Source organism: Streptomyces sp. BK79 (assembly GCF_044142145.1).
In the GTDB taxonomy this organism is placed as follows: Bacteria; Actinomycetota; Actinomycetes; order Streptomycetales; family Streptomycetaceae; genus Streptomyces.
Window position 1 is genome coordinate 1 of the sequence record NZ_JBHVOC010000033.1, and the last position, 57,671, is coordinate 57,671.

43 protein-coding genes and 5 pseudogenes (1 of these 48 running past the window's edge) are annotated in these 57,671 nt (G+C 68.9%); 25 read left to right on the plus strand and 23 right to left on the minus strand.

All coding sequences use genetic code 11. The annotated features are described in order from the left end of the window. Positions 1 to 460: bacterial transcriptional activator domain-containing protein (locus ACFIF2_RS32310; RefSeq protein ID WP_395576834.1), on the plus strand; the 460-nt coding region annotated here is incomplete at its 5' end. A gap of 258 nt (positions 461 to 718) precedes the next feature. Here ACFIF2_RS32310 and ACFIF2_RS32315 read toward each other — a convergent pair. Next, positions 719 to 1,477 carry an SDR family NAD(P)-dependent oxidoreductase gene (locus ACFIF2_RS32315; protein ID WP_395576835.1) on the minus strand — a complete coding sequence of 253 codons (759 nt, stop codon included), beginning with the start codon at positions 1,475 to 1,477 and terminating at the stop codon, positions 719 to 721. Between the two features lie 150 nt (positions 1,478 to 1,627). Here ACFIF2_RS32315 and ACFIF2_RS32320 point away from each other — a divergent pair, with 150 nt between their 5' ends. Next, positions 1,628 to 2,263, plus strand: a complete 636-nt coding sequence (locus ACFIF2_RS32320) for a TetR/AcrR family transcriptional regulator (protein WP_395576836.1) — start codon at positions 1,628 to 1,630, stop codon at positions 2,261 to 2,263. Positions 2,264 to 3,095: 832 nt separating this feature from the next. Here the strand turns inward: ACFIF2_RS32320 and ACFIF2_RS32325 are convergent. The 3 genes from ACFIF2_RS32325 to ACFIF2_RS32335 all read right to left on the minus strand — a co-directional run bounded on the left by ACFIF2_RS32325 (position 3,096) and on the right by ACFIF2_RS32335 (position 5,732). Beyond that, positions 3,096 to 3,359 (minus strand): hypothetical protein, encoded by a 264-nt coding sequence (locus ACFIF2_RS32325; protein ID WP_395576837.1) that lies wholly within the window; start codon positions 3,357 to 3,359, stop codon positions 3,096 to 3,098. Positions 3,360 to 3,452: 93 nt separating this feature from the next. Further along, a complete protein-coding gene (locus ACFIF2_RS32330; RefSeq protein ID WP_395576838.1) occupies positions 3,453 to 3,863 on the minus strand; it encodes a hypothetical protein in 411 nt (136 codons plus the stop codon). A gap of 636 nt (positions 3,864 to 4,499) precedes the next feature. Further along, positions 4,500 to 5,732, minus strand: a complete 1,233-nt coding sequence (locus tag ACFIF2_RS32335) for a hypothetical protein (protein ID WP_395576882.1) — start codon at positions 5,730 to 5,732, stop codon at positions 4,500 to 4,502. Positions 5,733 to 5,919: 187 nt separating this feature from the next. Between ACFIF2_RS32335 and ACFIF2_RS32340 the strand changes: the two genes are divergently transcribed. Then, on the plus strand, positions 5,920 to 7,233 hold the full coding sequence (locus ACFIF2_RS32340; RefSeq protein WP_395576839.1) for a hypothetical protein: 1,314 nt from the start codon (positions 5,920 to 5,922) through the stop codon (positions 7,231 to 7,233). A gap of 490 nt (positions 7,234 to 7,723) precedes the next feature. Here the strand turns inward: ACFIF2_RS32340 and ACFIF2_RS32345 are convergent, their stop codons facing one another. The 6 genes from ACFIF2_RS32345 to ACFIF2_RS32370 form a co-directional block, all read right to left on the minus strand. Then, positions 7,724 to 8,095 (minus strand): fic family toxin-antitoxin system, toxin component, encoded by a 372-nt coding sequence (locus ACFIF2_RS32345; RefSeq protein WP_395576840.1) that lies wholly within the window; start codon positions 8,093 to 8,095, stop codon positions 7,724 to 7,726. After that, positions 8,092 to 8,349, minus strand: a complete 258-nt coding sequence (locus tag ACFIF2_RS32350) for a hypothetical protein (RefSeq protein ID WP_395576841.1) — start codon at positions 8,347 to 8,349, stop codon at positions 8,092 to 8,094. The genes ACFIF2_RS32345 and ACFIF2_RS32350 overlap by 4 nt, the downstream gene beginning before the upstream one ends. Positions 8,350 to 8,662: 313 nt before the next feature. Then, on the minus strand, positions 8,663 to 9,343 hold the full coding sequence (locus ACFIF2_RS32355; protein ID WP_395576842.1) for a hypothetical protein: 681 nt from the start codon (positions 9,341 to 9,343) through the stop codon (positions 8,663 to 8,665). Between the two features lie 92 nt (positions 9,344 to 9,435). Continuing rightward, entirely contained in the window at positions 9,436 to 9,942 is a 507-nt protein-coding gene (locus tag ACFIF2_RS32360) for a hypothetical protein (protein WP_395576843.1), read from the minus strand. Between the two features lie 988 nt (positions 9,943 to 10,930). Then, on the minus strand, positions 10,931 to 11,170 hold the full coding sequence (locus ACFIF2_RS32365) for a hypothetical protein (RefSeq protein WP_395576844.1): 240 nt from the start codon (positions 11,168 to 11,170) through the stop codon (positions 10,931 to 10,933). Next, a complete protein-coding gene (locus ACFIF2_RS32370) occupies positions 11,158 to 11,310 on the minus strand; it encodes a GntR family transcriptional regulator (RefSeq protein ID WP_395576845.1) in 153 nt (50 codons plus the stop codon). Before ACFIF2_RS32370 ends, ACFIF2_RS32365 begins: the two co-directional genes overlap by 13 nt. Positions 11,311 to 11,661: 351 nt before the next feature. Between ACFIF2_RS32370 and ACFIF2_RS32375 the strand changes: the two genes are divergently transcribed. The 3 genes and pseudogenes from ACFIF2_RS32375 (at position 11,662) to ACFIF2_RS32385 (ending at position 14,847) form a co-directional block, all read left to right on the plus strand. Then, positions 11,662 to 13,353: a replication initiator gene (locus tag ACFIF2_RS32375; protein WP_395576846.1), complete on the plus strand. Its 1,692-nt coding sequence runs from the start codon at positions 11,662 to 11,664 to the stop codon at positions 13,351 to 13,353. A gap of 35 nt (positions 13,354 to 13,388) precedes the next feature. After that, positions 13,389 to 13,537 (plus strand): annotated as a pseudogene (locus tag ACFIF2_RS32380) (DNA-binding protein). Then, positions 13,537 to 14,847 carry a tyrosine-type recombinase/integrase gene (locus ACFIF2_RS32385; protein WP_395576847.1) on the plus strand — a complete coding sequence of 437 codons (1,311 nt, stop codon included), beginning with the start codon at positions 13,537 to 13,539 and terminating at the stop codon, positions 14,845 to 14,847. Before ACFIF2_RS32380 ends, ACFIF2_RS32385 begins: the two are co-directional and overlap by 1 nt. A 96-nt stretch (positions 14,848 to 14,943) precedes the next feature. Here ACFIF2_RS32385 and ACFIF2_RS32390 read toward each other — a convergent pair whose 3' ends face one another. The 4 genes and pseudogenes from ACFIF2_RS32390 to ACFIF2_RS32405 form a co-directional block, all read right to left on the minus strand. Next, positions 14,944 to 15,456, minus strand: coding sequence for a hypothetical protein (locus ACFIF2_RS32390; protein WP_395576848.1), 513 nt, complete (start codon positions 15,454 to 15,456; stop codon positions 14,944 to 14,946). Continuing rightward, positions 15,453 to 22,337: a polymorphic toxin-type HINT domain-containing protein gene (locus ACFIF2_RS32395; RefSeq protein ID WP_395576849.1), complete on the minus strand. Its 6,885-nt coding sequence runs from the start codon at positions 22,335 to 22,337 to the stop codon at positions 15,453 to 15,455. The genes ACFIF2_RS32390 and ACFIF2_RS32395 overlap by 4 nt, the downstream gene beginning before the upstream one ends. Positions 22,338 to 22,485: 148 nt before the next feature. Beyond that, positions 22,486 to 26,787, minus strand: a complete 4,302-nt coding sequence (locus tag ACFIF2_RS32400; protein WP_395576850.1) for a LamG-like jellyroll fold domain-containing protein — start codon at positions 26,785 to 26,787, stop codon at positions 22,486 to 22,488. Positions 26,788 to 28,887: 2,100 nt separating this feature from the next. Then, a pseudogene (locus ACFIF2_RS32405) lies at positions 28,888 to 29,599 on the minus strand (DUF2637 domain-containing protein); the annotation flags it as partial. Positions 29,600 to 29,807: 208 nt separating this feature from the next. Between ACFIF2_RS32405 and ACFIF2_RS32410 the strand changes: the two are divergent. Both ACFIF2_RS32410 and ACFIF2_RS32415 read left to right on the plus strand, forming a co-directional pair. Then, entirely contained in the window at positions 29,808 to 31,850 is a 2,043-nt protein-coding gene (locus tag ACFIF2_RS32410) for a phosphotransferase (RefSeq protein WP_395576851.1), read from the plus strand. 972 nt (positions 31,851 to 32,822) lie between these two features. Beyond that, positions 32,823 to 33,125 (plus strand): annotated as a pseudogene (locus ACFIF2_RS32415) (Ldh family oxidoreductase); the annotation flags it as partial. Between the two features lie 78 nt (positions 33,126 to 33,203). Here the strand turns inward: ACFIF2_RS32415 and ACFIF2_RS32420 are convergent. Further along, positions 33,204 to 33,836: an HAD-IA family hydrolase gene (locus ACFIF2_RS32420; protein ID WP_395576852.1), complete on the minus strand. Its 633-nt coding sequence runs from the start codon at positions 33,834 to 33,836 to the stop codon at positions 33,204 to 33,206. Between the two features lie 189 nt (positions 33,837 to 34,025). Between ACFIF2_RS32420 and ACFIF2_RS32425 the strand changes: the two genes are divergently transcribed. The 16 genes and pseudogenes from ACFIF2_RS32425 to ACFIF2_RS32500 all read left to right on the plus strand — a co-directional run. Then, on the plus strand, positions 34,026 to 35,231 hold the full coding sequence (locus ACFIF2_RS32425; RefSeq protein ID WP_395576853.1) for a helix-turn-helix domain-containing protein: 1,206 nt from the start codon (positions 34,026 to 34,028) through the stop codon (positions 35,229 to 35,231). Between the two features lie 90 nt (positions 35,232 to 35,321). Beyond that, on the plus strand, positions 35,322 to 35,588 hold the full coding sequence (locus tag ACFIF2_RS32430) for a hypothetical protein (protein WP_395576854.1): 267 nt from the start codon (positions 35,322 to 35,324) through the stop codon (positions 35,586 to 35,588). Positions 35,589 to 35,760: 172 nt separating this feature from the next. Further along, on the plus strand, positions 35,761 to 36,303 hold the full coding sequence (locus ACFIF2_RS32435; protein WP_395576855.1) for a hypothetical protein: 543 nt from the start codon (positions 35,761 to 35,763) through the stop codon (positions 36,301 to 36,303). Positions 36,304 to 36,335: 32 nt separating this feature from the next. Continuing rightward, positions 36,336 to 36,806, plus strand: a complete 471-nt coding sequence (locus tag ACFIF2_RS32440; RefSeq protein ID WP_395576856.1) for a DUF6415 family natural product biosynthesis protein — start codon at positions 36,336 to 36,338, stop codon at positions 36,804 to 36,806. Continuing rightward, positions 36,794 to 37,225 (plus strand): DUF6302 family protein, encoded by a 432-nt coding sequence (locus ACFIF2_RS32445; RefSeq protein ID WP_395576857.1) that lies wholly within the window; start codon positions 36,794 to 36,796, stop codon positions 37,223 to 37,225. Before ACFIF2_RS32440 ends, ACFIF2_RS32445 begins: the two co-directional genes overlap by 13 nt. 52 nt (positions 37,226 to 37,277) lie before the next feature. Further along, positions 37,278 to 37,475, plus strand: coding sequence for a DUF5999 family protein (locus ACFIF2_RS32450; RefSeq protein WP_395576858.1), 198 nt, complete (start codon positions 37,278 to 37,280; stop codon positions 37,473 to 37,475). Then, entirely contained in the window at positions 37,472 to 38,134 is a 663-nt protein-coding gene (locus ACFIF2_RS32455) for a hypothetical protein (RefSeq protein ID WP_395576859.1), read from the plus strand. The genes ACFIF2_RS32450 and ACFIF2_RS32455 overlap by 4 nt, the downstream gene beginning before the upstream one ends. Positions 38,135 to 38,222: 88 nt before the next feature. Further along, on the plus strand, positions 38,223 to 38,684 hold the full coding sequence (locus tag ACFIF2_RS32460; RefSeq protein WP_395576860.1) for a DUF6082 family protein: 462 nt from the start codon (positions 38,223 to 38,225) through the stop codon (positions 38,682 to 38,684). Positions 38,685 to 38,773: 89 nt separating this feature from the next. After that, positions 38,774 to 39,796 carry a thymidylate synthase gene (locus ACFIF2_RS32465; protein ID WP_395576861.1) on the plus strand — a complete coding sequence of 341 codons (1,023 nt, stop codon included), beginning with the start codon at positions 38,774 to 38,776 and terminating at the stop codon, positions 39,794 to 39,796. After that, a complete protein-coding gene (locus tag ACFIF2_RS32470) occupies positions 39,793 to 40,845 on the plus strand; it encodes a nucleoside-diphosphate kinase (RefSeq protein ID WP_395576862.1) in 1,053 nt (350 codons plus the stop codon). The genes ACFIF2_RS32465 and ACFIF2_RS32470 overlap by 4 nt, the downstream gene beginning before the upstream one ends. 371 nt (positions 40,846 to 41,216) lie before the next feature. Further along, on the plus strand, positions 41,217 to 42,011 hold the full coding sequence (locus tag ACFIF2_RS32475) for a hypothetical protein (protein ID WP_395576863.1): 795 nt from the start codon (positions 41,217 to 41,219) through the stop codon (positions 42,009 to 42,011). Beyond that, positions 42,008 to 42,610: an exonuclease domain-containing protein gene (locus ACFIF2_RS32480; protein ID WP_395576864.1), complete on the plus strand. Its 603-nt coding sequence runs from the start codon at positions 42,008 to 42,010 to the stop codon at positions 42,608 to 42,610. Before ACFIF2_RS32475 ends, ACFIF2_RS32480 begins: the two co-directional genes overlap by 4 nt. Beyond that, positions 42,607 to 43,203 (plus strand): AAA family ATPase, encoded by a 597-nt coding sequence (locus ACFIF2_RS32485; protein ID WP_395576865.1) that lies wholly within the window; start codon positions 42,607 to 42,609, stop codon positions 43,201 to 43,203. The genes ACFIF2_RS32480 and ACFIF2_RS32485 overlap by 4 nt, the downstream gene beginning before the upstream one ends. Next, positions 43,200 to 43,979: an aldo/keto reductase gene (locus ACFIF2_RS32490; protein ID WP_395576866.1), complete on the plus strand. Its 780-nt coding sequence runs from the start codon at positions 43,200 to 43,202 to the stop codon at positions 43,977 to 43,979. The genes ACFIF2_RS32485 and ACFIF2_RS32490 overlap by 4 nt, the downstream gene beginning before the upstream one ends. Further along, entirely contained in the window at positions 43,979 to 44,494 is a 516-nt protein-coding gene (locus tag ACFIF2_RS32495) for a hypothetical protein (RefSeq protein ID WP_395576867.1), read from the plus strand. The genes ACFIF2_RS32490 and ACFIF2_RS32495 overlap by 1 nt, the downstream gene beginning before the upstream one ends. A gap of 686 nt (positions 44,495 to 45,180) precedes the next feature. Continuing rightward, a pseudogene (locus ACFIF2_RS32500) lies at positions 45,181 to 45,969 on the plus strand (ABC transporter); the annotation flags it as partial. Positions 45,970 to 46,129: 160 nt separating this feature from the next. On the opposite strand, the gene ACFIF2_RS32505 reads toward ACFIF2_RS32500, so the two are convergent. The 8 genes and pseudogenes from ACFIF2_RS32505 to ACFIF2_RS32540 all read right to left on the minus strand — a co-directional run. Continuing rightward, positions 46,130 to 47,314, minus strand: a complete 1,185-nt coding sequence (locus ACFIF2_RS32505; RefSeq protein WP_395576883.1) for an IS701 family transposase — start codon at positions 47,312 to 47,314, stop codon at positions 46,130 to 46,132. Positions 47,315 to 47,478: 164 nt separating this feature from the next. Further along, complete coding sequence (locus ACFIF2_RS32510; RefSeq protein ID WP_395576868.1) at positions 47,479 to 48,318, minus strand: alpha/beta fold hydrolase; 840 nt, start codon at positions 48,316 to 48,318, stop codon at positions 47,479 to 47,481. Between the two features lie 688 nt (positions 48,319 to 49,006). Then, positions 49,007 to 50,152, minus strand: coding sequence for a serine hydrolase domain-containing protein (locus ACFIF2_RS32515; protein WP_395576869.1), 1,146 nt, complete (start codon positions 50,150 to 50,152; stop codon positions 49,007 to 49,009). Positions 50,153 to 50,198: 46 nt separating this feature from the next. Then, the gene (locus ACFIF2_RS32520; protein WP_395576870.1) at positions 50,199 to 50,672 is read right to left on the minus strand and encodes a Dps family protein; all 474 of its coding nucleotides are present in this window, start codon (positions 50,670 to 50,672) and stop codon (positions 50,199 to 50,201) included. A 34-nt stretch (positions 50,673 to 50,706) separates the two neighbouring features. Then, a complete protein-coding gene (locus ACFIF2_RS32525; protein ID WP_395576871.1) occupies positions 50,707 to 51,540 on the minus strand; it encodes an alpha/beta fold hydrolase in 834 nt (277 codons plus the stop codon). Positions 51,541 to 51,669: 129 nt separating this feature from the next. Beyond that, the gene (locus tag ACFIF2_RS32530) at positions 51,670 to 54,495 is read right to left on the minus strand and encodes an AAA family ATPase (RefSeq protein ID WP_395576872.1); all 2,826 of its coding nucleotides are present in this window, start codon (positions 54,493 to 54,495) and stop codon (positions 51,670 to 51,672) included. Positions 54,496 to 54,757: 262 nt separating this feature from the next. Beyond that, a complete protein-coding gene (gene mobF / locus ACFIF2_RS32535; RefSeq protein ID WP_395576873.1) occupies positions 54,758 to 56,260 on the minus strand; it encodes a MobF family relaxase in 1,503 nt (500 codons plus the stop codon). A gap of 7 nt (positions 56,261 to 56,267) precedes the next feature. Then, positions 56,268 to 57,032 (minus strand): annotated as a pseudogene (locus tag ACFIF2_RS32540) (IS481 family transposase); the annotation flags it as partial. Between the two features lie 615 nt (positions 57,033 to 57,647). Here ACFIF2_RS32540 and ACFIF2_RS32545 point away from each other — a divergent pair. Further along, positions 57,648 to 57,671 carry the beginning of a tetratricopeptide repeat protein gene (locus ACFIF2_RS32545; RefSeq protein WP_395576874.1) on the plus strand. 3,048 nt of this gene lie beyond the right edge of the window, so the window shows 24 of its 3,072 coding nt (coding positions 1–24); the start codon lies at positions 57,648 to 57,650; its stop codon lies off the right edge, out of view.

A 57,671-nucleotide genomic window follows, 5' to 3' on the forward strand; every position in this document is an offset into this window, starting at 1 on the left:
CCGCTGCGACTGGACCCACTTCCTCCACCTCGTCGAACACGCCCTGCCCACAGGCCCCGCCGGCCTGCCCGACCTCGAGAAGGCCCTCGGCCTGGTGCGCGGCAGGCCGTTCGGGGGCAATCCCCTGCCCTGGGCCGAGCCGTATCAGCAGGAGATGACGACCCGGATCGTCGACGTGGCGCACACCGTCGCCACCTACCGCACCCAGCCCGGCCCCCATCAGGACCTCAGCGCCGCCCGCCGGGCCCTCACCACCGGCCTCGACGCCGACCACACCGCCGAACTCCTCTACCGCGACTTCTGCCGCCTCGAGCACACGGCCGGGAACCGGCAGGGACTGCACACCGCGATCACCCGCCTCCAGCAGGTCAACCGGGAACTCGACTGCTCCATGGAGACGGAGACCGAACAACTCATCAAGGAGCTGCTCAACGACACCGACGGGAGTGCCCGCATGTAGGTTCCGCGGTTTCGTGAGCACTTCCGCGTGATCATGAGCACCGTTCGAGCATTTCCGCGTGATCATGGGCAACGGTAGCGGTCAGTTGCCAACTGTTAACGATCTTCAGGTTGGGGCGGCGTGCCTGCTGCGCACCGTCCGGCCTGGCCGTAGAGAGTCGATGAGTGCCCGGTCGGGCGGCGCCCCCCGTCCCGGTGTGGCGCGGGCCCTTGTGCTGGGGTGAGAGTGCGGCCGGTCTTGGCATACGACGATGTCCCGCTAGAGCAGGGCGCCGCCGGAAACCTCGATGCGCTGGGCGGTGACCCAGCGCAGTCCGTCGGAGGCGAGCGTGGCGATGGCGTCGCCGATCTCGGCGGGCTCACCGACGCGGCCCAGAGCGGTCTGCGCCGCCAGCCCCGCTCGCAGGTCGCTGTCATCGCGCATGGCACCGCCGTTGAAATCGGTGGCGGTCGGTCCCGGGGCTATGGAGTTGACCCGGATGTTACGCGGGCCCAGTTCCAGGGCCAGGGTGCGACTGAGCACTTCGACGGCGGCCTTGGACGCCGAGTAGACGGCGGTGGCCGGGCTGGTGTGGCGGGTCAGGGAGCTGGAGACGTTGATGACGCTGGCAGGGTCGGCCATCAGCGGCAGCAGTGCCTGGATGAGGAAGAAGGTCCCACGGACGTTGGTGTCCATCATCGCGTCGAAGTCCGCGACACCGACCTGCTCAAGAGGGGTGAAGATCCCCACACCTGCGTTGTTGACCAGGATGTCCAGCTGCGTGGCCTCCCAGGGCTGCAGGTGCTCGCCGAGCTCGGCCGCGAAGGGCGGGAACGAGGCGACATCGGCGATGTCCAGACGCAGCGCGAGGGCATCGGACCCGGCCGCCCGCACCGCCTCGACCGTCTCTTGCGCCCCGACCTCATCACCCCGGTAAGTGACGATGACCTTGATACCCCGCTGTGCCAGGGCCAGCGCAGTGCTGCGGCCCAGCCCACGGTTGGCACCGGTCACCAGCGCGGTCTTCTTGCTGTCCATGGGGCTGCTCCTCGGAAGGGAAAGGGAATTCGCTGCAGGGCTTACTGCCCGACGCGGGAAGGCGAGTCGATCGACTCGCCTCCTTCACCGTAGGTCCGCTCCAGAGGCAAGTCAAGTGACTCGCCTCGCAGTAGCGGGCATACTGGCTCCATGACAGAAGGACTCTCCGACCACCACCGACGGCTGGCGCAGCAGAAGCGGGAGGCAATCACCTCGTCCGCCACCGCCCTGTTCCTCGACCACGGCTACGCAGGGACGTCACTGGCCCGGATCGCCGAGGCGGCCGGGGTGTCGAAGTCCACGCTGTTCAAGCAGTTCCCCACGAAGGCGGCTCTGTTCGAGGCCATCGTGAGCGAATCGTGGAAGCAGGGGTCCGGTCACGCTTCGGCCCCGCCCCCGGCAGGCGACCTGCGCGCGGGCCTGATGGCCATCGGTCACCGATACGCAGAGCTGGTCGGCCAGCCCGGGATGACGGCCCTGTTCAGGATCGTCATCGCCGAACTGCCGCGCCTGCCCGAACTGGGCAGGATGCAGTTCCAGCTGGGCAAACTGCCCTACTTCGACTCCGTACGGCTCTACCTGCAAGCCGAGCACGAGGCCGGCACCGCGCGTGTGCCCGACGCAGAGAGCGCCGCCAACCAGTTCCTCGGCATGATCGCCAACTTCGTCCTGTGGCCCCGGATGCTGCTCACCGACTGGAACCCGGCCGCCGACGAGACCGAACGTGCCGTCGTCGAGGCCGTGGAGACGATGCTCGCCCGGTACGCCGCCGGTCACCAGAAGTAGTCGCCCTCGCTCGCGCCCCCGATGCTTCGCACGGGCGGGAGCGCGAGCCGCAACGTGCGGTCAGTGCCGGCACGTGTCGTTTGACGGACCACGCAGCCAGGAGTGCTCACCGCAGTCAACGCCCCAGGTAGCCGGACCGCTAATGCTCGCGATCTCGCGGAACCTACACAGCTTGTAGGTTCCGCAGTTCCGTGAGCAATTCCGCGTGATCATGAGTACCGATCGAGCAGTTCCGCACAGCCTCGGTGCCCTTCTGCCCGAAGCCCGTAGACATCAGCCGACACGCAGAGCGACCAGCAAGGAGAGCCCGCTGGGAAGTACTGCTCATGATCGGCCGACAGAGGCAGTGCTCATGAAGCCCGGACTCCGGCGTTTCCGCAGGAACCAGTGCTCACCAACTCGCGGAACCTACATGCATGTAGGTTCCACGACTCGATGCGCAATGTCGGCTGGTGATGCGCACTCCATGCGCAAATGCGGGCCTGCGGGCGCAATGGATCACGCGACCTGCGGTGTCTCCGAAGCCCCTCCCGCCGTGAACCACGCTGGTGCGGAGGATGTGCCGTGACCGACCGGGCGAATGCGCATCGAGTCCGGATTCTGGAGTCTCCGCAGCAACCAGTGCGCACGACGTCGCGGATCCTACAATCAATCTAGGATCCGCGTGATCGTCAGCGGTGAAGGCAGTTCGTCAGCAGTGGATTAGCGAATCCGCGATTCAGTTGACACTGGCTACGGTGGTCCCTATCGGGCCGCTTCCGCTACATCGGAGACTTCCTGCAGAGTCACACGAGATGGCCCGTTAGAAGAGGCCGGGACCGGAAAACGTGCGTCAGGATACACGGCGGATGCGCTGCCGATACGCGACCGCTTCGAACGCGAGCCGCAACGCCGCAGTGAGCACGGCAGGAGCGAACGGCGTTGTCTCGTCAAGGTAGACCATGAGGCCGATGCTGGTCGTAAGGTGCAGCACAACAAACACGACCGCCGGGCGGGCATTGCGCGGGAAGACCACCCATGGCAAGGCGGCCCAGACCAGCGTGGCGACGCCAATGCCGAACAGGGCCAGCACCCACGGGCTCAGCAGCGCATCCACCGAACTCAGGCTGCTTCGTATCCGGCGTCAGGTGTGATCATAAACCTGGATGGGCTGGCCGCGATCGCGTTCGTGGTAATTGACTATACCCAATCAACTAGGCCGGCGCTTGATCATTGATGATCGCTCCGGGAATTCAAAGTTCGAGTCAACATACCCTTCAACGTCACAAACGAGCAAAAGCTCATACTTAGTCGTCACGCGAAGCTGACGAAATACGTACCGAGCAAGCCCCTCCGCATCTGACCACTCGACTACCTCCCGCCGGAAGCGCACGTCGACCAGGAGGCTGTGGCTTTCGAATACTGGCCAAACCCATTCTCCGCCAGGCGGCAGCATCATCACTGTCACGATCGCCGAATCTGTTCTTACTTGATAATTATCATCAATTTTCACAGCACCTGACGCTGCAAGCGCTACCGCCACGTCATTGGCTAGCTGCAAATGCCAAACCACGTCCACCACTCCATCAAGCGGCGCGGCGTAGATCTCGAAATCTCCCATACTTTCCCAATCGAATTGAGCACTGCGGGCCGCACGTTTCACATACGGCCCGCAGCTCTATTGCTCGACGTCTTTGCATCTAACGGGCTAGCGCTGAAACCTAGCACTAACGCCGCGGCGGAGAGTTTCTGGGCCCTGCTCAAGGAAGAGATCAAAATCCGGACCTGGCCCGACCGGGCAACCGCCCGTGTCGAGGCCTTCGCCTTCGTCGAGACCTTCTGCAACCGCCGTCTGCGCAAGCACAAGGTCGTCGGCTACCTCACACCGTCCGAGACCAGGCAGCGGCATCAGCACGCCCTCGCAGCATGCCGATCACGTGTCCGAGATAATGGGGAGCTTCAGCTTCAACCCCGTGGGGTCGCCTCGTCGGGGCCCTGCCTGCGGGTTGGGGATGTCTTGGTCGTGGCCCTCGCCTACCGCTGATCCTTGGCGTAGAGCAGGAAGCGGCCGGTGCCGGGGACGGACAACAGGTTCGAAGCCGGGCCACGGGGCCGATCGTCGGCGCGTACGGCACCCGCGACAGCGGGTCGAGCCCGTCCCCATGCCAGCGTATGGCGGCACGCCACCCGCCTGGCACGTCTGCTCGGGCCCTGGCCGGAATCGGCCAGGGCCCGAGCGGTTGTGGCAGGCGGGTGGTCAGACCTTCACCAGGTCGTAGGTGCCGGTGCCGTCTTGCCTGCCGCTGCTGTACTGGCGCAGGAACTCGCCGTCGGCGTAGCGGTCATGGCCGATCATGTAGCCGGTGTGCTTGTTCTGGATGCCGATCTTGTTGGAGCCGGGGACGTCGCGGTAGATGTAGAACCGCTGGAGGTCGTCCTCCGTGCAGGTGGTCGTCTGCAGGGCCGCCCGTTCGTTGGGCGCGTTCTGCGCGGCGATGGTCGCGCAGCCGCCGTTGCCCCAGTTCCACAGGGTCGCCTCGAGGACCCCGTTGTTCTCCGTCACGTTGCACAGGCGCCAGTTGTCCAGGTGGGCGCTGGTGAAGTTTGATTCGCGCAGGCGGATGCCTTCGTTGGCCAGGAGCGGTGCGCTCCAGTTCAGAGGCTTGCCGGGGACGTGGATCCTGTAGGCGTCGGAGCCGCAGTTGAGAGCGGCTCGTGTGGTGGGCGCGGTGGCCGGGGCGCTCTTCGTGCTCCGGGTGGCCTTGGTTTCGCTCTCGGCCGCGTGCCTGGCCGCGGTGGCCTTTGCCGAGGGGACCGGGCCGGCCGCGTGCTTGGCGGTGGCGCTGCCGCAGTCCAGCAGGGTCTGTGCCTTGGCCATGATGCTGTTGGCGGGGACCTTGTCCTCGCAGCGCACCGCGCCTTCCTCGAGCGTGGTGTAGGTGGTGAAGCTGCCGCTGTCAGGGCCCTCGACCCACTTCAACGCGTGGCTGTCGTCGCCTTGTTGGACGCGGTTGCAGTTGAGACTGCCGTAGGTGCCGGTGACCTTCTTCGTGCCCTTGTAGAGCCCGTAGTAGCCGGGCAGGCGGAAGTTCCACGAGATCGACTGGGAGGTGCTGGATGTGGAGGTGTAGTTGACCTGCACGTTCAGGCCCAGACTTGCGCCGACCATGCCGAGGGCTTCGACGGCGAAGCTGCCCTGCACGGTTCCGTTGAGACCGACGGAGACGGAAATGGTCTCCGTGGTGTTCGTGTTGACGGTCTGGTTGCCGGTCGAGCCTTCGGTGACGTACCAGCCCTTGAAGTGGGTGATCGTCGGAGCGACATCCGTGGACTTGATGATCGGGTGGCGCTTGCCGAGGTCGGCTGCGGTACAGCTCTGGCCGGGTTCGGCCGTCTGCTGGGCGGCGGGCGCGGCCGGTGAGGCAGCGGCCGGTGAGGCAGCCAGGCCCATGGCGGTGACCGCGCAGGCGGTCGAGGCGGTGGCGGCCATGAGTGCTCTGCCCATGCGGCCGGCCGGTCTTGTGGAGCGCATCGTTGCCCTTTCCCCCGCTTCCGGCCGGGCGAGCCGGGCCGGTGGTGTGAACAAACGCAGGTGAATGTAGCGACCACGCGGGGATCGGTGTGAGGGGCGAACGGGCCAAAAGGGCGATCACGGAAGGCTGATTACCGGCTGGCCTATGCAGGCATCGCACCGGTTCGATCCCGGGTGGACCTGCATGCCACCGGAAAATGGGGGGACCACCTTGAAACGCGTCAGACGCGGCCTGGCAGCGCTAGCCTCGCTCGCCCTCACCGCAGCCTTGTGCATCCTGGGCGTCTCACCGGCCACCGCCTCCCCCGCGAGCCGGGTGCCCTCCCAGGGCCACTGCACGGCCGCGGCCGAAGGATCCGCCGCGCGCAGCCAAGGCGCGGCGTGGACCTGTGTCGAGGCGGACCCCGTCGCCGATTTCGCCCCCGTCTCCTCCTTCGCCCCCTCCGACCCGGGGGAGGCGCTCAAGCTCTGCCTCGAAGACTCCAGTAAACGTGTCGTCTCCAACCGGCACGCCTACTGCACACGGATGCCCCTCAAATACACTCTCCTCGACGACAAGAACGTGGAGATCGGTGAAGCCCACATCGTGGTCGATGCCGTGGGCACGCTGGACTCCTACTCGGGGCAGTGGACCGAGACCATCCTCGCTGTCCCCGGCGACATGGACGACACGGTGTCCGCCGTGGATGTGGCCGTGAATGCCACGTGCAGCGGCATGTGCAGCACCGCGGGGCCGGCCTGGGGCGGCGCGCACGCCGTCGTGGAAAAGGGGGGTGACATTGTGCAGGGCACCATCACGTACAGGTCCAGTGTCGCCGCCAAGACAGACATCTCCCACATAGATGTCACCTACTTTTTGGACGGCGCAGCCCTCGGCGGCATCGGAGTTCCCGGGTATGACAGCGCGATCTTCGACGGCCCCACCGTGCGCTGTGACGCGACGATCGGCAAGACCAGCCCCATTCCCGGTTGCATCGTCATGGGGCACACGCCCAATGTGACCTTCTCGAGATCTAAATACCGGGGAGCGGCCGTCGCCTACGAGTGGGCGCAGAAGAACCTCACGGGCAGATTCGGCGACGCGGACCACTTGCTGTCGCGGTTCGTCGACCCTCTTGACCCGGACGCCGAAAAGAGGCGTGCTCTCACCTGTGACCGCAGCTTCGTGCGGGGCTCCACCGGTGTCCCCAACGATTCCTGTGACGAGTACCCCTTCGCCAAGTCCTGGCAGGGCGGGAACCCCGGTGCCCAGTGTGTGGACATCACCCCGCGTGAAGTCAACGGCGTATGGGACATCACGGGCGTCACTGTCGACCGGGGCAGCCCGCCCAACGCGCCCTGTATACGGGCTCATGTCGACAACGCGGACAACACGGCAGCGGGGGGTGAGCTGGGGCGGGCGGTGCAGTCCGACCGCATCCTCGACAGCGAGTGGTACCAGGTGATCATCGTTCCGTAACCCCTGCGGCGGGTGTCGCAGGAGACAGCCGAGGCGGGACAAGCATGTCATTATCGCCGTCTCCCACACACCGAAAGCCATCTCCGCCGTGACGCTCTCCGTAAGCGCTACCCGCAGCGTCCCGTGCGTTGCGGGTAGTGCCGTCCTGGGACGGTGGCCGGTGCTGCTGTACGCGGGCCGGGACAGGGACGATGGGTCCCTGCCCCACACGGCGTCTACCAACAGCAGCACCGAAACGAAGGCCGCCAGAGCGTCGGCGTCCGGGAAGGTTCCCTGCTCATCGGCGTAGGCGAGCCAGGCGCTATGGAAGCAGTCGTACCAGTCGATGGATTCGCCGGCCGGCTCCGGTCCGCCGGAGACTGCCGGTTCCCTCTCCGGTGTCGCGTAGCGCTGCTGGAGGGACAGGAGAAGCGGCTGCACCTGGTCTTCGGCGAGGTGGCGGCCGGCCGCCACCAGCGGGCCTGCGCCCGACCGGTTCCGGCGGCGTGGGTCAGGGCTTCCAGGTGCGCAGGAAGGAAGCAATGCGGGAGGCGGTGCAGCGGGGATTGTTCAGTTCGTGGGCGAGCGCAGTGAGCTGCTCGCGGGTGGGGTTCACCGGGATGTTGCTCGCTTCGAGATACATGACGGCGGCGGCGCAGGCGACGGTGAGGTTGGAGCGTTCCAGCCAGCGGCAGCACCCCAGGGTGTGCACCAGGGCGGCGGCGCGGGCGTAGGCGCCGTCGTAGACCGGGGTATCGAGCAGTTCGCCACGGTGGCGGGCGACGGCTGCGATGGGCACGCCGTAGTCGTCGGCGGCCGGATCGCGGTGGCCGGCCCGTTCTGCTACCTCGAGGATCCAGGACTCGTCGACGTGCAGGATCACGCGGCGACACCCGGCTGAGAGGCGGTGTACGGGGCGTCGAGCTGCTGCTCCAGGTCGTCGAGGTACGAGCCGTGCTCGTCGATGAGCCGCTGTGCCGCGGCCATGCCGGCGGCACGGGCGCCGGTGGTGTCCTCGATGATGAGTCGCTCCACGTACCTGTTGAAGTCCAGCCCGCGGGCGCGCGCGGCCGCCTTACCGGCCTCCAGGGTGTCCTCTTCCAACCGGATCTGTGTCTGCTTCTTCGCGGAAGTCACCCACCCATGGTAGCAGGGTGGTAGCAGACGTGGAAGGTGTCGCCGGTCGCGGCAGTCCGCCCGACCCCGGCTGACCAACCCTGGGGAACACCTCATGCCGACGATGCCAGTCGCTTCGGTCCCTTACGTACCGCTCGACGGTGCGCTGGGAGATCCGCAGCATCAGCAGACAGAGCGGCGACGGCGTTGACTGCTTCGCTCGATCGCAGCGTCGGTCGCTGCGGGCGGTGCCGAGTTTCACCGGCTCCCTCAGCATCCGTGTCCGTAGCGTTGGTCCCACCGCTGTCGTAGGTGGCGTGTCGCGTTCGTCGGCTCATTCGGACTGGGCCTGGGCTGCGTTGATGGCGGCTTGAAGCTGAAGCCAGGTTGGATCTGTGGAGCTGGCCGCAGTCGTCGTTGCCAGATCGTCTGCTTCCCATGTGCGGGCTCCGTCGGTCAGGACAAGGTGCGTCTCCAAGTCGTCGCCGTCGTCCGGAACCTCGGCGGTGGTCTCCAGGAACGCCGCGGCCGCAGCCCTGGACGTGTCCCTGTTCGCAGTGCAGTTCTGCGTGGAGCCGGAGAGCACGGACACGAGGACCAGATCTCCACCGCTACCGGCAACCAGGAGCTCGCCGGTGGCTGTGGCAGCCAGCGCGGACAATCGGGATCCGGTCAGCACATCGTGCTCGACCGCTTGCCGAGTTTCGAGGTCCACCTCGACCAGCGTTCCCGCGGGTGTTGCAATCCACAGCACACCCGGTCGCGCCCCGAAGGCAACATTGTGACGCGACCAGGCTTGCATCTGGTCACGCCACTCCTGTGGGTACGGATAGCCAGGGCTGGGGTCGCCGAGGGTTGTGGCCAGAACCCGGCGCAACGAAGGAAACTCGAAAACCTCCACCGAGTTGTCGTACGCGTTGCCACGAACCGCAAGGTGGCGTCCGTCCGCGCTGAAGAGCGGAGTCTCGTAGCCATCACAGTCCAGGATCAGCGCCCGGCGGAGCAGCCGCATCATGGCAGGCGCGGTTCCCTGATCGACTCGCGCGAAAAGACAGTGGGTGGCCCCTTGGTCGCTGCTGAGCGTGGCGACAAGTCCACCGAGCGAGGCTACACCTCACCCTCCAACCAACGCTCGAATGGTGCGACTTCCGACAGTTCGAAATTGAGCGCCTTCAACCCTCTGGCGAAGTCTTCGGCCAATTTCGAGAGCATCGCGACTAGCTCACTCTGTGCAATGCTCTCGCGCTCTGGGTTTGGAACCCAATTGGTCCGCGACTCGCAGTGAATCATCACGAGATCCCCGCTTGGGCGGAAAATCAAAGTCCTCTCGATGCCCTGCGAGTAGAGATCCACCTCGACTTCGCGACGGTCGCGCACACCCGCCAAAAGCGACGGGAGCTGCTCCATGAAGGCAGACAAGTCATAGGCGACATCGAGCGGCCACTCATCACTCCCGAAGCCGCCAATTTGGAAGCTGCTGCCTCCAGCATCAGAGAGGGCGCTACACGCCTCCATGACCAGGGTTTCGTAATCGTCACCCGGCTCCAGACCCGCTGCAGCAGGAGACACAGCACCTGACGGCATGGCCGGATTGAACGACACAGAGAAACTCATCTCTCCAGCCTCCTAGTTCGGACCAATGATCGGGAATCCCGTCTTGTACAGCCCATTTGGACTTGGGATGATGGTAGCTGCCCGCGCTTGGACGATACTCCCATCCGGCATAATCACCTGCCCCAGTCCGTCCGGAATGCGCACCGACCTGGGCCCGGCTCCTTCGGCATGGAGTCCCTTCAAGAACTCTGCCGCGGCATCATTGTCCAGCCACTGACCTTGCTAATTATTGGTGCTACGAGCGCGATCGATCAGAGCCTTCGTGTTTTTCGCTCCGGCGCCATGAGTCTTGAATGTATGACCCCACGTTTTAACGCTGTTGGAGGCCCAGTTCACGCATCCATTGCTGTCGTGAACGAGCACCGGCGTTTCGCCCGCCAGCACATAGTACGTGTGCTAAGCGACCCCTCTCTACCTGCGTTTTCGCAGGTCAAACGATATTCGGCGGTCCGCTGAGGTGCGGGTTCAGCCGGGGTTGTTCATGGTTGTTGCCGTCACTACTGCCGTCAACGGGCTGGATCGTCAGGCAGACCGGGCGCCTTGTGGCGGTTCGACGGTCGGGGCGGCTACCGGTCAGCGTGCGGCGGGGGGGGGCAGGGGCGGCCTACGAAGGGTGGCCGGGAGCTTGGTTCCCCGCAGGAGGCATCGCCGGGCCCACCGCCTTCGGCGAGCCCGGCGACGGGCGTTGCGGGTCGGCCCCCTGGTCGACCCTGTGCCTGCGATCCGGCCGTAGGACGGTCGTAGGCGATAGCTTGCTGCGCAACGTACCCGGACTTCATACCTGCAACTTGTCTCCCGTGGAAGCGGGTTGTTTCAAGCTCGTGCCCGAGACCGGCACCTCGCTGGAACTTGGCGCGGTCGTCAGTGCCTCGCCCTATTGCGGGTCGGTCGGCGACGGCGGCCAGCCTCGGTGGGCGGGGCCCGCCTTGAACCTCGTAGAGAAAATCTGGACGCACCACTCCAGCCCCTGACCATCGCGGCCGAGAGGTCAGCGGTCTCGCTCGGTGCCGCCCGCTTCCAGGGCCTCGACGCGGGCACGCAGGGCGGTGAGCTGATCGCGTGTCTCGGTAAGTGCCAGCTCCAGTGCCTCGACGCGCGCTGCCGTCCCGCCGACGGGTGTGTTCCCCACCTCCCCGTCACCTGAGTCAGTGTCGGCGTCGGGGTGGGCGACGAAGGCTCCCTTGCCGGGGCGGGAGGCCGCGTAGCCGTCCCGCTTCAGCAGGGCCATGCCTTCTGCACGGACAGGCTGGAGGCCCCGAACTCCGCCATCAACACGGCCTGCGTAGGCAGCGCGTCCCCCGGCTTCAGCCCGCCGGAGGAGATCCGCTCCCGCAGGGCCTCGGCGATCACCTCGAACGTCAGCAGCACCGTGCTCCCCGCCGGCCTGCGCCCCCGCCGCCCGACCGTCACCGCAGGTCACCCGCATTCTCTGCGCCACTACCACCGAAATCCGGCCCGTCCAAAACGGAAGACCGGGGCCACAGTACGCGCGTCCCCACCGGCCACCGAAATAGATGAGGAGGGATGCAGTTGAATGCGCCGTTGAAGCGATGCTACTTTCACGCACCGCCGCAGGGCAGCACCGCTGACCAGGGCAGATGCCCCCGGCCCACCGCCCGCGCCCGTCATCGCGCGCCCCGTTCCCTCGCGCACTGACGCCCCCGGGTCGCCCCGAAGGCACCTCTCTCTTCTCCCGACTCCTACCGGAGGCCTGTCGCCATGCCCGCACAGCTCCAACTCCCCTCCCCCACAACCCCGTCCGCGATCTCGAACACGACGTTCGCCGCACCAGTGCACACCCCGAAGGCCAATACGTCCGCGAACGGGGGCTCGGCGCTGGAACGCCGGGCGCGGCTGACCGCCAGGCTGGCCAAGCTCGCCGCCGCCGGACACCTCGCGCCCCTGGCCCGGCAGATCGGCTCACTCGGCGGCTGCGCCGGTCCCATCCGTATGACCGGACACCGCACCCGCCTCGACACCGCTACCGGCCAGATCCTCGACCACTTCGACACCCGCCACCTGCCCGCCGGTGAACTCCTGGTGCGGTGCGGCAATCGCCGCGCCACCCGCTGCCCGGCCTGCTCCACCCGCTACCGCTACGACACCTATCAGCTCATCGCCGCCGGACTGCGCGGCGGGAAGACCGTCCCGGCCAGCGTCGCCACCCATCCGCGCGTCTTCGCGACCCTCACCGCCCCCGGTTTTGGCCCCGTCCACAATCAGCCCGGTGGGGCCTCGTGTGTCTGCGGCACCCGGCATGGCGACGACGATCCGCTGCTCGGCACGCCCCTGAACCCGCAGCGCTACGACTACACCGGCGCGGTGCTGTGGAACGCCCACGCCCCCGCGCTGTGGGCTCGCTTCACCACCCACCTGCGCCGCGAGATCGCCCACGCCGCCGGACTCACCCAGCGCACCCTGCGCCACCACGCGACCCTGTCGTACGCCAAGGTCGCCGAATACCAAAAGCGCGGCCAGATCCACTTCCATACCGTGATCCGCATCGACGGACCCACCGGCCCCATCAGCACCCCACCCACCTGGGCCACCACAGAACTCCTCGACCACGCCGTCCGCGCCGCCGCCCAGCGCACCCGCGTCCAGCACCAACGCCCCTCCGAGGCAGGGACGGCCGACGGGTCACAGCAGCCGGAGCCCACGGTGTTCCGGTTCGGGCAGCAGATCGACGTCCGCGCGATCCGCAGCACCGACTTCACCGGCGACGGCCCCGTCACCGACCGGCACGTCGCCGCCTACATCGCCAAGTACGCCACCAAGGGAGCCGAGACCACCACCGGCACCCTCGACCACCGACTCCGCTTCCTCGCCGAACTAGCCCAGCACGACCTCACCGACCACGCCCGCCGCATGATCCACACCGCCTGGCACCTCGGTGTGCGACCCGAGCACGCCCACCTGCGGCTGCGTCAGTGGGCCCACATGCTCGGCTTCCGAGGCCACTTCTCCACCCGCACCCGCCACTACTCCACCACCCTGGCCCACCTCCGAGCCGAACGCACCGCCTGGCGAACCAACCGAACCGAAACCCAGACCCCCGCCCCCGCCCCGGCGTCGGCGCAGTCCGGCCAGACAAGCGGTAGTCCGATCGGTGACCAGGCCCAGCACTCCGCTGACCCGACCGCCGGTCACCGCAACAGCGGCGGTCAACGCGTGAACTCGGACACCACGCTGGTCATCTCCCACTGGCAGTACGCCGGAACCGGCCTCCTACCCGAACACGAACACCTCGCCGACCTTCTGACCGCAACACGGCAGACCCAACCCGAGCAACCGACCCACACCCAGCGCTCGAAGCGCTCCAGTGACCGCGCTAGCGACCGCGCCGGTCACCCGGTCGGTCACTCCACCAATCGGCTGACCAGTGCCGTCCGGTCAAGGGCCGTCGCGTGACCGCCGGCACGGAACTCCTCACCGTCCCCCAGGTCATGGAACGCCTCCAACTCGGCCGCACCGCCGTCTACGACCTCATCCGCACCCACCAACCCCCTCCCTCACCCTCGGCCGCGCCCGCCGCATCCCCACCCACGCCCTCACCGACTTCATCCACACCCGCCTCGAACAGGAAACCGCCTGATGACCACGCCCCGCCCCGCCTCGTCCCGCCGCTCCCGCACCCGCGCGAACGGCGACGGAACCGTCTACCAACGCAAGGACAGCCGCTGGGAAGCCGCTGGATACGTCCTCGCCCCCGACAACACCCGCAAACGCATCCACGTCTACGGCACCACCCGAAAAGAAGCCCTGGCCAAACTTACCGAGAAGATCGCCAATAGCAACCGCGGCCTCCCCGTACCCTCCGCGCAGGGCAGCCTGGCCGCGTACCTGACGTACTGGCTGGAGAACGTCGCCGTCCACCAACTCCGCGAGAACACCCACACCCGCTACACCGCCGTCGCCCGGCACTACCTCATCCCCGGCCTCGGACGGAAGAAGCTCGCCAAGCTCACCGCCAAGGACGTTCGCACCTGGCTCAACCAGCTCCGCACCACCTGCCAGTGCTGCACGCGCGGCATCGATACGGGCCGTGATGAACCCCGTTGCTGCGCCGTCGGAACGTGCTGCTCCAAGCGGCTCTCCCCACTGACGCTGGCCTACGTCCACTCGGTACTCAAGTCCGCACTCGAACACGCCGTGCGCGAGGAGGAGATCCCTCGCAACGTGGCCCGTAACGTCCGCACCGGCACACCCCGGCCCCGACGCTTCGAACCTCTTACCGCCGACGAAGCCCGCCAGATCCTCACCGCCGCGCGCGGACACCGGCTCCATGCCCTGTTCGAACTCGCCCTCCACACCGGACTCCGAAAGGGCGAACTCCTCGGCCTCCGTTGGGAAGACCTCGACCTCGACCGGGGCACGGCTGCCGTCCGCCGCACCTTGCAGCGCACCAACACGGGCGGACTCACCACGTTGCCCACAAAGACCCGGGCCTCCGAGCGCCGCATCGCCCTCCCCGCCCGCTGCCTCCAGTCGCTGAAGCACCACCGAGAGCAGCAGCAGCGCAAGCGGGAGGCCGCAGGCGCCACGTGGCAGTACAACGGGTACGTGTTCACCACGCCGCAGGGCAGGCCGATCGACCCGACCAACCTCACCCGCACCTTCACCACGCTCCTCCGCAAGGCCGGCCTCCGACGCATCCGATTTCACGACCTCAGGCACTCGACCGCGACGCTGCTCCTGGAGCAGGGAGTCGAACTCGTCGTGATCAAGGAACTCCTCGGCCACGCCCACATCGGCGTCACCGCAACCGTCTACGCCCATGTCCGACTCCGCCTCCAGCGCAACGCCATCGACCTCCTCGGCCACGCCCTCCGTAACCCCGCAGAGACCACCAGCCCGCTCGACGACGGCGGCGGCCCGCCACTGTGTGCGGCCCCTGTCCGTTGACGTTGCCGTCAACTACTGCCGTCAGAGCACGCTGAAGCCCCGCCAGGTGTCACCTGGCGGGGCTTCAGGTTTGCTATTGGGATCTCCTGAGATCCCTCACGAGATCGGAGCTGCTCGCGCGGTGAAATCCCGGGCCAGAGAGACCGACCAAATATCACCCCGCCGCAAGCTGTCTCCAGAGTCAGTCTCCAGGACGTGCACGATCGCCCTCGACTCCATCACCGAAAATCTGGAGTGAAAATGACGACCACGGTCACTGATCTGTGCGACTTGGAGACCTTCGGCAGTAGCGTTCGCCTGGAGGTCGCTGAACCGAACCCTCGACTCCATTTCCCCGTATTCCTCAATTAGGGAACTCGGCACAACGTCGGGAATGTCTTTGGCCAGCCTGTGAACTTGCAAGCTCACCTCGAAGCACTGCCAAATCTCGCCCTTCTTGAAGAACGAGAGCTCCACTAGCCCGTAGTCACGACGCATTCGACCCTTGCGCACGTCGTCTATGTACCCGGAGCCAAGCTTCGCTTCCCAAGCGTCAGGCCGCGCATCCAGCCCGAGCCCTTGGACGGCCCCAGACTTAAGGACCTCGACCAAGAATTGAAAGGCACTCACCCGAGTTTCTCCAAGTTCTTGATAAGGAAATGCATCTCTGCGGCACGATTGGATTGCATCCCGAATTCTCCGGCATTCATACTGGTGCGCGCAGATGTAGCCTTTGCGATGATGTCAGCCCTCAGGGCAGGATTCGAGTGAATCTCGTCCAGAACTTTTTGAACTTCCTTCGGGCTCGCCGTTCCGCTTCTCAGTCTAATTGCTTCGGCCCCAATTCCACCCTTGTCGTTCGGGAAGATTCGAACTTCGCTCTTCCCGATGTGGATGTGGGCACCCTTCGTCGCCCAGTCCTGATAGGCAACTGAAGCGTGGATACAGTTGCTGTTGTGAACGAGGACCGGAGTCTTACCCGCCAGCACATAGTACGTGTGCAGGTGGGCGACGGTGAGGTTGTGGACTGCTGCCGGAACCTGGCTGTGGCGTACAGCCGTGACACGCACGGTGCCACCTGCGTTGGTGCGCAGTTCCTGGCCGGTAGTCAGTTCGCCCGCGTCGAGCCAGCGGTCGAGAGCGGGAATCCAGAACGGGTGGCCGGCAGTCGCGGTGATCTGCACCTTCTCGCCGTCCACGGCGAGGGTCAGGGTGACCAGGTTCTTCAGCCCTTCGCCGGTGATTTCGGCGGTGACCGTCCGGGCCACAGCCTCGCCGGTCGCCGGGTCCGCCGCCATGACCTCGTCCCCGATACGGACGTCCTCGATGGGCTTGGTGCTGCCGTCCGCCATCAGTACTTCGGTTCCGGGAATGAAGCTGTTGCAAGACTTCAGGACCTTGGCACCCTTGAATACCCGGGCCCAGGGCAGGTCGAGCGCCGCTGAGCCGCAGGCCTTGACGCTGTCGCCGCTCAGGCAGCTCTTCCAGGCGTCGATGTCAGGGGTGACGAGTGCCAGGACGATCTTGTCGAACATGGTCACTTCGTGTTCGACAATGCCGAGCGCTTCCGCGGCACCGCAGAACGACTCGGTGTTGGCGTCCAGCGTGAAGCACTTGCGCTCCGCCCACGCCTCGATCCGGTCTCTCTCGTCGTACTGCGGGTACATCGCCTCCAGTTCGCGCGCGGAGGGGACCCGAATTTTTTCGATCCAGATTTCGCCCTTCTTCTCCGTGACGTTGATCGTCTTGCCTGGCGAGGTGGAGGACTTCTTGCCAGTGCCCTGATCGTTGCTCTTGCTGCCGCCGGTGTAGTAGAGGATGTCCTGGCCGTCGTCGCTGTAGCAGGCGTACGTGGTGCAGCCCGGGCCGTGGCCGTTGCCGGGCGCCCAGACGGAATCCGGGTTGTCGACGCTGCACCCGTCGCAGTACAGGCCGGACGGGTCGGAGAAGGTCAGCGGGTTGTTGTTGCTGTACGTGTAACCATTGATCTGCTGCGGGTCGGTCAGGTCCATGATCGGGTCGACCGACAGGAAGCGGCCCGTCGCCGGGTCGTACTCGCGGGCGCCGAGGTGGGTCAGTCCGGTAGCGACGTCTTGCGTGCCGCCGACGAAGCCCTTGGTACCTGGCCAGTCGACTGGTTCCTCTCCGCGGCTGCCGCCGAAGGGGGTGACGCGGCGTTGGGTAAGTTTCTGGGTTGCGGCGTCGATGGCGAGCAGGGCGGTGCCGTGGTGGTCGGCGGTGGTGAAGGTGACCGTGCCGTCGTCCTCCTGGACGGCGAGGTGGCCGCCGCCCAGGTCGAGGTACCGGGTCGCCTTGGGCGTGGTGGTGCCCTTGGCGACGGTGATCTCGGTGGACCCCAGGTAGAGGGTGGTTTCGGTCGGGCTCCGGGCGATCAGCCGGTTGCCGTCGGCGTCGTAGAGGTATGCGGTGACCTTCGGGGAGCCGCCCTCGATGGGTTCGGTGACCTTGGCGAGGCGCCCCTCGGCGTCGTAGTCGAGGTCCTGGGTGGTGCCGTCGCCGAGGGTGCGGGTGTCGGTGTTGCCGGCGGCGTCGTAGGTGTAGGAGTCGCCGGCGGTGACGCCGTTGCCGGAGCGGGTGACGGTCTTCAGTCCGTGCGGGCGGACTGTGGTGGCGCCGGGCGTGGGGTAGCCGTAGGTGCTGGTGACGTCCTTGGTGGTGTTACCGGTGACGTCGTGCTCGACCTCTGTGCTGCGGTTGCCGGTCTTGTCGTAGCCGTACGACGTCCAGTAGGGGGCCGGGCCGCCGAGCACTGGGGCACTGGGCGTGCTCGCGCAGGCAGCGGTGGGCTGGGTCCACGCCTCGGTCAGGCGGCGCAGGTGGTCATAGGTGAAGCATTGGGTGTCGGTGCCGGAGCGGGAGGTGTCGGAGACGGCGAGGACGTTGCCGGCCTCGTCGTAGCGGAAGGTGGAGGCCTGGTCGACGCCTGCCACGTCCTGGCGGTCGACGCGGGTGTAGGCCAGGCGCTGGGTGCCGGGCTCGTACTCGTTGGTGACCCAGGTCTTCTTGCCGCCCGTGTTCGACAGCTCGTACTGCAGGGGCTTGCCGGTCAGGTCGTGGGATGCCGTCGCTTTGATGCCCTCGCGGCCGTTTACGGCGGTGGGCCACAGGGTGTCGTCCTGGTAGGTGTAGGCCATGGTGGAGGCGGCCAGCGCGCCCGCCTTGGGCAGGCCGATGCCGCCGATCAGGCCCGATTCCTTGTAGTCGGCCGTCGACAGGTAGGTTCCGGACAGTCCTTGGTTAGCGGTGGTGGCCGGGATGGTCACCGAGGTCCGCAGTGGCCGGTAGAGCCGGTCGTAGCCGAGCACCTTGGAGGTGTAGGCCTGGCCGTCGGTGTCGTAGCGGGTGGACTCGGCGAGGTGTCCCTTGGCGCCGGTGACCGTGTCGTACGTCCACTTGGCGCGCAGCGGTCCGGTGGCGGAGCCTGTGCGGAGTTCGGTTTTGCGGTCGAGTCCGTCGTAGCCGTAGGCCAGTGAGGTGCCTCGGGCGTCCAGGGTGGAGGTCATCCTGCCGCGGTCGTCGTAGAAGTACTTCAGTGTGCCCTTGTCGGGGTCCTTAGCGAGTGTGAGCTGCCCGAGCAGGTCGTAGTCGTAGGTCCATTCGTTGCCGGCCGGGTCGGTGACCTTGGACAGGGATCCTGCAGGGGTGAAGGCGTAGGTCGTGGTGTCGTAGGTGGACTCGGCGGCGCGCTGGTGGTGCTGGCGCATCTCGGTGGTGCGGCCGTGGGCGTCGGTGAGTGTGGTGACGGCGGTGCCGCCGGCGGGCGGGATCACTGTGGTGCGGTCGCCGCCGTACAGGGTGCGGGTGATGCCCAGGACTTTGCCGCCGTCGCCGTTGCCGAAGATCTGCCGGTGTTCGGTCTGCCGGCCGAGGCCGTCGTAGGTGTAGCGGTTCTGGGTCTCCACACCGAGGGCGTCCTTGGGCTCGACGAGGGTGGTGGAGGGTTTGGTGGTGGCGTAGTAGGGCGCGAACTCCTTGGCTGTGAGGCCGCGTTCGTCGTAGAAGGTGTCGGCGATCAGGCGTCCGCCGTCGGGTCCGGGGTTCTGGCTCTGGCGGGGGCGCAGGAGGCCGTCGTAGAGGACGTAGGAGGTGATCTGGGCGCCGTTGTTGCCGATGGTTCTGGTGCCGACCGCGATCGGCTGATTCTCGGCGACCGTGTACGTGTACTCGTAGGTGGGGACGTCGGAGGTGGTGCGGTCGGCGAGCCAGATCTTCGACTTGCGGCCCAGTGCGTCGTAGGCGAACTGGGTGACCTTGCCGTTGGTGTCGGTCTGGGTCAGTGGCACGCCGCGTGCCGGGTCGTGCGTGGTGGTCTCGGAGTGGGAGGTGGTGCTGTCGCTCGGTGTTACCGGTGGTGTGGTGACTTTCGCGGAGGTGGGGAAGCCGGTGGTCGGTGTGTAGGCGGTGGTGGTGGTGCGGCCGTCGGTGCGGGCAGTGCGGGTGAGAACTCCGGCCTTGACGGTGAGGGTGGCGCTGAGGTCTTTGGTGGTGAGTTTGCGGCCGTAGCTGTCGTAGGTGGCGGCGTTCTCGGTGTAGGTGGCGGTGGTGCCGTCGTGGGCCTTGAGCAGGGCGGTCGCTGTGGGGTCGCCCTTGGTGGGTGCCGCGTCGTGGGCGAGGCCGTCGTAGGCGGTGCGTACGTCGGAGATGACGTCTTTGGTGCGGTCCGGGGTGGTGGCGCAGGGTTTGGCGACCTTCTCCACCCGGGCGGGCAGCGTCATGATCGCGCCGGCCGCGGGGTAGGAGGTGCGGGTGCAGGTGTCGTCGGTGGTGACGGCGTCATCACCGCGGTCGTCGGTCTGGGTGATGCGGCCTGTGGCTGGGTCGAAGGTGGTCTGTGTGGTGGTCGTGCGCCACTTGGCGCCGGCGCCGTTGTCGAGTGACGTCCAGGTCCGGCTCTGTGCGGTGCCGGTGAGGTTGGCGGTGATGGTGCCCCAGTCCCGAACGCGTTCGGCGGTCTGGTGGTGCCAGGGGCGGTTGACGGTTTTGGTGAGGACCTGGCCACCGGGCGCGGAGTAACCGACGGTCCTGTATGCGAAGCCGGCCGCTGATTCGTGGTCGGTGATGGGCTCGCCCTCGCCGGTGTCCAGCGTGACGCTGATGGACTTGGTGCCGCCCGCGGGTTCCTTGCGGTCGCCGTTCATGCCGCGCAGGTAGTAGGTGTCGTTCTGGGTCCGCATCGCGGTGGCGTCGCCTTGGCCGCCGGTCTTGACCCGGACGTGGCCGTAGCCGCGCCACTGCGACCAGGTCTTGGACTTCTCTTTGGTCAGGCCGTCGTCATCGTCGTAGTGCCAGGCGGCGCCGTCCAGGTACTCGTAGGCGGTGACCTGGTCCGGGGCGCCGCCGGTGCGGTCGGTGCGGGTCACCGTGGAGGTGACGTATTTGTTGAACCAGTGCAGGTCCGGGTCGTCGGTGCTGCTGCCGCCGATGTATTGGGGGAAGCAGCGGGTGGTGTTGGTCTGCGGGGTCGGCAGCGCGTCCGCAGTGCAGGCGGGTGCCGAGTATCCGACATCGATCTGGCCGCCGGCCTCGTCGGCGACGGTGGCCAGGCGTTCTTTGATGAAGGGGGCGTACCCGTCGCCGGTGCGGTCAAGGCGGTTGGCGAGCTGGGCGTAGGTGAAGGTGGTCTTCGGCAGGGTGATGGCTGGGGTGCCGGTGTGCCCGGTGCGCTGCACGGATTCCAGCAGCAGCTGGTAGTCGGTGTCAGCCATGCCCCAGCGGTGGCCGAGTTTCCAGGAATCGACCGCGCTGTAGGCGCCGGCCTTGAGTACCTGGGTGTCGACCTGGGTGAGCCGCTTGCGGGTGAAGAACACCGGGGCGAGCCGGCCCTGGTCGCAGGTGGCTGCGGCCTCGCAGTTCATGTCCCAGGGGGTGTCGTACCAGTAGGCGGCGTCCTTGCCGATGTCGGTGCAGGTGGTGTTCGTGTCGGGCAGGCACCGCTCGCCGCTGGTGAAGTCGACCTTGGCCAGGGCCTGCGCCGTGTACATGGAGGTGGACTTCAGGCCGTATTCGATCCGGTCGAGGGAGCCGCCGCGCACGTAGCGGGTGTTGGCCTTCTCGTCGAGGTTGCGGCCGTAGGAGTTCCACTCCTTGTCGTAGTAGTAAGCGATGGCGTTGCCGTGCGGGTCGACGACGTAGTCCAGGTTCCAGCGCCAGCCTTGCTGGCACCAGGAGTCGGCGAAGGCGGCGGCGTGGCAGGGCTCGTTGGTGTCGTCGCCGAAGACCGGGGCGGTCCAGGTGGAGTCGGTGGTCTCCTTGCCGGTGGCCCAGCCGGGCAGCCGGTTGTAGCCGAAGTAGTACTGGACTCCGTCGGGTGTGGTGACCTTCCAGTACTCGTCGTTGCGCGCTCCGTTGTCGCGTACGTCCGTGGCGGAACCGCGCAGGCGCTGGATCTTGGTGCCGTCGTCGTCGCGGAGCCGGAAGGTGTCGGTGCCGGTCGGTACGAGTTCGCCGCCCTTGCCGTTGAAGGAGATGAAGGCGTTGTCGTAGGCCCAGCACTGGTCGGCGGGCTTGCCGCCGTCGGCTCGCTCGACGCCGTCGTCGGCGCAGGACTTGTAGCGTCTCTCGATGGATCCGGGCCACAGGTCGAACCCGTCGCCCGCCCAGGAGCCCTGGTTGTTGGAGTTACCGGTGCGGCCGTCGATCGCCCCGGACGAGTAGGACAGGCCGACGCTCGGCGTCAGCTCGCCGGGTACCTTCGGCACGGGCATCTCGTACGACCAGGCGAAGTCGCCAGTGTTCAGGTTTGTGCTCCACTGCGCGGACGGTGCGAGCGGGGTCGCTTTGTAGTCGCCGCCCATGCTGGCGTCTTCGGCGACGGCCGCGAGGACGGTGACGCCGGTGCCCTGGAGGGGGAGGCGCTCTGCGGTGAGGGTCTGGCGTTCGGTGTCGTTGACGGTTTCGACGGGCGTCGCCGTACGGCAGGCCGTTTTCGCCGGGGTGGTGAGCGCGCAGGCCGGTAGCCGGACCAGATTCAGTCGGTCGGCGTAACCGCCGCCGAAGGACCCGGCGAATGTGGAGTAGTCGAGGCGGGCGCGGACCGTGGAGCTCTGTGTGTGGGCCGGGTCAGCCGCCTGGAGGGTGAACACCGGGCCGTCGGTTCCGGCTCGCTGTGCCGTCGCGCGGTCCAGGAAGCGGGCGCGCACCGTGTCGGGGGCCCGGGTGCCGCCCACCGCGAGGGGCATGCCCTTCGCGGGGACGACTGCGGAGGAGGAGTCGGGCAGGTTGACGGTGGCCGTGGCGGTCCTTGGCCATGTGGCGCGTGGGGCCTGCGCGGGGGTGCGGGGCCCCTTCATGGCCGTGCGGGGGGTGACGGTGACCGGTTCGACGGACACCGGTGTGGCGGAGGCGGGCAGGTCGGGGCGGCCGGTGCCGCGGTCGGCGGCGGTCGCGGGCTGCGCTACTGCCTGGAGCAGGGTGCCGATCAAAACCGTGGCCGAGGCCAGGGCGACGCGGCGGCGCAGGGCACGGACTCGCGTCCGCGGTCTACCGTTCATCCTCGTCCTTCATCCCTCGCAGGAGGCAACCCGGGTGGGGTGCGTATGGGGTGTCGTGCGGGTCGGTCAGAGCGGGCGAGCACGGCCCAAGGTGCGGGCGGTCCCGCCACCGCTGCCGCGGCGGCGGGACCCGCTCCGCGGGTGGCGGTCAGCCGTTGTCCGGGACGGTCGTGGGCGTGCCCGGCTGACCGATCGCCAGTTGCTGGATCTGCGTGTCGTCCAGGGCACCCTGGAAGGTCCACAGGTCCGAGATGGCGCCGGGGAAGTAGGCGCCGCCCCGGTCTCGGCCGAGCTGCAGCGACTGCACGGCCTTGAAGGTGACGGCGTTCTCGGAGTACGAGACCCGGTCGGTGCAGCCGGCCACGTCGGGCGCGCCGTCCTCGTCGGTGTCCGGGCAAGCGACCTCCTCCAGCTCACCGTTGACGTAGAGCCTCAGCTCCCGTGCGAAGCCGTCGTAGACCAACGCCAGGTGCGTCCAGTCCTCCGGGCCGTGGAACCGCCCGTTGTCCACCTGTACGGACTCGGCTGTACTGGTGTCGGCGGCGGTGGTGCCGATGCGCCAGCGTCCGCCGTCGCTGTCCGGGGTGTCGGAGGGCACGTACCGCAGGGAGAAAGCGTCCTTCACGGCGCCGGGTGCGCTGAGCAGCGCGGCCTCACGGGTGGGTACGCCCGCTGTGTGGGCGAACGCGCTGACGGTGAAGCTGGCGCTGGTGTCGACGGGAACGACACCGCTCGCGGTGGCAGCGTAGTCGTCGATGCCGTCGAGGGTGAGGCCGCCGTCGACCCAGGGGTCACCGAGCGCGGCGCCCTTGTTGAGGGTCAGGCCTGCGCCGGCGGGTCCGGAGTCCGGCGTGAGCGGCGGCGTGGCCGTGGACGCGGTCTCGAACTTCCAGCGGCTCTTGACCACCGGGTGCTGGCGGAACAGCTGGCGCACCTCATCGTCGGAGACGGCCCGGTCGTAGAGGCGTACGTCGTCCATGGCGCCCTTGAGCGGGCTGATCAGCTTGCCTGCGTGGTAGGTGCCTCCGAGGGAAACCTCGCCGACGGCCAGCCAGGGCGTGGTGAAGGCCTCGGAGGCCGCGAGGGTGCCGTTGACGTAGAGCCGGATCTGCGCGGCGTCGAGGTCGTAGACACCAACGACGTGATTCCACTCTCCGTGCCGGGCGGCGGCGCAGGAGGTATTGGCCGGGCATGCGGTCTGGGTGGCACGGACCACTGTGGAGTCGGTCTCGTTGCTCTGTTCCCGCATGAACACCCAGCCGCCCAGGGCCGTGGAATGGTACAGCTCGAAGCCCGGGTTGACCGTGCTCGACTGGGCGACCGCAGACATGGCCCGAGCCTCCTTGTCCTTGGGCAGCTTCACCCAGGCGGAGACCGCGAAGCTCTGGTAGGTGTCCATGATCGGCCGGCCGGTGGTCGCGTAGTCGTCGACCCCGTCGAACTGCAGGGCCTTGCCGGCGATCCCGCTGGCGCCGCTGACGGTGCCGCCCTTCAGCTCGGCGGGCACCTCCTGGGCCCGGCCTTTCAGCGCGACGGCGTCGGTGGTCTCGTCCAGCGGGAACACCAGTTTGGCGGGCCGCGCTGAGGTGACCGGGCGGTGCTCGGCGAGCTGGGTGACCTGGCCGTCGGTGACCTGGTAGTCGAAGAACTGGACCTCGTCCACGGAGCCCTTGAAGAAGTTGGAGACGGTCCCGTAGTGCGAGGCGGCGCCGATCAGGGTGCGGCCGCGGGCGTCCCACGCGGTGGTCGTGGCCGGGGTGGTGGCGACGAGCGCGCCGTCCACGTACAGCTTCATGGTCTGGGCTGGAACGTTGTAGGCGGCGACGAGGTGGGTCCACCGGTTGACGCGGTCGGCCTGGCAGGTGCTGTCACCGCTGGGGCAGGCGGGCTGGCCGGCCCGCAGCGTGGTGGTGCCGGCCCCGTCTACGGTGTGCTTGAGGAACTGCCAGCCGCCGAGCGCCACCGAGTAGTACACCTCGTAGCCGCTGGTGCTGGAGCCCGCCTGGGCGACGGCGACCGGTGCGCCGGACGGTGCGGCGGGCAGCTTCGCCCACAACGACACCGAGAAGCTCTTGGCGGTGTTGAGGACCGGGGAGTCGCTGGCCGCGTAGTCGTCGGTGCCATCCAGCTCCAGGCCGTTGCCCGTCACCCCCGCAGCGCCGGGCCGCAGGCCGCCGTACAGCGCGGCGGGCCAGTCTCCACCGGAGCCCGTGACACGGGTCGCACCGGCGTCCTCGTCAAGCGGCCAGGACAGCCGGTCGGGCTGGCCGGACCGGACCCGGAAGTAGTACGTGCGGGTCTCGGAGCCGTTGCCCGCGGCGTCGAAAGCCTTGGCCGTGATGAAGTTGACGCCGGGTTTGGTCGGCATGAACTTCATCGTCTTGGTGCCGCCGCCCGAGGTGGTCAGCGAGCGGGCGCTGGTGGGCGAGCCGTTGACGCCGAACCAGTACTTGGTGACGTCCGTGGAGGAGGAGTCGATGGTGAAGGTGCCGTAGCGGCCGACACCGTCCCACCAGGGGTCTTGCGGGTCGGCGGCGTCGGAACGCGGGTAGTGCGTCGAGCTGATCGAAGGACCGGCGGGTACGGAGGTGTCGTAGACGAAATAGCAGCCGTGCGCCTTGTCCGCGCTCCACGGCGACCACTGGCCTCCGTCCCAGGCCCGCGCCTCCCAGGAGACCGTCTTGTTCTGCGGCACAGACGTGGGCAGCTGGACGGAGAAGTCCGAACCGGAGGCCTTGGCGGTGCTCTTCGCGGAGATCCAGCGCTGCTTGAAGCCGTCGCCGCTGTCCCACAGCGCACGGAACTGCACCTGGACACGGTCACCGTCCGGGTCGGTCACGTCACTGGCCCGCACGGTCGCCCGGGAGCGCACCCGCACCGCGCCGGAGCTGGTCGCGCAAGGGCCGCCCGGGTCCATCGTGAGCTTGCCGGTGCTGATCCTCGGCGGCGGCCGGTTGTACTGCACCCGCAGGTAAGCGTCGTCGGAGAAACGCTTCCACGTGTAGCGGTCGTCCTCACTGGTGGCCCGCAGGCCGAAAGTGAGAGTCGACCACTTGCCGGCCGCCGCCTGGGCGACAGCGCCCTTCACATCGAACTCGGCGTCCGCCGCGGCACAGCCTTCGTAGCCGTGGGCGAAGCTGCGGGTCTGCAGGTGGTCGACCCAGAAACCGGAGGCGTTCTGACTGTTCCAGGTGGTACCGGAGTTGATGCCCTTGGTGCGCCAGAGCTGCACCTCACGGGCCTGGCAGGACGCGGCGTGTGTCTCGCGGACAACGAACTCGGCGGACAGAATGCTGCGGCCCGCGAACTTGGTCGTCGGGATCTGGTAAAAGAGCCGCTTCGTGTCCTGCGGCTGGCAGTAGTTCCAGCCGCAGTAGCCCAGGCCCGCATCTGGATCGCCGTTGAACTTCCACTGCGGCGACGAAGCCCAGTACTTGGAGGCTACCGTCCAGGCAGTGCCACGCGGTGAGTACCACTGCGGGTCGATGAAGACCGGGTACACGGTCCCGGAACCTGCCAGCAGGTCCTGGTCCGGGGTGAGCACCAGCTCGTCACCGCCGGACGACACCTCGACACCGACCGGGGCCAGCCGCCCCGAATCGGCGGCCGTGGGCTCCGCCTCCGCAGTCCCGGCATCGGTGCCGACGGCCTGGGCGGTTTTGGCAGTCACGGCCGAAGCCAAGTCCGCGGCCGGCGCAGGGGCCGCGGAACCGGCGTCCGGTTGGGCGCCGGTGCTGGAGTCCCACATCATCGGGCGCGGCGCCTCGAACACGACGCCGCCCGCCCCCTCGTCGACCGCTTCAAGACCGCCTTCCGCGGTCTCCCGCGTCTGGAGCCCGTCCGCCCCAAGCCGCAGCCGAAGCCGATCGAGTTCCTCGCTGCGCGCCGCCTCGGCCGTCTTGACGACCAGGAGCTGAGTGAAGCCATCGGGCCGCGCGGCGAGGCGCAGGTCGACGTCGGGAAGGATGTCGGGGTAGGTGGCCGTGTCCCCGTCCAGAACCGGAGCGGGGACCTCCCCGGGCCACGACAGCTCCAGCGTCCGTCCGCCCCGCTCCAACCGCACCAGCGGCCCGTCGCCGCCGCCCGAGAACGCCAGACCGACCGTCGCCGCGGCGGGCGCGACCATGCCCTGGTCCGGGCCGGTGCCGAGCGCGGCGAGCCGCGTGTCGACCGCCCGCCACTCACCGTCGACACGGGTGCGTACCGGCCGCAGATGCTCACGGGCCTCCAGGGTGCCCTCCGGCGTGGCATACACCTCGGAAGACTCGCCACGCAGAGCAAGAACCTCCACGTCACGGCCCGTGCGCCCCGCCTCAGCCAGCGCCTCCGCCTCGGTCGCGGCACCAGCACTCTGCCCCGCCCCGGTGGACTCCTGCCGGACCGCAGGGCTCACCGCACCGGCAGGGAGCGCACCCAGCGGCAGCAGGCCGACCGCTACGGCAACCGCCACACCGACAGCTACCGCCCCGACCGGTCTTCCCGAACTCCCACGCGCGCGCCCGCCACGAAACATCCCCGCCCCCCGCCAGCCATCCCCGACTGTGATCTTGCTGTGACCCCGTCAAGTTAGGAGGCAGTGGGGCCGGAACTATGAATTCCTGTTGACCGAACAGTGAAGTCAATCAAGACGAATATGAAGCAAGGGAAAAGGAAGGGTGAAGAGGACCGGCTTAGACACCATCCACCATTTCGGAACCGCCACCAGGCACCACACGTTCACCAACCCAGCCACAGAGCCCGGAACGTTCGGAGCGATCGGCGGCGCACTCAGCGCCCCATCACGCGAGGCCCAGGACGCGGCCCGCTGCGGGCCTGGACACGGTCCATAGGACCGTTGACCGGCCTCGGGTGAGTGATCGGTCGCAAGGAGCCACCGGAGTGCGAGCAGGCAGGGCCGAGTTGGCTGCGCTCACGTGTCCAGCGACCTGCCTGGGGGCACCGGTTTCTGACATCTCGTCCGGACGCACGCTCCGTACGTGACCGCCCTCGGCGATGGCGCCTACACCCGACCAGACCGCAGCTGCTGAAGAGGGCAAACAGCACGCCTCAGAAGCGGTCCCGGGCACCGGCCGAACTGTTCTGCGACCGCATCGAGCGAACGAGGACGGCTGGTAAACCCACGACGAGCACGTGGCCGCACGGTTCGTCGCGCCGCGCCCGGCCGCCACCAGGAGCAGGCAGCCGGGAGCTGCGGGAGCCTGTGCTACCCGTGAAGGCCGCAGGTGCGCAGCACCGCCGACGGCAAAGGCCCTCATCCCCGTCGCGCGAGCCCTCAAGCAACGCGGGGCCTCCACACTCTCATCATTCTTGGTGATCTGGTCTGCAGGTGGCATCCGAGGTGATCCGCAGCGACCACATGGGCGCGCCGCCTCGTCCGCGGAACGGCCGCGGGATCAGTGCTGGGAGTCGGAGTGGTGACGGATGAGGATCTGCCAGCGCCGCTCGAATTCGTCGGCGTGCTCGTTGACGTAGGCGGTGGTGATGGGTTTGTTGTACTGGCCGGTGATTCCCTGGGCTGCGCAGTGCCGTGCGACGGTGTCCGCGCCGGGGTTCTCTGTGGTCGTCCGGTGTTTGGCCCAGACGTTGTAGACGCGGGAGGGCAGGAAGTAGCGGCGCAGGTTCGCCGGGCTGACCGGTTTGCCCCCGCGTCCGTGTATGCCGTGCTGTGCGAGGTGGGCGGACAGTTCCTCGGCTGTGGGTTCGACACCGTGCTCGGCCTGGTACTCCATCCATCCGAGGTAGTAGCGGTCGGCCGTGGTCAGGACGGCACTCCCCGCTGTCGCAGCGTCCGGTCCCGGCGTCGGCTCGTCGATGAGCGCATCCACCCGAAGGCTGCGCCTCTCCTTGGCGGCCTGAGCCCCCGCTGGGGCCGTCTCGGGCTCCTGTGGTGCGGTGGCTCCGTCCGCGTCCTGTCCGAAGGGCTCATCGGCCGGTGCTTCGGCATCCTGTCCGCCGGCGGACTCCTGTTCCTGGAAACGGTCGACGAAGTCGGCCAGATCGTCGCCGGTGATGGGGCGGCCGCCGTCACCCGTGACGGCATCCCGCTGGTAGACGAACGCCGCCAAAGCGTCAGCATCCGAAAAGGCGCCATGCTCATCGGCGTAGGCGCGCCAGGCGCTGTGGAAGTAGTCGTACCAGTCGACGGAAGCATCGGCCGGCTCCGGCTCATCAAAGTCCCGCGGCTCCCCGGCCGGCGCCGCGTAGCGCTGCCGGAGGGCCAGGAGGAGGGGTTGTACCTGGTCGTCGGCGAGGGGGTTGCCTGCCGCGGTGGTGATGCCGTACGTGTCGCGGAGCCACGAAGCCCACTGCATGGGCGTCGGCTCGACCCGGTAGCGCGCGAGGAACGCCTGGTAGGCGTCGGCGAACCGCTCGGCGCCTTCCCCGCCGGCGGCCGCCGCACCGTGCGGTCGCTCGGGCGCCGCTGCCAGATGCTGTGCAGGGCGTGCCCGCGAGATCTCCGCCGGCGTCGGCCCGTCATCCGGTGCTCCGCTGGGGGTGATGCTGTCGGGCTGGTCGGCGGGTGCGGGGATCCGTTCGACAGTGAAGAGGACCGGTGGCTCCTCGATGCCGGCGGCCGCCAGGCCGGCCGGGGCGGTCTGCGCCAGGGGGACGCCGTAGCGGGCCAGGCGCAGCGGCATCAGGGACTCGACGGGGGCCTTGCGGCGCCAGCCGCGGCCGAACCGCGAGCGCAGCCGCGCCTGGTACACCAGGCGCTCCTGCTCCAGCTTGATCACCTGCTCGTAGGAACGCAGCTCCCACAGCTTCATCCGGCGCCACAGCAGGAACGTCGGCCCCGGGGAGAGCAGCCAGCGGGTGAGGCGGACGCCCTCCATGTGCTTGTCGGCGGTGATGTCGGCGATCCGGCCGATCGCGTGCCGGGCGGCCTCGACCGAGACCACGAACAGGACGGGGATCACCCCGTGCATGCCGACGCCGAGGGGGTCGGGCCAGGCGGCGGCCCCGTTGAACGCGATCGTCGCCGCCGTCAGCAGCCACGCCGTCTGCCGCAGCAGCGGGAAGGGGATGCGGATCCACGTCAGCAGCAGGTCCAGCGCCAGCAGCACGCAGATACCCGCGTCGATGCCGATCGGGAAGACGTAGCTGAAGTTCCCGAAGCCCTTGTCCAGCGCCAGTTCCCGCACCGCCGCGTACGAACCCGCGAAACCGATCCCCGCGATGACGACGGCGCCGAAGACGACCACGCCGATAAGAACGCGATGTACCCGGGTCAGCTGAGGCGCCTCACCCGTCCCCGCAGCCACGTCCCACTCCCCCCTCGTTGAACCTCACGACTGATCAGGTCTCACACTGTCACGATGAGCGACGTGCTGTGACCCCCCGGGGTGCGGTTCTGGAGCGATCGTGTGCGAAAGGTGATCGCCTCGCTTCCGAGGGCTTTCCAGAAGGTAACTGGCGCGGCAGTGTGTTCAGTTGACGGCCAGGGCTCACGCCTGGGGCATCAGTTCCGACATGGCAGCGGGCGGCGGTGAAGGGCTCGTGCCGCAGTGGTTCGGTGGTCGGCCGGTATCCGCCGGGAGCATGGGCTGCGGCTGCGTCGCCCCGGAGGAGCGCGGCGGCCGCCTCGCCGCCCGCCTCGCTCAGGAGAGGGTGCGCGCCTTGCAGGATCAGGGCGCGGTCCTTGCCACGCTGTGGACGGCCTCCAACGGCTACGTGCGGCGGCTGGGCTGGGAGGCCCCGGCGCAGGTGTTCTCCTGGACGGTGCCGACCGTCGCCCTCAAGCAGGCCACCGCCGACACGATGGAGATCACCCACGGCGACAGCGCGCAGCTCGCGGCCCTGCGGGATCGGCTGGCCGGGCGGTGGAACGGCCCGTGGCAGCGCCCCTCGTGGTGGGGTACCTGGCAGCAGGAACGGCATCCGGACCTGGAGACCTACGCGTTCGCCGGGCACGGGCGGGAGCCGAGCGGCGTCCTGACGGTGGCGACGCGGCGCACCCCGGACGGCCGGCAGCTTGTCGTCCACGACTTCTGGGCCGCCGACGCTCCGACCTCCGACGCGATGCTCGCCTTCCTCGGACGGCACCATGGCCGCATCCCCACCGTGGTGTTCGAGCGCACCGGCCTGCCGCCTGGCCCGCTGCTGCAGCAGCGCCTCGTGAGCGTCGGCACGGCGACGGCCAGGGCCTGGCGTCCGTGGATGCTGCGCGTCCTTGACCCCGCCCGCGCCGTCGAGCTATGCGGCTGGCCCGGGGACCTGGAGGACGAGTTCGTGCTGGACCTGGCCGACCTGGATGGCGCCGGCATCGGCCGCCACACCCTGAGCATCAGCGCCGGCAGCGCCCGCCTCACCCTCGGCGGCGAGCAGCGTGGCCGTACCGCCGCAGTCACGCTGACGATGGGGCAGTTCTCGCTCTGGTACGCCGGCGGCTACCGCAGCCTGGCTGCCGCCGCGATGGGGGGTCTGCACGGGGGGACTCCGTCCTCGCCCGCCTGTTGGCCGCCACCGCCGACCGGGAGCCGTGGCTTGCCAATTACCTCTGACCCTCGCACCCCGCTCATCATCTGGCCGTTGAACCGGCAGGAACCGCGGCGCACCCCTGGCACCCGCGTGTACCGCCCCACCGCATCCACCCGCTCCACGCACCTTCGGAGACCTACCTTCATGCCGACCGCCAAGCCCTTCCCTCCCGAGCTGCGCGACTGGGTCGCCGGCCACCTGCCCGGCCTGGACGCGAACGAGGACCGTTCCTGGCCGCGCAGCACCTCCCTCGTGTGGCGCGTGAGCGCGGCCGACCGGGACGCCTACGTGAAGATCAGCCCCAGCGACCTCGACTTCGAGCGCGAAGTCGCCGGATACGCCTTCACCGCGGCACACCTGAGCAAGAAGGAGGCGCCGCGACTGCTGGCCTGCGACCCGGGCCTGCGCGCGATCCTCAGCACGCCGTTGCCCGGCCGCGTCGTACGAGACCTGCCCCTGGAAGCCAGCATCGAGCTGCGCCTGTACGAGGCCGCCGGGCGGCTGCTGCGCCGCTGGCACGACGCGTCCGAGCCCGGCACGGCCGCGGACCGCGCCGCGGTGCGTTCCGACATGGAGGACAAGGCCCGTGAGGCCGCCGACTGCCTGGAGGATGTCGCGCCCTACCTGGCCGCCGACCGGCTTGCCTTGGTCAAGGCCGCGTCGATGGAACTCCCCGGCCTCGCCGAGCATCTGCCGCTGGTCTACCGGCACGGCGACTACGAGACCCGGAACTGGCTGTACCACGAGGCCACCGCCCGTCACGGTCTCATCGACTTCGCGATGGCCGCGCACGGCGTCGCCGCGTCCGAGTTCGTGTGGCTGTGCGGCGCTATCTGGTCCGTCCGCCCGGAGCTGCGCGAGGCGTACTTCACAGGCTACGGCCGGCCGCTGACGGCCGAGGAGGACCGCCTGCTACATCTGCTGACCGTCCGCCTCGGCGTGTCCTACCTGCGCAACGGCCTCTCCAAGAACCACGACGAGCTCGTGACGCGCGGGCACCTCGTCCTGGACCGGATGGCCGCCCGCCAGCCCTAACCCGCACCGCGCGCGGACCCGGCACGCGCCCGGGGCCGGGTCCGCGCTCTCCTTCCCCCTATCCCGCAGCGATCCGGATCAGGAGGTGCCTAATAAATCTCGTGCCCGGCCTGCCCGCCCTCGCCGTGTCCGCAGTGTGCAGCGGCGTCCCGCAGCCGCTGCGCACTGCCGTCGAGGCCGCTGCCGGGCCGGTCCTCGACACCGTCGAGGCCGCGGCGGGCAGGACCGCCCGGCTACCCTTGTCCCTAGACGTTCCCGGGCGCCGGTTGTTCCTCGATGCCATTCCGCTGTCCCACCGGTACGCGCCCGCCCTGGGCACCAAGGCACGCCTCATACCCGCGCGCTCGCGCCCAGGCTGCTGCGCCACGGCACCGCCGACGCCTGGCGGGGGCTGCTGTTCCAGCACTTCGGGCCGGGCCGCCGACCTGTCGCCGGGCTCGGCGTGCCGTGACGCCGCCCGCGCGCTGCGACGCCTCGCGGTCTTGCCGGCTCCCGTCGCCGCCACACTTCGGGCCGAGGACCGCTGGGCGCACCTCGGTGCCGGCCTGGAACTCGGCCTGCTGGTCGGCGACCGGTTCGTGCACACCGATCTGAACGAAGGGACCATCCTCGTCCAGGGCGACGACAGCGCCTGCCTGCTGGACACAGCGTGGCCCGGGCGCGGCACCGGGGGTCTCAGCGCCAGCTTCCTGCTCGCGCAGCTGAACGATGCCGGCACCCCGGCGGCCGATGCCGAGGCGTGGGCCAGCTGGGCGCTGCCCGGCTGGGCCTCCTCCCCCACCGACGCGCCGACACCTTCGTCGCCGCGCTCACCCGGCGACGCGCCGAGCAGGTTGCTTTCGTCCTCCGGCCCGCTGTGCCGAGCGAGAGGGGCAGTTGCGCTCCGTCATGACCTGACACCGCTTCCGCACCCGCACCTGAACCACGCTCCCTCCCCCACCTCCTTCTCCTGCCACCGCCGAACGGAGAACCATGTCCGACACCGCCACTCCCACCTGCGGCCCGGCGCCGTCCGAACCGGCGAGCGTACAGGTGCCAATCGCCGAACTCGAGGACCTGATGACCCGGATCTGCGCGGCCGCGGGCGTACCCGACAGCGCGGCCCGCCGGGTGGTCGATCACTTCCTGACCGGAGAACTGCACGGCAAGCCCTCCCACGGGCTGGCGAAGTTCGCCTTCGAATCCCGGTTCTTCCCCGAGCGGCAGGCCCCGCCCGAGATTGTCCGCGAGCGCGGAGCGTTCGCCGTCGTCGACGCGCACCGCGAGATCGGACCGCTCAGCGCCGACATCCGCGCGCTGCGCGTGGACTCGTACGGCATCGCCGAGCGGCTGCCTCTCTGCGGCTGTCGTAGATCAGGCGGCCGTCGCGCGCTCCAGCAGTGCGTCGAGCTGCGCGGCCGTCCCTTCTGGGTCCGTCGTGTGGTGGATGGTCCGGATTCCCAGTGCTTCAGCCGGCGGCAGGTTCTCGGCGTGGTCGTCGACGAACACGCACTCCGGCCCCTCCAGCCCCAGCGCATCGAGCGCCCGCTGGTAGATGAACGCCGACGGTTTCCGGACACCTTCCCGCTCGGACAGGATCACCGCGTCGAACGCGTCCTCCCACATGCCCAACGCCTCGTACGGGTTGTAGGGCTCCAGGCCGAAGCTGTTGGAGAGCATCGCCACCTTGATCCCGGCAGCGCGAGCGCGATCCGCAGCCGCCACAATGGCTGGCTCGGGGCGGAGGTGAGCGAGCGCCCTGCGCATCAGGTCGGTGGGGTCGATGCCGAGGATGCCGCCGATCACCTGGTTCCAGTCTTCCTGTGTGGCCTCTCCGACTTCGAGCTTCGAGTACACGGCCACGCCTTCGGGGTTCTCGTTGAGGGCGTGGAAATAGGCGCCGGGCTCGAGGCCCTCGGACCGTTCGAATGCCTGGCCGTTCAGCCGCATGCGTGTGGTGAGGACTCCGCCGAAGTCGAGGATCAGGCCGCGGTAGGAGGAGGACAAGAGGGGCTCCTTGCGAGACGCGCGTCGTAAGGGCGGTCCCCCGCCGATTTCGGCAAGAGACCTTTGAGGGCCCTCCCACAGGGGGAGAGACATCCAGTATCCCCCCTCTGGACGGCCAACCGGCCTACGCTGGTTTGGAGCGCCCTACCCCTGCGGAGGACAGGCCAAATGATGTTAAATGCACGGGATTTGTTCACTATCGGCCAACGGGTCAAGTACTACCGTGAGCGGCGCGGACTGGCCCAAAAAGGTTTGGGTGAGCTGATCGGCCGTTCGGAGAACTGGGTCTACAAGGTAGAGCACGAGCAGATCCCGATCGACAAGCTGTCCCTGCTCTTCGATCTCGCAAGGGTTCTGCGCTGCTCCCTCGAAGACCTCACGGGCGGGTTCCTGTCCGGGGTCGGAACCGGCCTAGACACAGAGCACGAGCACGTCCCCGAGATCCGCAGTGCACTGTCGCTGCCCTCGTCGTTGCTGCCCGCTGCTGTCGGTTCGGTCTCCGTCGACGACTTCAAGAAGGACGTCTCCGACGCGTGGATGGTGTACGAGACCCAGTGCAAGGGCCGGTACCAGGACGTAGGCGCGCGCCTCCCCGTACTCCTCCGCCAGGGGCATGCAGCCCTGCGCGACGCATCAGGCCCGGACGAGCACGTGGCGCTGCGCCAGCTCGTCAGCCTGTACGGGCTCCATCAAATCTGGCTTCGCCGCGTCGGGGAACCGACCCTGGCCCGCATCGCCGCCGACCGAGGCCTGTCGCTCGCCGACAATTCCGGCGACCCCGCTCTCATCGCAGCCGCCGCCTGGAACCTGTCCTGCGTCCTCACCTCCGCCGGCGAAGTCCACGACAGCGTCGAACTCGCGCGGGCGACGATCGCCAACTGCGCCCCCAACGACGACTCGCACACAGCACACTGGTCCGCGTACGGGGCACTGCATCTGCAGGCAGCCGTCGCCGCGGTGCGCGCCACGAAGGGGCCCGCCGCCTGGGATCTCTACCGTGGCGCGAAGTCCGCGGCCGAGCGCGTCGGTTCGGACCGCAACGACTGGCACACCTGCTTCGGCCCCACCAACGTTGCCATGCACGAGGTGCACTTGACCGCCGAAGAGGGCAACGCGAGCGAGGCCCTGCGCCTGGCGGACACGGTGGAGATCAACCCCGAGCTGCCGTTGGAGCGTCGTACGCGGTACCTGATCGAGGTCATGAACTGCAATCGCATCCAGCGTGACGACTACGCCACCGTGCACGTACTCACCAAGCTGATGGAGCAGTCACCCGAGGAGATCGTCTTCTCACCGCTGGTCAGGGAGGCCGTGACCGACCTGCTCAAGCGTGAGCGCCCCCTGTTCCGCGATGATCTACGCAAAGTGGCCACCCACATGGGTATCGCGGCTTGACCCTGAACAAGCCGTTCCGACCCTGAACCCCAGTCAGCCCTGAATTGGGTTCAGGGTCGACCTCGATAAATGGCCCTACGTTGTTGAGTCATGACGAAGGGTCACCCCACGGATGAGGCCTCCGCCGCATCCTTACCCGCACTGCGGGTAGAGCGCGCGGAGGGCACTCCGCTCCACCACACCCAGGCCGGCCGGATCGCTGTCCCGCTCAGCTTGATGCGCGGAACGCAGCGAGTCGAAGACCTGGCGCTCGTCCTCACGGCCGAGCAGATGGAAGCCTTCTACGAGGAGATCGGCGCGATCCTCTACCCGCGCCGTGTGGCCGACCCGGCACCGGCGGCGGAGGCCGCGTCATGACCGGCCCGCGCCGTACGGCCAGCGACCGCTTCCGGCGCCTCGCCCTGGCCGATGCGGCTGCAGCCCCCGGGTTCCCGGAAGCCCCGCCTCTGCACCGCCTCCCCCTGCAGCAGAGTCGTCGCGGGCAGCTCTTCGCCTCCATCAGTGAGCCGGAGACCGGGAGGCAGGGCAGATGACCACCCCCACCCAGACCCTCGCCGAGCGGATCACCGCCTTCCTGGACGGCATCCCCTCCCCCCACTGGCCGGCCCCCGCGGGCAGTCGCCTCAACGACTCCTGGTGGGACTTCACCGAACCGCCGCAAATCCCGGCGAACCGACAGACGCGCCTCGTCCAGCTCTGTCGCTCGACGCTCGACGCCGCCATCGCGCTCCCGGAGGCGCCCTACAAGGTCCTCCTGTACGCCAACACGATGGTGGACGAACCGGCCCACGCCCTCACAGCTGCAGAGACATACGCGCACGACCGCGGGTGGCATGTGGTCGGTCGCTTCGTCGACGCCACCACGGACACGCAGCCGTGGACGCGCGAGGAGTGGCCGAAGGTCCTCCGTCAGCTCCGCGGAGGCTTCGCGCAAGGCGTGGTGACCGACGGCCGGTCCGCGGTGTCGACTGCGGATGAGCCGTACGAACAGACCTTGCGCTGGCTCTCCGACCACTTCAGCTTCATCGCGCACGCCAGGCCCACCCCCCTCGCTTCGGTGGTAACGCGGTGACCTCTCCCTCACCCCCCGAAGGAACCGACCCCATGCCGCCTGCCGCGACAGCCACAGAGCGCATCGCCATCCGCGAACCCGGCACGAGCTGGCGCCGACCGTCCTGGACGCAGCGGGAAGAGGACCTGCAACGTATCGCCGTGCTGCTCCGCGCGGGCCTTCCCGTCGACAAGGCGTTCGACGACGTCGCGACCGTCGTCGGGGACGAGTCCACCCCGGATGAAGAGGCGATCCCGGCCCTCATCGAACGTTTCCTGGGCACCGCCACCTCGCCCGGCCACCTCGCCGTCCTGGTCGACGCCGTCGAGAGAGAGCGGCCCGGCAACGACCCTCGCGAGCGAGAACGGCGCGTCTCCCGAGCACGACAGGTCGGGGTGCAGCCGGTTTCCGACGCCGCCGGAGGTCCGCTCGGATACCTCCGACGCCTGGCTTCCGTCGCCGAGGATCTACTGGAGATCCTTCTGCCCGACGACGAGGCGGAGGCGGCCCCGTGCCCCTCGTGACTTCGGTGACGGAGCCGACCATCACCGTGATGCCGCCAGCCGAGGCCTACGACTTCGACTACTTCAGTGCCCGCGTGGACCCCGAGCTGCTGTCAGCCAGCATCGCCATCCGCGTGTTCCGTATTCCGCTCCTCGCCGTGCCAACGGGCGCGACCAGGCGCGGCGGATGGTTCGGCGTTGACAACCTTGCCATCGCGCTCGCCGTCCGAGACGTTCTGGCGCCCTTCAGCGGGTTCCCCGATCTGCGCATCACGTGGCACGACGCCCCTCGCAGCGCCTACGCCGTCGAGTGGGGCGACCGTCCGCCAGCCACGTGGTCGGACGATGACGAGCGTCTTGCCTTCTACGGCCGCACGTGGCCCGACCACTCCCGCGCCCCCTCTTCGGCTGTCTCCGGCTGTTCCCCCGCAGCTTCGTAGGACGGCCGAAGAGGGCCCCAACCCGTCTCGCACGTCCGGAAGGAAGACCTTCATGTGCCGGCACGAACGCCCCTGTCCCACCGCGCACGCGGCCGATCGTGATGCGGCCGCCATAGTGGCCCGCTACGACGAACAGGGCTGGGCGCTTTTGTGCAACGGTGTCGTCCGTTTCGACGACACCGGCGAGGTCCTCCCGGACGGTCGCATCGTTGCCCCGCACCGGCCCGTCCCTGCGGGCGTGAGCGCATGAGCACCGCTATTCCGACCACGTTCACTTGGAAGGGCGTGCGGGTGCCGTACATCGCACCCTGGACCGGTGAGATCCGGGAACAGCCCCGGCTCGAGAGGCGCCCGCTCAACAGGGGCGGCGGCATCGCGTACGCCGACGAGCACCGGCTGTACGACCGTCACGCCGGCATCCTGTGGCTGCGCATGGGCGCGGTGCGAGGCGCCGGCACACCGATCCTCGCCGGAGTCAACTCGCAGCGCCAGCGGCAGGCCATGGACCGCCAGCTCTGCCAGGTCTGCGGAGCAACGACCTACGGCCGCCCGGACGGAACTCACCTCTACCTCCTGGCCGAACGGGAGGGCAGGCCCATCACCGAAGGTGAGCAGACCGCTTCCCCGCCCATCCACGAGGACTGCGCCGTTGAAGCCCTGCGGGACTGCCCGCACCTGCGCGAGGGTGCCGTCGCCGCCCGCGTGGAACGCCCGGAGCCGTGGGGCATCGCCGGGATGCTGCACGACCCGGCGACCCTCGCGCCCCGCCCGTCCACCAGGCGCGGAGGACTGACCTTCCTGCCATACACGTCTCTCAAGCTGCTGTGGGCGGTGGCCCATCTCGATGTGGTCTCCCTGCACGGCTGCAAGCCCGTGAACCTGGACAAGCTCCTGGCGCTCACGGCCTAGACCGCCGGCGGTCCGACGCCTCCCCCCTCCCCCGTGGCCCGGACCGTCGGCCTGTACGCCCCTTCCCCTTCCAGACCAGGAGAGTGCCTTGCCCACAGTCTCGAAGACCTCTTGCGCGGTCCTCACCCTCGCTGCGGTCGGCGTCGTGCAGATCCTGCAAGCCGAGCGCTACCACCGCAGGAAGCTGGCCCTGCACGCAACCGAGATGCACCAGGCGTGGCTATCCGAGATCGCATCGAACGAGGAACTGCGTGCCGCATGGTGGGCGCCGGACACAGACGCATCGTCCAGCGGCAAGTACACACTCCTCGTACAAGCCAACCGGCAGGTGTGCCTGCTCTCCGCGAAGTTCCGCGCGGGCCTGCTCGACCGTCGCACGCTGCGAGTGCAGGCGAAATGGCTGATGGAACGCGAGCTTGGCCGCGCGTACTGGGCTGAGTTCGGCGCCTTCCGGGAGTCCGAGGCCAAAGACCGCGTCGACCGGGCATTCAACCGGGTCCTGGCGGACGAGTACACCGCCGTCGCCCCGGCGGACACGGTCACCGCATGAGACCCGCCGGCGGCCCGGTGCCCTCACGGCCCGGACCGTCGGCGCTCCAACCACCCACCGCACCACCGTCCCCTGAACAGGAGGGTGTCTTGCTCACCGCACCGACCTTTCCCAGCGTGGAAGGCGCGTACGTCGCCTTACTGCAGCTCGCTACGAAGGAACCCGAGCACCAGATCGACGCACGGGGCAACGCGGCCCGCGAGGTCGTCGGCGTCAGCTTCCGCCTGCCCGACCCCCGGCAGCGGCTGCCGTACCTGGCTCAGCGCAAGGCCAACCCGGTCTTCCAGTTCGCCGAAGCGCTCTGGTACCTCGCCGGGCGCCGCGACCTGGAGATGATCGGCTACTACGCGCCGTCCATGCGTGCCAGCAGCGCGGATGGCATCCACCTCGGCGGATCCGCGTACGGCTACACCCTCTTCCACCCTGCCGACGGGGATCACTCCCCCTTCGATCTCGTCAGTGAACTGCTGCTGAACGAGCCGGACAGCAAGCGCGGCTACCTGCCCGTGTTCTCGGCATCCGAGCTCGCAGACCGGTCCAACCCGGACGTCGCCTGCCTGGCCGGCCTCCACCTGCTGCCGCGCGAAGGTCGCCTGCACATGGTCTGCAACATGCGGGCGAGCGATCTCGACTGCGGCCTGCTGTCCGACGTGTTCTCCTTCACGATGATCCAGGAGTACGCGGCCATCCAGCTCGGCCTGAGCCTGGGCACCTACACCCACACAATCGGCTCCGCCCACGTCAACGACCACAACGCCGACCGCGTCCGTCGCGTCCTGGAGGAGGCCGCCACCGGCCCCGCGGTCAGCTTCGCCTTCCCGGCCATGCCCGAGGACACCACCGCGGCGACGCTCGAACGCCTCCTGGTCCACGAAGAAGCGCTGCGCACCAACGAGCTGCGCTACACCGCCTCGCACATCCAGAACCGTCTCGACCTGCATCCGTACTGGCAGCAGGTCGTGATGCTGTTCGAGCTGTACCGACAGATCCAGCACGACCAGGTCGAGGCCGTCGACCCGGAGCTCCTGCAGGCCCTGGACCCGGGCCTGCGCTGGCTGATGGTCCGCAAGTGGCCGGCCTGCGCCGCAGCCGTCGACGGGGGCGCGCTGTGAGCGGGGGCAAGCCGATGAGCGGCGCCGTGGTGGAAGGGGTCGACTTCGACCGGTGGGCCGTCATCTTGTGCAAGCCGGACGCCGTGACGCGCGGGCTGACCTCGCGCATCCTGGAGATGATCTCGTCCGCGGGCTTCACCGTCACCGACCGCATGGACGTCATCGCCCAGCCGTGGCAGGCCCACGTCGCCTACCGGGACATGCTCGCCGACACCGGGCGCCGCGAGATGCGCGACCTGCCCGCGTACATCGACGCCGCCTACGCGGGCAAGCCCGTCACGCTGGCCCTGGCGCACGGTGCGCCGGGGATCCACGCCCGGCTGCGGCAGCTCATCGGCCACACCGACCCCACCCGCGCCGTGCCTGGGACGATCCGCGGCGACCTGGGTGACGACAGCCTCGCCGTCGCCCGCGGGGAGAGCCGGCTCGTGCGGAACCTGGTGCACACCTCCGACGACCCCGAAGGGGCCCGCCGCGAGTACGGCACCTGGTACGGGCCGGGCCGCCGACTGCAGATCAGCGACTTCGACCGCTGCTCGGTCGTGCTGTGCAAGCCCGACGCCGTCGCGCGGGGCCTGGTCGACTCCGTGCTGGACCGGATCGCGGCCGCCGGCGCCACGATCGCCAACCGGATCGACGTCACCGTGCAGCCGTGGCAGGCGCACGTGCACTACTGGGACCTCTTGGTGGATGCCGACTGGTTCCCCGACCGGGACATCCCCGCGTGCCTGGACGACGCGTACGCGGGCAAGCAGGTCACCATCGCCCTCGCGTACGGCGCCCCCGGCATCCACGGCCGGCTGCGCCAGCTCATCGGGCACTTCGACCCCACCCGGGCCGCCGCCGGCACCATCCGCGGCGACCTCGGCAACGACAGCCTGCAGGCGGCGCTCGATCAGAAGCGCCTCGTGCACAACCTGGTGCACACCTCCGACGACGCGGACGCGGCCCGCCGCGACTTCGGCACCTGGTACGGCGCCCGCCGCCGCGTCCTGCTCACGGCCCCGTCGCCCAGCGTTCCCCTGCAGCCCGTGCGCACCCACCGCTGACCGTTCTCTGTCCTGGAGGCCCCTCGTGACTGCACCGTCGATACCGCGCCGCCGCCCGCTGCCCCTCCTGAGCGCTGAGCAGATCAGCGGCCTCAACCCCGGCCTCGCCGACGTGATCGAGTACCGCAAATCGGGTCTGTCGCTGAACCACGTCGTCGGCTGCCCGCTGGACTGCGGCTACTGCGTCCGGCACCTGTTCGGCAACTTCGAGATGAAGACGCCGCGGGCGCTGATGAACGACGAAGCCGCCGTCGCCCTGCTGGTCGGCCATCCGTACTTCCGACCGCACAAGACGCCCATCCAGATTTTCAACCGGGCCACCGACCCGATGCTGGCTGACCAACCACGTCCTCGTCATCACGCGATGGCGGGTGAGCGCGGAGGACTGCGCCGTCCTCAACTCCTTCAAGAACCTGCGCCTGACGGTCCTGGTCACCCACTCCGGCATCGACCATCCGGAGATCGAGCCCGTCAACTCCACGTACGCCGCCGACAGCCTGCGCATGCTCTACGAGCACGCCGAGAACTACCGCACCGTCCTGTGCTGGCGGCCGATCGTGCCCGGCCTCAACGACTCCGACGAGCACATCGAGCGGGCCCGTGAGCTGTCCCTGCACGCGCACGCCACCGTCTTCACGGGACTGTTCTTCCGCGACGAGATCAAGGCGTACTACGAGAGCCACGGCATGCCGGTGCCGTACGAGGACACGGCCCGGCGCAAGATCATGCCTGAGCAGGCGGAGCAGCGAATCCTGGACGCCTTCGACCTGCACAAGGCCGCCGGCGGCGCCGAGTGGGGAACGCTGTTCCGCAAGACGAGTTGTGGCGTGGCCTACGCCTGGGGAGAGGCCGACTACAACGGCCACTACGGCGTCAGGGAGCTGTGCGACATCTGCCCGCCCGAACAGATCGCCCTGTGCAAGAAGGCGTGGGTGAGGCCGCCCCTGGACGCCGTCGTGCACGAGGCGCGCGCCCTTGGTGCGACCGGCGACGTTGAGGTCAACGACCGTGCCATCGTCGTGGAGGGACTGGATGAGCCGCCCCGCTACTACCTGCAGCACGGCTTCGGCTACCAGTGCCACGACCGGAGCAAGCCCCACCACTACCGCCAGCACGGCCGGGCCCCCATCGGCTGGAAGGCGGAGGACGGACCCAAGACAGCATGAACTTCGCCACCTGGCCCGCGTTGCTCGTCGTCGACGTCGAAGGCAACGGCACCAACCCGCCCGACCTCGTCGAAACCGCCGCGCTGCCCGTGCGGGATGGACGCCCCGACAAGAGCACCGCGGGCTGGTGGCTGACCCGCCCGAACCGCCCCGTCACCCCCTTCGCCACCCGGGTACACGGCCTGACCAACACCGACCTCGCCGACAAACCAACCTGGGCCGACGTCGCGGAACGGGTACGCGCCTTCCTTGGCAACGCCTGGATCTGCGCGCACAACGCGCACACCGACTACCGCGTCCTGGCCGCACACCTGCCCGGCTGGGAGCCCGCCGGCGTCCTGGACACCCTGCGGCTGGCCAAGGTCGCCTTCCCCGACCTCGGCAAGTACAGCCTGGACAAGCTGATCGAGCACGTACAGCCCGACCTTACCGAGGCGCCCGGCGCCCGGCACCGGGCCACTTTCGACGCCTTCGCCACCGCGCAGCTCTTGATCGCCATGGCCTCCCGCTACGACACCTGGGACCAGCTGGTCGCCGCGGCCGTGCCGCCCGGCCTGCCCGGCTCCCCCGAACCAGAAAAGGACCCCACCCTGTGGTGACTTCCTCCACGCCGCTGCGGATCGCGGTACTCGGCACCCACTCCACGGGCAAGACGACGCTCCTGAAGCGCATAGAGATGGAGCTGCGCGGCCACGGCCTCACCGTCGCGCGCACCGGCCGCCTCGGCAAGCGCGCCGCTGCGGCCGGCCTGCCGAAGATGCACCATCACACCGTTCAGTCGACCGAGTGGATCATCGCGCAGGGCATCCTGGACGAGACCCATGCCGCCGCGCAGGGCGCCGACGTCGTCCTCATCGACCGCGCCGCCCACGACGCCGTCGCTTACTTCGAGGCCGCGATGGCGTTCCGGGCGGAGACACCGACCCGGCTCGAACGCGAACGGCTCCTGACCCTCGCCTCCACGCAGCTCCCCAAGTACGACCTGCTCTTCGCAACCGTGCTCGACGAGACCGTGCCCGTCGACACCAGCCACGACTACGACGCCGGTTTCAGGCGCCTTGTTGACGACCGCGTGCACCGGCTCCTGGCCAACGACGTCATCCCCCATCAGCGGGTGACCAGCGCCCCAGACAGCCAGGCCCACGCCGTCGACGTCGCCGTCCAGCGCTGCCTGAAGGAGGAGCTCGTATGATCCCCTCTCCGCCCGCCGGCACCATCACCATCGCCGACAAGACCGTCTCCCGGCTCGGCTTCGGCACCATGCGCCTGACCGGCCCCGGCACCTGGGGCGACCCGGACGACCGCCTCATGGCACTCACGGTGCTGCGTCAGGCCGTGCACACCCACGGCATCATCCACATCGACACTGCCGACGCCTACGGCCCCCACACCGTCGAACACCTCGTCCGCGACGCGCTCTACCCCTACCCCGACCATGTGCTGATCGCCACGAAGGTCGGCATGGTCCGGCCCGCACCTGGACAGTGGAAGCCCCTCGGCAACCCGTTCTACCTGCGGGCCTGTGTTGAAGCGAGCCTTCGCCGGCTGAAGACGGAGCGGCTGGAGCTGTGCTACCTGCACCGCATCGATCCCGAAGTCGCGCTCGACGACCAGATCGCCGTACTGCACGCCCTGCAGGACGAAGGGAAGATCGGGCACATCGGCCTCTCCAAGGTCACCCCCGACAACATCCGGTACGTCCTCAAACACCGGCCCGTCGCCGCGGTGCAGAAGGTACTGAACACCACCGACCGCGACGACCCCGCCGTGGAAACGTGCCGCGACCTCAACATCCCGTACGTGGCCTACCGACCGCTCGCCGCCGGCGCCCTGGCCCACACCCACGGGCCCGCCGCGCCTCTGAACTGGCTTCTCTCCCAAGGCCCACACGTCACCCCCATCCCCAGTACCAGCCAGCCCTGTCACCTGGACGAGATCGTGGCAGCCGTGCAGGACGGCCCGGCCTGATGCCCACCGCAACAGGCACCGCACCGGCGCCCCGCCCTCACGCCCTCCACGAAAACTGGAAACCGCCCGTGGTCGGCGTCTGCCTCCTCCTGCCGGTCGGCTCCGACTGCCTCGCCATCGCAGACCTAGAAGGCATGATCATGCTGCCCGTCGGCACCGTCGACGACGGACAGACACCGGAACACGCCGCCCAAACTGTCCTGCCCGGCCCACGCAGCCACCTCCTGAACCTGCGTCACGTCGCGGTTCACGAGGTACAGGCACGCCGCAGAAAGGTCATCACACACATCCTGGCAGCAGCCACGGCAATGACCTACAACACCGTGACCGCCCTGCAGTACCGCGATCCCCGCGCCGTCCTACGAGCCATTCCCACCCTCCAGTTCCTCGACCAGGCTCCACCACCAACCCGTGCCCGCACCATCGCCGCGCTACAAGCCCTGGCTACCGGTACCACCACACACCTCAGAACAGATTGCATACGGGCCCGACCATTCACCAGCCTCGCGCCGTAGAGCACACCGTCGCAAGGCAACTGGCCTCCTCCTGCCCTTCACCCACAGGCACCAGCACACAGGAACGATGCCCGCTCCCATGCAGTCCGATGAGCCGGCTATGACCGGTCCCAGTCGCTACACAGCCTTGCTGCCCCGCACGCCGCAGACGGCAGCCCTCGCCCAGGACTTCGTCTCCAGCGTCCTTGCAGTCTGGGGAATCGACGACGCAGACAACGCCTGCCACCACAAACTGTCCGCGCTCCTGGCCCACGCAGACCACGCCACACACCCGACGGTGACGGTGAGCATCGAACGCCAGCCAAATGGCAGGGTCCGGATCGAGATCACACACAAAGCGGACTGGGAGCCGGCGTCCTGTCCGCCCACCACCATGAGGTGCTGACGGCCGCGGCCGGCCACGCCGAGCCAGAGGTGGAAAGGCTGCTGCAGGACGAACCAGACCCCGGCCAGAAAGGGGACCACGGGGATGGCCCGCCGTGCTGCCCGCGCCGTTCGGTGGCATCGGCGTTTCGGCCATTTCCTGTCCGCAGCCGCTCCGCGCGAGACCAGGGTTCCCACGACCGCGGGGACCCTGACGCAGGGAATCACGGGCTTTCCAGCACGACCGAATGACGTGTGTTCGATATCGCAACCGCGTCGTTAGACCTCACGACTCTGCCGCAGCGACCGTCCTAGGGGGAACGATGACCTCGGCCATTACGCAAGATGAGCCGCCGCAACCACCCAAGGGGACCGCGCCAGACGGCGAACCGCAGGATGCCGGTGTTCGAGAAGAGGAATACCTCTACCGCGACGAGTCGAGACTCCAGGCCGGCTCCCTGCTGACCTCCCGCACCATGGCGCGGCGCCTGCCCTCGCTGGTGCGACGCTCGGTACAGATGGCCTGGCGCGTGGACCGCGGCGCCACCATCGGCCTGTTGATGTGCCAGATCGGAATCGGCGTCCTTGCGGCCCTCGGTCTCCTGGCCGTCACGGGCACGATCACCGCGCTGGTCTCCTCGGGCGACCTCACCGAGCGGCTGTGGGACGCCGCCCCGCAACTGGCCGTGATCGCCACCGCCGCCGGCCTGCGCGCGCTGCTGGGCATCACCGTCGTCTGGCTCACCGGGCGTCTGCGTCCGGTGCTCGGCCGGGCGGCGGAGCTGACGATGATCGAGGCCGCGCTCGGCGCGGAACTGGCCGCCAACAACAAGCCCGGCTACAACGACGCCTACGACATCGCCGACCGCGGCGCCCAGGTCACCCCCGACCTCGTCGAAGAAGCACAGGACGTGCTCGCAGCCACCGCCACGCTCACGGCCGGCGCCACCGTCCTGACCGTCCTGCACCCCCTGCTCCTGCCCCTGCTCTTCCTCGCCTGCCTGCCGCAGGCCGCCGCCTACGTGCGCTCCGCCCGCGTGCTCTACCTCGCCGGGCTGGAGACCTCCGGACGGCGCCGGATGCTGAGCAAGCTCCGCTGGCACATGGCCTATTACTGCAACGGTGCTTGTGCTGATTGCTGACCAGTTCAGGGACTGTGTCCGCGTCGCTTGTAGTGACTGATGCGGGCTTGGTGCTGGCGTCGTCGTCGCCAGGTCGACCAGTGCAGGATGTGGTCGGCCGGGGTGGGCCGACGGTTGGTGAGTCGGGTGATCAGGCGTCTGATTTCGGCGAGGCTGAGGTGGATGAGCTGGGAGGATCCGTTTCTGCTTCGTCCGCGTCCAGCTGGCGGGCCCGCAGGACGGTGAGGCAGGCGTGGGCGGCCATGGCCAGGGTTATGTGGCGGTGCCAGCCGGGATAGCGGCGGACCTGGTAGTCGTCCAGGCCGCATTCCTGCTTCGCGGTCTGGAAGCACTCCTCGACCGCCCAGCGGCTGCCGGCGATGCGGATCAGCTCATCCAGGGTGGTGTCGGCGGGGCAGTAGGCGATGTAGTAGGAGATCTCCTCGGGCCTGCTGACGCTGCGGCGGGCCAGCACCCAGTGCCGACGGTCCGGCCGGTGCCAGGGCCTGACCTCGACGCGGGCCCAGTCATAGATGCGCCGGCCGTGGGCCCCGTCGCCGCAGGAACGGCGTTTCCACTTCTGTCTCGGCAGGCCGGGAAACAGCTCGTGCACGGGGTGGTCGAGTGCCCAGCGGGTGACGACGGTGTCATGGCGGGTGGTGGCCATGACGTGGAAGACGTCCGCCTGCTCGAGCTCGTAGCGCCAGCCCTTGGAGAAGCCGTAGGCGGCATCCGCCGTCACCCAGCCGAACGGAATCTTCTCGGCGATGGCCCGGCGGACCATCGCCTTGGCCATCGCCACCTTCGTCTCAAAGGCGACACTGTCGTTGATGCCCGCCCGACGGCAGCGGTCCCGGTCGTCCGTCCAGGAGGTGGGCAGATACAAGCGGCGGTCGATCAGGGTGCGTCCGCGGCTGGTGGCGTAGGCGAGGAACACGCCGATCTGGCTGTTCTCGGTGCGTCCGGCGGTGCCGGAGTACTGCCGCTGGACGCCGGCCGAGCGGACGCCCTTCTTCAGAAAGCCGGTGTCATCGACGATCAGGACGGCATCCGGATCTCCGAGGTGTTCCACGACGTAGTCACGCACGTCGTCCAGGACCTCGTCGGCGTCCCACTCGATCCGGTTCAGCAGCCGCTGAATGCGGTCGGGACCCGTATGCCCGGCCTCTTCCGCAAGCGTCCAGCCGTTCTTCCGCTCCAACGGCGCGATCAGCCCTCGCATGTACGCCAAAGCGGATTGCCGCGGCTCCTCCCGACTGAACCGGTGCACGAACCGCTCATGCAGAGCGCTCAGTTCACCCACCCACAACCTGACATCAGCAAGGTCCCCACCCATGGCCACACCAACGAACAAGATGGCCAACAGTCACGGCAAACACCGTTGCAGTATTAGCCACCAAAACTGGAACCTCAGCGGTGGGGCAGGTCAACCTGTCACCCGAACCTGCATCAGGCCCGCTGTGCCGTGATGTGCGATGAGCGACAGGGCGGGGCCCTCGGTCATCGGATCGTGTGGGCCGCCTGCTCGATGATGCGGGTGACGGCCTCGGGGCGAGATACGGATACCGCGTGTGACGCGTCGATGGTCGTCGTGCGGGCATTGGCGCGGGCTGACATGAAGCGCTGGGCGGCCACTGGGATGTTGCGGTCCTCCGTGGTCACCAGCGACCAGGAGGGGATCGTCTTCCAGGCGGCCTGGGTGGACTTCTCCTCCAGGGCGGCGGCAGCGATCGGACGCTGCCCTGCAGCCATGAGCCTGGCCTTGTCTTTCGGCACGTCTGCGGCGAACTGGCTGCGGAACTTCTCGGGCTTGATGTACACGTCCGCGCCCCGATCACCGTCGGGCAGGACGTAGTTGACGGACTCGACGGCTTGGCCGAGGGTGCTGCCGGGGAACTTGTCCGTCAGTCCGATCGAGCTCTCGCCCTCGTCCGGCAGGAAGGCCGCGATGTAGACCAGTGCCTTCACTTTGCCCTCGAGGCCTGCGGCGGCCTGGCTGATGACGGTGCCGCCGTAGGAGTGACCGACCAAGACCACGGGGCCGTCGATGTGGTCGAGGACGCTGCGCAGGTAAGCGGCATCGGTCGCGGGACCACGCAGCGGGTTGGCAGCGGACACCACCGGGTAGCCCGCACGCTGCAGCCGGGCGACGACACCGTCCCAGCTCGCGGCGTCGGCGAACGCTCCGTGTTCCAGCACTATCGTCGGACGTACGGGGTGGTGGGGCGTAGCGTCGGCCGCAGCGGGCAGGGTGACGGCGGCGACGGACAGTCCGACGGCTGCGGTGACACCGAGCAGCGCGGGTCTGCTGCCCGGTCGGACGAGGCGGGTGTTGCGCATGTGTGAAATCCTTCTTGTGTGATGGATGGTGCTCGACGGGCCGAAAGGCGATACGTGTGGGCACGTCGAGAAACTGGGCTCGGGTCGCTTCGCCGTACCTGGTTGGTGTGCCTCCGTCTGCGCCACGTGAGCAGCGCGGATCGGAGCGCTGGTGGGCGGCAGCCGGCAGTGGCCGGAGAGCGGTGGCCGGGCTGCGGCCCGAGGGTGATTCTGAGGCTTCGGCCTCGCCCGTCCACCGGGCGAGGAGCGCCGTCGTCCTGTCGTTACGAGGGGCGACTGGACAGGAGCCGTCGGCGGACTGCTCGTTCGCGGACGTGGATGGCGGTGCGACGCGCCGCGGGCAGCGGCTTCCCGATGTAATCAAGCCTGTGACCGAGCCGGTGCCGTAGCCCTCACTCTTCGGGACGATTGCCGCGTCGCCACCTGGGTGCGGAAGCTGCAACTCGGATGGGGGAGCGAGCTCTCCTCCAGCTGGATGACGGCCGCTCACTCACGTTCCTGGGCAATGTTTTCCCGGAGTGTGGTCCGTGTGCGGCGCCAGATCATAAGTGCTGCGAGTGCGACGGTGTCGAGGTAGATATGAAGCCGTTTCTCGGAGCGTGTGGCAACGGCGCGAAAGGTCTTGAGACGGTTGCCGGCACGTTCGACGGTGTGCCACAGCTCCGCGCGCGGAGCTTACGGCTACACCTCAGCCGGTACGCTGCAGGACTTCGTAGACGTGCCTGAGGTAGCTGTGCGTGCGCTCCGAGCCGAGGATCCCGTCGCCCACCCGGTTCATCGTGTACGAGAACGTGACGCGCCGGTCGAGGTCCATCATGACGATCGAACCGCCCCGACCGACCCAGAAGCAGATTCTCCCGGTGGGCATGTGCGGCATCGTCCTCGGATCGGCGAGTGCGTAGCCCATGCCCCAGCGGACGGGAACACCCAGGAACAGGTCGACTCCGTCGGCCTGTACGTCGAACACCTTGTCCACCGTCTCCTCGGAGAGAAGCCGGCGGCCGTTGACTTGGCCGCGCCGCGAGATGACGGAGAGCGCTCGGGCCAGGCCACGTGCGTTGCCGTGTCCGTTGACGGCTCCGAGTTCGGCGGAGCGCCATTGCGGGGTGTCGACGTGCTCGTCACGTGCGGGGCTTCCGAGCAGCGTCCTGGTGAAGATCCCCTCGGGATCAAGACCCGTGGGTATACCGCCTAGCTGCGAGGGGGCCACCAGATCGGCGATACGCGGCCAGTCGGCCCGTCGCGCGCCGATCTGGACATCAGCTTGCGTCGGTTCGGCGATCTCGGTGGCAACGAACTCCGTCAGGCTACGACCGCTGGTCCGCCGGACAAGCTCTCCCACCAGTTGCCCTTGGGTCTGCACGTGGTAGCCCGAAGCGGAGCCCGGCTCCCACCAGGGTGCCTGCGCGGCCAGCCGGGCACTCGCGGTAGGCCGATCGTAGAGATCCTCCATGCAGAAGGGCTGCTCCCAGCCGGAGAGTCCCGAGGTGTGGGCCAGGACGTGACGTACCTCGATGTGCTCCTTTCCCTGGGCGGCGAACTCGGGCCAGTAGTGCGCGACCGGGCGGTGCAGATCCAGCGCGCCCCGGTCGACGAGGATGAGAGCCGCGAGATTGGTCAGGGTTTTCGTGGTCGACCACATACTCACCAACGTGTCCCGGTGCCACGGAACGGTCCGTGCTTCGTCCGCGTGGCCACCCCACAGATCGACTTCCATGACCCCGTCCACATCGACGGCGATCGACGCCCCCAACTCCTCGCCGGCTTCCAGGTGCGCCCCCAGCACCGCTCGTACCGGTTCGAATCGGTCTGTGCTCGTTCCCTCGACGCCCATGCTCTTCTCCACTTCGGTCGACAACTGTGAGGCTCTCGCCCCCTGATCAGGCCCGGTTCTCCGCCTGGAACATCCAGCTCTGCTTCTCGAGATCGGCCGTCAGTCCGACGAGGAGATCCTCGGTGACGACATCCACCGGGCCCAACGCGACCATGCGCTCACGCAGCCTTTCGGTCACGGCAGAGAGCGCGTACACCAAGGCTTCGACGGCGTCACTGTCCTTGGTCCAACCCGGCGGAAGGGCGGGCACGCCACTGGCTTGCGCAACGGTCCCGGCCCGTCCGTCCGGACTGACGCCCAGGGCGGCCGCGCGCTCGGCCACCGTGTCGGCGTGGTTCCGGGCGACGGTGGCGGCCTCGTCGAGCTGCACGTGAACCGAGCGGAAGCGCGGGCCGTACACATTCCAGTGAGCCTGCTTGGCTACCAGGGACAGGTCGAGAAGGTCGGCCAGGGTCGCCTGCAGCGCTGCACCCGCGGTCTCGCGGTCGCGCTCGGGCAGAGGGTGGTTGACAACCGGCACAGGAGTGCGGTCCTTTCGTGACAGGCGCCGGCGCTCAGGCGGCGAGGAAGTCGAGCAGGGCGGCGTTGACCTCGGCCGCGTGGGTGAGCAGCAGCCCGTGCGGAGCGCCGTCGATCTCGACGTACCGCGCGTCGGGCAGGCGGCGGCGGAACTCGCGGGCCGTGGCGTCGATCGGCAGGATGCGGTCGGCGGTCCCGTGCAGGATCAGCGACGGCACGTCGACGCGCTCCACGTCGGCCCGGAAGTCCGTCAACCACGCCGGGACGCACGCGTACGCCGCCATGGGCGCCGAGTCGATGGCGGTGGCCCAGTTCGCCCGCAGCGCGGCCTCGCTCAGCCGCGACCCGAGCGTCTCGTCGGTGTTGAAGAAGTCGACGAAGAAGCTCTCGTACCAGGCGTAGCGGTCGGCCTCCGCCTGCTCCGCGATGCCGTCGAAGACGCTCTGCGGCACACCGGTGGGGTTGTCCGGCGCCTGCAGCAGGAACGGCTGGAGCGAACCGAGGAACGCCGCCTTCGCCACCCGCTCCGAGCCGTGGACGCCGAGGTAGCGGGCTACCTCGCCCGAGCCCATCGAGAACCCGACGAGAACCACGTCACGCAGGTCCAGCTCCGTCAGTACGGTGTCCAGGTCGGCGGCGAAGGTGTCGTAGTCGTAGCCCGTCATGGTCTTGCTCGACCGGCCGAAGCCACGGCGGTCGTAGGTGATGACGCGGTAGCCGGCCTTGACCAGCGCATCGGTCTGCTTCTCCCACGACTGCCCGTCCAGCGGGTAACCGTGGATCAGGACGACGGGCTGCCCCGACCCGTGGTCCTCGTAGTAGAGATCGATACCGGTCGAGCCCTCGGTGCCGACGGTGATGGTTCCCATGGTGTGCCTTCCCGCCCGTGCGCCGTGTGCGCACCGGGCATGGCACAAACCTAGGAATCAAGCAGGTCGGACCGCGTCCGTCGGACTACGGCTTCGGCGTACGTCATGGTGCTGCGTCTTCCGTGTACGTCATGACGCTGCGCTTTCGGGGTACGTCGTCGTGCCGCCGAGCACCGCGGCGAGTTCGCCGCGGGAGGTGACTCCCAGTTTGGGGAACATCCGCTGGAGATGGGTGCTCACCGTCCGGGGCGAGACGTACAACCGCTCGCCGATCTCCCGGTTCGTCAGGCCCTGCGCGGCGAGCTGGGCGACATGCAGCTCGGTCGAGGTCAACCGGTCGACCGTGGCCGGATCCTGGCGCGGGGACGACGCGCCCGCGGCGCGCAGCTCCTGCCGTGCCCGTTCCGCCCATGCCGACGCGCCGAGAGCGTCGAAGATCTCGCGTGCTGCCTGCAGGGCGACGCGGGACTCCGCGGGCCGCCGGTGACGCCGCAGCCACTCCCCCAGGGCGAGGCGCGCCCGCGCCCCCTCGAACGGCCAGTCCACGGGGACAGCGTCGAGGGCCGCCCTGTACAGCGGCTCGGCGGCATCCTGCGGGCTCAGCAGGGCCCGGCCCAGTCGCAACCCGCAGAGCAGGGCGGGCGAAGACGTCGAATCCCCGAGCGGGGTCAGCTCCCGCACGATGTCGCGTGCCACCCCCGCGGATTCGCTGCGCACCGCCGCCTCGACCAGCTCCGCGACCGCATAGAAGCGCAGCCAGGAGTGGAAGGCGGGGTCGGCCGGGTCGAAGACGCGGTGCAGATGGCCGAACGCGTCGCCGTAGCGGCCCTGGCAGAGCGCCGCCTGCCCGCGGGCCATCTGCATGATGGCCAGCACCGGGCGCCCTCCGCTGGGAAGGGCCTCGCGTTCGGCTTCCGCCGCCCATGCCTCTGCCGCCGGGTCGCCGCTGACGGCGGCCAGCTGCGCGCGGATGGCATTCACCATCGCGTGCACAAGAGGCTGACCGGTCTCGCGGGCAAGCGACGCGGCCTCCTCCGCCGCGAGGGAACCAGCGCGCACGTCACCCAGCCGCGCGGCGCTCCCCGCCTGGACGCAGAGGGCGCGGGCCAGCATCGACAGCCTGCCCTGCGCTCGCAGGACGTCCAGCGACCTCGCCGTCAACCGGCTCGCCAGGGCGGGAGCGCCCACTGTCACGGCGGCGGCACCCAGGAGCTGGTCCCCCTCCGCGTTTTCCGACGAGCGCTCCAGCTGACCTGCCAGGCCCTCCATGACCCCTTCCCCACGCTCGACCGGCGCCGAGTACGCCCGCAGAGCGACCAGGTCGGCGTTGTCGGCAGGCACGGGCATCCGGGCGGCAGCGTCGGCGACCCGCTCGCGTGCGGCCGGGCCCGGCTCTCCCCAGAAGCACTGCAGGACCGCGCTCCACAGCATGCGCAGCCCCAGTGTCGACTCGCCGGCGGCGATCTCGACCGCCAGCTCGGCCAGCTCGGCGGTCGCGGCGCCCTCGCCCCGCGTCCCCTCGGCCAGAGCGATGCTGACCCAGGCCGCGCGGCCTTGGTCCCGGACCGAAAGGTCCAGTGCGCGCGCCTGGGTCAGCAGATGCGTCGCGATGTCTCCTTGGCCCGACTCCAGCGCGAGCTCCGCCGCCCGGAGCAGCCGGTCCGCCCGCGCGGAGGGGTCCTTCGTCAGCTCCGCCGCTCGCCTCAGCGCGGCAAGAGCTGCGGCTACGCCGCCTCGCCGCAGGGCTCTGCCGGCAGTGGAGTCCAGATCCCCTGCCACTCCTTCGTCGAGACCGGCGGTGGCGGCGGCACGGTGCCATGCCTGTCGATCGGGCTGCCCCTGGAGCGCGGCGGCCAGCGCGGCGTGCGCGGCCTGGCGTTCCGCGGCGGTGGCGGCGTGGTGCATCGCCGAGCGGATGAGGGGGTGCCTGAAGGCGGGTCCGTGGGCCTCCACCAGGCCCGCGTCGATCGCTGCCTCGAAAGCACCGACGTCGACCGCCGTCCCCAGCATCCGGGTCGCCGCGGCGAGGCATTCGTCCATCGTCCCGTCACCGTTGAGGGCCGAGAGGAGCAGGACCGCACGGGTGTCGGCCGGCAGGCGGGAGACCCGTGCCGTGAACGTCCGCTCCAGCCGCGCGGTCAGCGGCAGCGGACCCGGATTGAGCGCGTACGCACCGCCGACCGACTGCAGCGCGACCGGCAGCTCGGTCAGCGCCAGCGGGTTCCCGGCGGCCTCCTCCAACAGCCGCCGTCTGACCTGCTGTCCCAGTCCGGGGGCAACCGCGTCCAGCACCTCACCCGACACCTCGTCCGTCAGCGGGCCCAGGTGCAGCACAGGCAGGCCGGCACTGCTGAGGCGGTCGTCGAGGCGCCGGGTGACGGCGACCAGAACGAGTGGGTCGGACTCGATCCGCCGCGCCACGAACCCGAGCACATCGAGGCTGGCACGGTCCATCCAGTGGGCGTCCTCGACGACCACCAGCAGTGGCGCCTTCGCCGCCGCGTCCGTCAGCAGGGTCAGCGCGGCCAAGCCGACGAGGTACAGATCGGGTACGGCCTCGTCGACGAGCCCGACGGCCGCGAGCAGCGCGGTGCGCTGACGTCCCGGCAAGTCGTCGATTCCGTCCCGCAGCTGGTGAACCAACTGGTGCAGTCCGGCGCAGGGTAGGTCTTCCTCCGACTGGACCCCCACAGCGGTGATCACACGGGTCCCGCCGCGTGCTGCCGCGCCTGCGGCCTCCGCGACCAGCGCCGACTTGCCGATCCCCGGCGCTCCGGTGATCACCGTCGCGCCGCCCGAACCGGCGGCCCCCTGCTCGACCAGGGCAGCCAGCGTGCGACGCTCCGTATCGCGACCCAGTAGCGCCCGCCGATGCATGCCGCACCCCCCGTTTCTCTGTGCCTCCCCGGCACCCGACGGCTCCGCGTCCTGGCGGAACCGGCGACCCGGCGGCATCTCCGCTGGTGGGCGACCTGTAAGCCTGGCCTGGATGCCGTTCAGCAATGGTATGCATGCCGCCGAGCGGGAACGACCGCTGTCCGCATCCGCGAACCACCGCCCTGTCGACGTCCTCCACTCCACTCGGTGTGCTCCACTCAGTGGAGTGGGTGCCGAGCGCGGTGGCGTCCACTCCCGGCCGGTAGGACTCCACTCGGTGGAATGGATGCGCGCGTCGTCGGTGCGCACCACCGCACCGGGTGCGCACCAGCGGGTCCACTCAGTGGCCGGCCTCCCGGCCGTGGTGCGGTCCGAGCTGCTGTGGGTGGTGCACCTGCTGGTCGTCCGGGCGCACCGCGCCGGTGTCGTCGTCCTGGTCGGCGTAGCGGTTCGCGGGGACGCGGTCCGAGCGGGCGCGGGAGTCGTCGCCCACCTTGGCGGACACGTCCTGGAGGCGGCGCAGCCGGTCGGCGGTGAGATCGAGGGCTTCCACGTCCGTGCGGGACGCCCGCAGGGCCCGCAGCGCCGTCATGTCGATCGCCTCCCTGCGGCCGGGCTTCTGCTCCTGGTCGTCGTGCTCGGGGTCGGCCGGCTCGGGCGCGAGCAGGTGCTCGGGCATCGCCGCCTGCTGGTGAGCGACGACGTCGTACATCCGGCCCCGCACGACGGCGGCGGCGGTGGCGCGCAGCTGCTCGTGGACCACCGCGCCGGCGAGGAAGGCGCGCTCGTACTGGAGCGGGATGCGGGGGATCTCCCACTCCCCCGCGTCCCGGCCTGCGGGCCGGGGTTCGGCCAGCTCGCCGGGGTCGGCCGGGGGGTGCCGGTCCGGGTCGGACGCGGGGATGGGTGGTCGGCGGCGGGTGGGGGTGTCGGACAGGGACCACCGGGCGGTGTAGAGGCGGTAGTCGGACAGCAGGCCGATGATGGTTGTCGGCTCGGTGATGTCCAGGCAGTGGGTGGAGATGGCGGCGGCCACCACCTGGTCGTCCAGGCCGGGGTCGCGGCGGCGGCCGCGCAGGACGAGGGCGAGGTGGCGGCGGGCTTCGGCGAGCAGGTGCCGGCGGTGGAAGCGGCCGCCGTCGTTCATCACGAACACCGTCGCGGTGACGTCGACGGCCGCCAGGGCGACGTCGACCACGGCCGCGACTCGGGCCCGGATCGCGGCGGCTGCGGCGCGGGCGTACTCGAGGAGAGAGGTGATGACGTCTGCGGCGACACCGGAGGTGAGGATCGCGCTCGCCTTCCACCACGCGCGCAGCTGCGCGAGCGGCCGGGCCGACTGCTTGGGCGGGCGGGTCTTGCGGGCGGCGATGGCGTTCAGCTTGGCGCGGGCCCGCTCGGAGACCACGGGCAGGAACAGCGGCTCGCCGTCGTCGTCGACGGCGGTGACGTACTCGTGCTCCAGCTCGGTCAGGCAGGCGGCGATCTGGTCGCTGCGCCAGGAGGTCCAGCGGATCAGCTCGTGCGGCACCCCGGCGATCTCCATCACGGGGCGGCGTCCTGGGGTGACGGTGCGCGGCTCGGTCGCCAGCCCCAGCGCCTCACAGACCTCGGAGGCGACCAGCTCGTTGTAGAGCGCGGACGCCGCGACCGTGTTCTCGTGCAGGGCCGTGGTGTGGATCGAGCCCCACTTCCCGTCCAGGCGCTGCCCCTTCACCGACACCATCAGATGGTCATGAAGCAGTGGTCGTCCGGAACGCGCCTCGTAGTGGCGGAAGCGGGCGGCGACCAGACCGCCGGGCGGCCTCACCCGGTAGATGCCGTCCTTGCCGTACCGGATCACCGCGACCTCGTTCGATCTTGCCCGTAGTGGTGGGCGAGCGCGGCTTGGTCAGCCGCGGGGTGATGCCGTTCTCCCGACAGATGCGCTCGAAGAGCACCTCCACCGGCTGGGGGCGAGTATGGCGGCCGGTGAACTGCTTGCCGTTGTCCGTCAGGACCTCGAAGGGCACTCCGTAGCGGCGCATCGCGGCGGTGAAGGCCGAACACACCGCGCGGGCGCTGGGCACGGCCACGACGGTGGCGATCACGACGAAGCGGGAGTGATCGTCGATGCCAGTGACCATCTTGCACTCCCGGCCGTCGGCCAGCGGAACCCCGCCGACCAGGTCCATCTGCCACAGGTGCATCGGCGCCTCACGCTGCCACCGGCGGTATTTGCGCGGGTGCTGCTGTTCCTGGGTGCGGACCAATCCGTTGCGGGACAGCACCCGGTGGACTGTGGCCCGCGACGGCGCCGACAGCCCCCGGCCCGCGAGTTCGTGAACGATCCGGCGGGCACCCCACCGGGGATGCCGGCGACGCAGCTCACAGATCTCGGCTTCCACCTCGGCTGACAGCCGGGTGGGACTGTTCCGCGGGCGCCGGGAGCGGTCCAGCAAGCCGGGCACGCCTTCCTGCTCGAACCGCCGTCGCCAGCTGTGGAGAGTCTGACGTGAGGTGCCGTACCGGGCTGCGACCTCACCGATTGGAGACCCGCCGAGCACCTCGCGGACAGCCCGGTAACGGTACTCGGCCAGCTGCTGCACATCCACGACGACCCACGAAACCACCACGGCCACACCGAGAGTCAGGAGATGACCGACGTTCAGCCGAACGTGTCAACCATGTCCGGAGGACAAACGGTCAAGCATCTCCTGAGACCTCACACCGACAGGCCAGCACATACCCACGATCAGAGAAAGTGACCAGCACTTAGAAAAGATGGCTGCAACTGATCAACGAGCCTGATACCTGACAAGCCCACAGCTCAAACGGCCGCTACAACCAGCCACCCAGCCACCCAGCCACCCAGCGATCGCCTCCCCGCTGCACACCCCCACGAACACAGCCAGACGCTCGAACTGATCAGCCCAGCTCAGACACCCGCAGAACCGATCACAAAAACCGATCCTGGACAGCTGCGCTCGCGGAGCTGGGCATGCAGTGGGCATAGGCGGATCGCTTGCTGCGGTTCCCGGAAACCGGAACGGCAGTACTGGACCGCGCTACAACAGGGGACGCACTCGTCGCGGCCGCGCCTCAACACCGTGCGGGTGCAGCCTCTTGGGCTTGGCTGACAAGCAAGCGGCCGGCGTCGGACACTGATGGCCTGTGTCCGACACGACTGTTTCGGACGGACCTGCTGTCGGCTTCGGCGGCAAGGTGGGCAAAGTGACGGGGGTGCGGAGATGCCGGGCGCAGGTAATCGGGGT

Bases quoted from the DNA above. Each gene is read 5' to 3' on its own strand.
- ACFIF2_RS32315 (WP_395576835.1), bottom strand. From the start codon at position 1,477: ATGGACAGCAAGAAGACCGCGCTGGTGACCGGTGCCAACCGTGGGCTG.
- ACFIF2_RS32320 (WP_395576836.1), top strand. From the start codon at position 1,628: ATGACAGAAGGACTCTCCGACCACCACCGACGGCTGGCGCAGCAGAAG.
- ACFIF2_RS32330 (WP_395576838.1), bottom strand. From the start codon at position 3,863: ATGGGAGATTTCGAGATCTACGCCGCGCCGCTTGATGGAGTGGTGGAC.
- ACFIF2_RS32335 (WP_395576882.1), bottom strand. From the start codon at position 5,732: ATGGCCGCCACCGCCTCGACCGCCTGCGCGGTCACCGCCATGGGCCTG.
- ACFIF2_RS32340 (WP_395576839.1), top strand. From the start codon at position 5,920: ATGCAGGCATCGCACCGGTTCGATCCCGGGTGGACCTGCATGCCACCG.
- ACFIF2_RS32355 (WP_395576842.1), bottom strand. From the start codon at position 9,343: ATGATGCGGCTGCTCCGCCGGGCGCTGATCCTGGACTGTGATGGCTAC.
- ACFIF2_RS32360 (WP_395576843.1), bottom strand. From the start codon at position 9,942: ATGAGTTTCTCTGTGTCGTTCAATCCGGCCATGCCGTCAGGTGCTGTG.
- ACFIF2_RS32365 (WP_395576844.1), bottom strand. From the start codon at position 11,170: ATGGCCCTGCTGAAGCGGGACGGCTACGCGGCCTCCCGCCCCGGCAAG.
- ACFIF2_RS32375 (WP_395576846.1), top strand. From the start codon at position 11,662: ATGCCCGCACAGCTCCAACTCCCCTCCCCCACAACCCCGTCCGCGATC.
- ACFIF2_RS32385 (WP_395576847.1), top strand. From the start codon at position 13,537: ATGACCACGCCCCGCCCCGCCTCGTCCCGCCGCTCCCGCACCCGCGCG.
- ACFIF2_RS32395 (WP_395576849.1), bottom strand. From the start codon at position 22,337: ATGAACGGTAGACCGCGGACGCGAGTCCGTGCCCTGCGCCGCCGCGTC.
- ACFIF2_RS32410 (WP_395576851.1), top strand. From the start codon at position 29,808: ATGGCAGCGGGCGGCGGTGAAGGGCTCGTGCCGCAGTGGTTCGGTGGT.
- ACFIF2_RS32430 (WP_395576854.1), top strand. From the start codon at position 35,322: ATGACGAAGGGTCACCCCACGGATGAGGCCTCCGCCGCATCCTTACCC.
- ACFIF2_RS32435 (WP_395576855.1), top strand. From the start codon at position 35,761: ATGACCACCCCCACCCAGACCCTCGCCGAGCGGATCACCGCCTTCCTG.
- ACFIF2_RS32440 (WP_395576856.1), top strand. From the start codon at position 36,336: ATGCCGCCTGCCGCGACAGCCACAGAGCGCATCGCCATCCGCGAACCC.
- ACFIF2_RS32450 (WP_395576858.1), top strand. From the start codon at position 37,278: ATGTGCCGGCACGAACGCCCCTGTCCCACCGCGCACGCGGCCGATCGT.
- ACFIF2_RS32455 (WP_395576859.1), top strand. From the start codon at position 37,472: ATGAGCACCGCTATTCCGACCACGTTCACTTGGAAGGGCGTGCGGGTG.
- ACFIF2_RS32480 (WP_395576864.1), top strand. From the start codon at position 42,008: ATGAACTTCGCCACCTGGCCCGCGTTGCTCGTCGTCGACGTCGAAGGC.
- ACFIF2_RS32490 (WP_395576866.1), top strand. From the start codon at position 43,200: ATGATCCCCTCTCCGCCCGCCGGCACCATCACCATCGCCGACAAGACC.
- ACFIF2_RS32495 (WP_395576867.1), top strand. From the start codon at position 43,979: ATGCCCACCGCAACAGGCACCGCACCGGCGCCCCGCCCTCACGCCCTC.
- ACFIF2_RS32505 (WP_395576883.1), bottom strand. From the start codon at position 47,314: ATGGGTGGGGACCTTGCTGATGTCAGGTTGTGGGTGGGTGAACTGAGC.
- ACFIF2_RS32510 (WP_395576868.1), bottom strand. From the start codon at position 48,318: ATGCGCAACACCCGCCTCGTCCGACCGGGCAGCAGACCCGCGCTGCTC.
- ACFIF2_RS32515 (WP_395576869.1), bottom strand. From the start codon at position 50,152: ATGGGCGTCGAGGGAACGAGCACAGACCGATTCGAACCGGTACGAGCG.
- ACFIF2_RS32525 (WP_395576871.1), bottom strand. From the start codon at position 51,540: ATGGGAACCATCACCGTCGGCACCGAGGGCTCGACCGGTATCGATCTC.
- ACFIF2_RS32530 (WP_395576872.1), bottom strand. From the start codon at position 54,495: ATGCCGCCGGGTCGCCGGTTCCGCCAGGACGCGGAGCCGTCGGGTGCC.